The 57,671-nt window shown below is 38.9% G+C and carries 42 protein-coding genes; 24 read left to right on the top strand and 18 right to left on the bottom strand.

What is annotated here, in order from left to right:
* Positions 1-173 precede the first annotated feature (173 nt).
* Entirely contained in the window at positions 174-1,247 is a 1,074-nt protein-coding gene (locus tag NEOC65_RS05150) for an IS701 family transposase (protein ID WP_213155979.1), read from the top strand.
* Here the strand turns inward: NEOC65_RS05150 and NEOC65_RS05155 are convergent.
* The 6 genes from NEOC65_RS05155 to NEOC65_RS05180 all read right to left on the bottom strand — a co-directional run bounded on the left by NEOC65_RS05155 (position 1,234) and on the right by NEOC65_RS05180 (position 7,248).
* A complete protein-coding gene (locus tag NEOC65_RS05155) occupies positions 1,234-1,488 on the bottom strand; it encodes a DUF4277 domain-containing protein (RefSeq protein WP_213151598.1) in 255 nt (84 codons plus the stop codon). The genes NEOC65_RS05150 and NEOC65_RS05155 overlap by 14 nt on opposite strands.
* Positions 1,489-1,631: 143 nt before the next feature.
* Positions 1,632-1,991 carry a glycine cleavage system protein GcvH gene (gene gcvH, locus NEOC65_RS05160; RefSeq protein ID WP_213151596.1) on the bottom strand — a complete coding sequence of 120 codons (360 nt, stop codon included), beginning with the start codon at positions 1,989-1,991 and terminating at the stop codon, positions 1,632-1,634.
* A gap of 289 nt (positions 1,992-2,280) precedes the next feature.
* Complete coding sequence (locus NEOC65_RS05165; protein ID WP_213151594.1) at positions 2,281-2,910, bottom strand: sugar-binding protein; 630 nt, start codon at positions 2,908-2,910, stop codon at positions 2,281-2,283.
* 116 nt (positions 2,911-3,026) lie between these two features.
* On the bottom strand, positions 3,027-5,420 hold the full coding sequence (locus NEOC65_RS05170; RefSeq protein ID WP_213151593.1) for a hypothetical protein: 2,394 nt from the start codon (positions 5,418-5,420) through the stop codon (positions 3,027-3,029).
* 359 nt (positions 5,421-5,779) lie between these two features.
* Positions 5,780-6,493 (bottom strand): lipoate--protein ligase family protein, encoded by a 714-nt coding sequence (locus NEOC65_RS05175; protein WP_213155980.1) that lies wholly within the window; start codon positions 6,491-6,493, stop codon positions 5,780-5,782.
* Between the two features lie 56 nt (positions 6,494-6,549).
* Positions 6,550-7,248: a hypothetical protein gene (locus NEOC65_RS05180; RefSeq protein WP_166155962.1), complete on the bottom strand. Its 699-nt coding sequence runs from the start codon at positions 7,246-7,248 to the stop codon at positions 6,550-6,552.
* Positions 7,249-7,416: 168 nt separating this feature from the next.
* Here NEOC65_RS05180 and rnc point away from each other — a divergent pair, with 168 nt between their 5' ends.
* From rnc to NEOC65_RS09970, 11 genes are all read left to right on the top strand, one after another.
* A complete protein-coding gene (gene rnc, locus NEOC65_RS05185; RefSeq protein WP_213151591.1) occupies positions 7,417-8,130 on the top strand; it encodes a ribonuclease III in 714 nt (237 codons plus the stop codon).
* Between the two features lie 26 nt (positions 8,131-8,156).
* Positions 8,157-9,533 carry a DNA repair protein RadA gene (radA, locus tag NEOC65_RS05190; RefSeq protein ID WP_166155956.1) on the top strand — a complete coding sequence of 459 codons (1,377 nt, stop codon included), beginning with the start codon at positions 8,157-8,159 and terminating at the stop codon, positions 9,531-9,533.
* 69 nt (positions 9,534-9,602) lie between these two features.
* Positions 9,603-10,916 carry a hydroxymethylbilane synthase gene (hemC, locus tag NEOC65_RS05195; RefSeq protein ID WP_213151590.1) on the top strand — a complete coding sequence of 438 codons (1,314 nt, stop codon included), beginning with the start codon at positions 9,603-9,605 and terminating at the stop codon, positions 10,914-10,916.
* Between the two features lie 257 nt (positions 10,917-11,173).
* Positions 11,174-12,667: a leucine-rich repeat domain-containing protein gene (locus NEOC65_RS05200; RefSeq protein WP_213151589.1), complete on the top strand. Its 1,494-nt coding sequence runs from the start codon at positions 11,174-11,176 to the stop codon at positions 12,665-12,667.
* 329 nt (positions 12,668-12,996) lie between these two features.
* On the top strand, positions 12,997-13,632 hold the full coding sequence (locus tag NEOC65_RS05205; RefSeq protein WP_213151587.1) for a superoxide dismutase: 636 nt from the start codon (positions 12,997-12,999) through the stop codon (positions 13,630-13,632).
* Positions 13,633-13,791: 159 nt separating this feature from the next.
* Entirely contained in the window at positions 13,792-14,718 is a 927-nt protein-coding gene (accD, locus tag NEOC65_RS05210; protein ID WP_213151585.1) for an acetyl-CoA carboxylase, carboxyltransferase subunit beta, read from the top strand.
* A 5-nt stretch (positions 14,719-14,723) separates the two neighbouring features.
* Positions 14,724-15,176, top strand: a complete 453-nt coding sequence (gene dut, locus NEOC65_RS05215) for a dUTP diphosphatase (RefSeq protein WP_166155944.1) — start codon at positions 14,724-14,726, stop codon at positions 15,174-15,176.
* Between the two features lie 111 nt (positions 15,177-15,287).
* A complete protein-coding gene (locus NEOC65_RS05220; RefSeq protein WP_213151609.1) occupies positions 15,288-15,737 on the top strand; it encodes a PTS sugar transporter subunit IIA in 450 nt (149 codons plus the stop codon).
* A 14-nt stretch (positions 15,738-15,751) separates the two neighbouring features.
* Positions 15,752-16,441 (top strand): PTS sugar transporter subunit IIA, encoded by a 690-nt coding sequence (locus tag NEOC65_RS09720; RefSeq protein ID WP_166155941.1) that lies wholly within the window; start codon positions 15,752-15,754, stop codon positions 16,439-16,441.
* A gap of 124 nt (positions 16,442-16,565) precedes the next feature.
* Positions 16,566-16,853 (top strand): transposase, encoded by a 288-nt coding sequence (locus NEOC65_RS09600; RefSeq protein WP_249299076.1) that lies wholly within the window; start codon positions 16,566-16,568, stop codon positions 16,851-16,853.
* The gene (locus tag NEOC65_RS09970; protein WP_502710351.1) at positions 16,804-16,935 is read left to right on the top strand and encodes a hypothetical protein; all 132 of its coding nucleotides are present in this window, start codon (positions 16,804-16,806) and stop codon (positions 16,933-16,935) included. The genes NEOC65_RS09600 and NEOC65_RS09970 overlap by 50 nt, the downstream gene beginning before the upstream one ends.
* 348 nt (positions 16,936-17,283) lie before the next feature.
* Here NEOC65_RS09970 and NEOC65_RS05235 read toward each other — a convergent pair whose 3' ends face one another.
* Entirely contained in the window at positions 17,284-21,273 is a 3,990-nt protein-coding gene (locus NEOC65_RS05235; RefSeq protein WP_213151578.1) for a leucine-rich repeat domain-containing protein, read from the bottom strand.
* 201 nt (positions 21,274-21,474) lie between these two features.
* Here NEOC65_RS05235 and NEOC65_RS05240 point away from each other — a divergent pair, with 201 nt between their 5' ends.
* Complete coding sequence (locus tag NEOC65_RS05240; protein WP_213151575.1) at positions 21,475-21,720, top strand: transposase; 246 nt, start codon at positions 21,475-21,477, stop codon at positions 21,718-21,720.
* Entirely contained in the window at positions 21,702-21,893 is a 192-nt protein-coding gene (locus tag NEOC65_RS05245; RefSeq protein WP_347566645.1) for a hypothetical protein, read from the top strand. Before NEOC65_RS05240 ends, NEOC65_RS05245 begins: the two co-directional genes overlap by 19 nt.
* Positions 21,894-21,977: 84 nt before the next feature.
* On the opposite strand, the gene NEOC65_RS05250 is transcribed toward NEOC65_RS05245, so the two are convergent.
* The 7 genes from NEOC65_RS05250 to tkt form a co-directional block, all read right to left on the bottom strand.
* Entirely contained in the window at positions 21,978-23,750 is a 1,773-nt protein-coding gene (locus NEOC65_RS05250) for a protease-like activity factor CPAF (RefSeq protein WP_213151573.1), read from the bottom strand.
* A 29-nt stretch (positions 23,751-23,779) separates the two neighbouring features.
* The gene (locus tag NEOC65_RS05255) at positions 23,780-25,510 is read right to left on the bottom strand and encodes a protease-like activity factor CPAF (protein ID WP_213155982.1); all 1,731 of its coding nucleotides are present in this window, start codon (positions 25,508-25,510) and stop codon (positions 23,780-23,782) included.
* Positions 25,511-25,667: 157 nt separating this feature from the next.
* Positions 25,668-28,235: an ATP-dependent Clp protease ATP-binding subunit gene (locus NEOC65_RS05260; RefSeq protein WP_213151571.1), complete on the bottom strand. Its 2,568-nt coding sequence runs from the start codon at positions 28,233-28,235 to the stop codon at positions 25,668-25,670.
* A 1,037-nt stretch (positions 28,236-29,272) separates the two neighbouring features.
* Positions 29,273-29,713 carry a hypothetical protein gene (locus tag NEOC65_RS05265; protein ID WP_213155983.1) on the bottom strand — a complete coding sequence of 147 codons (441 nt, stop codon included), beginning with the start codon at positions 29,711-29,713 and terminating at the stop codon, positions 29,273-29,275.
* 707 nt (positions 29,714-30,420) lie between these two features.
* Positions 30,421-31,806, bottom strand: coding sequence for a protoporphyrinogen oxidase (hemG, locus tag NEOC65_RS05270; protein WP_213155984.1), 1,386 nt, complete (start codon positions 31,804-31,806; stop codon positions 30,421-30,423).
* On the bottom strand, positions 31,803-32,843 hold the full coding sequence (hemE, locus tag NEOC65_RS05275) for a uroporphyrinogen decarboxylase (protein ID WP_249299078.1): 1,041 nt from the start codon (positions 32,841-32,843) through the stop codon (positions 31,803-31,805). The genes hemG and hemE overlap by 4 nt, the downstream gene beginning before the upstream one ends.
* On the bottom strand, positions 32,840-34,837 hold the full coding sequence (gene tkt / locus NEOC65_RS05280; protein WP_349305297.1) for a transketolase: 1,998 nt from the start codon (positions 34,835-34,837) through the stop codon (positions 32,840-32,842). Before tkt ends, hemE begins: the two co-directional genes overlap by 4 nt.
* 125 nt (positions 34,838-34,962) lie before the next feature.
* On the opposite strand from tkt, the gene NEOC65_RS05285 reads away from it, so the two are divergent.
* The 6 genes from NEOC65_RS05285 (at position 34,963) to mfd (ending at position 47,416) form a co-directional block, all read left to right on the top strand.
* Positions 34,963-35,922, top strand: a complete 960-nt coding sequence (locus NEOC65_RS05285) for a hypothetical protein (protein WP_213155986.1) — start codon at positions 34,963-34,965, stop codon at positions 35,920-35,922.
* 381 nt (positions 35,923-36,303) lie between these two features.
* A complete protein-coding gene (locus tag NEOC65_RS05290) occupies positions 36,304-38,277 on the top strand; it encodes a coiled-coil domain-containing protein (RefSeq protein WP_213155987.1) in 1,974 nt (657 codons plus the stop codon).
* 141 nt (positions 38,278-38,418) lie between these two features.
* Positions 38,419-40,209, top strand: a complete 1,791-nt coding sequence (locus NEOC65_RS05295) for a coiled-coil domain-containing protein (RefSeq protein WP_213155988.1) — start codon at positions 38,419-38,421, stop codon at positions 40,207-40,209.
* A 171-nt stretch (positions 40,210-40,380) separates the two neighbouring features.
* Positions 40,381-40,650 (top strand): CPBP family glutamic-type intramembrane protease, encoded by a 270-nt coding sequence (locus NEOC65_RS09975; protein ID WP_502710271.1) that lies wholly within the window; start codon positions 40,381-40,383, stop codon positions 40,648-40,650.
* 288 nt (positions 40,651-40,938) lie between these two features.
* Positions 40,939-43,587 carry an alanine--tRNA ligase gene (gene alaS / locus NEOC65_RS05305; RefSeq protein ID WP_213151550.1) on the top strand — a complete coding sequence of 883 codons (2,649 nt, stop codon included), beginning with the start codon at positions 40,939-40,941 and terminating at the stop codon, positions 43,585-43,587.
* Positions 43,588-44,119: 532 nt separating this feature from the next.
* A complete protein-coding gene (gene mfd / locus NEOC65_RS05310) occupies positions 44,120-47,416 on the top strand; it encodes a transcription-repair coupling factor (protein ID WP_213151548.1) in 3,297 nt (1,098 codons plus the stop codon).
* 130 nt (positions 47,417-47,546) lie between these two features.
* On the opposite strand, the gene ruvA is transcribed toward mfd, so the two are convergent.
* From ruvA to NEOC65_RS05325, 3 genes are read right to left on the bottom strand one after another with little or no spacing between them, the layout of a single operon-like run.
* Positions 47,547-48,152: a Holliday junction branch migration protein RuvA gene (ruvA, locus tag NEOC65_RS05315; protein ID WP_213151546.1), complete on the bottom strand. Its 606-nt coding sequence runs from the start codon at positions 48,150-48,152 to the stop codon at positions 47,547-47,549.
* 20 nt (positions 48,153-48,172) lie between these two features.
* Positions 48,173-48,670 (bottom strand): crossover junction endodeoxyribonuclease RuvC, encoded by a 498-nt coding sequence (gene ruvC, locus NEOC65_RS05320; protein ID WP_166155887.1) that lies wholly within the window; start codon positions 48,668-48,670, stop codon positions 48,173-48,175.
* A gap of 9 nt (positions 48,671-48,679) precedes the next feature.
* Positions 48,680-50,728, bottom strand: coding sequence for a coiled-coil domain-containing protein (locus NEOC65_RS05325; protein WP_213155989.1), 2,049 nt, complete (start codon positions 50,726-50,728; stop codon positions 48,680-48,682).
* 119 nt (positions 50,729-50,847) lie between these two features.
* Here NEOC65_RS05325 and waaF point away from each other — a divergent pair, with 119 nt between their 5' ends.
* The 4 genes from waaF to NEOC65_RS05345 all read left to right on the top strand — a co-directional run bounded on the left by waaF (position 50,848) and on the right by NEOC65_RS05345 (position 56,696).
* Positions 50,848-51,912, top strand: a complete 1,065-nt coding sequence (gene waaF, locus NEOC65_RS05330) for a lipopolysaccharide heptosyltransferase II (protein WP_213155990.1) — start codon at positions 50,848-50,850, stop codon at positions 51,910-51,912.
* A gap of 655 nt (positions 51,913-52,567) precedes the next feature.
* Positions 52,568-53,923, top strand: a complete 1,356-nt coding sequence (locus tag NEOC65_RS05335; protein ID WP_213155991.1) for a UTP--glucose-1-phosphate uridylyltransferase — start codon at positions 52,568-52,570, stop codon at positions 53,921-53,923.
* 221 nt (positions 53,924-54,144) lie between these two features.
* The gene (locus tag NEOC65_RS05340) at positions 54,145-55,143 is read left to right on the top strand and encodes an NAD(P)H-dependent glycerol-3-phosphate dehydrogenase (RefSeq protein ID WP_213151532.1); all 999 of its coding nucleotides are present in this window, start codon (positions 54,145-54,147) and stop codon (positions 55,141-55,143) included.
* A gap of 50 nt (positions 55,144-55,193) precedes the next feature.
* Entirely contained in the window at positions 55,194-56,696 is a 1,503-nt protein-coding gene (locus NEOC65_RS05345) for an NAD(P)H-hydrate dehydratase (protein ID WP_213151531.1), read from the top strand.
* Between the two features lie 429 nt (positions 56,697-57,125).
* Here the strand turns inward: NEOC65_RS05345 and NEOC65_RS05350 are convergent, their stop codons facing one another.
* Positions 57,126-57,662: a type III secretion system chaperone family protein gene (locus tag NEOC65_RS05350; protein ID WP_213151530.1), complete on the bottom strand. Its 537-nt coding sequence runs from the start codon at positions 57,660-57,662 to the stop codon at positions 57,126-57,128.
* Between the last annotated feature and the right edge of the window lie 9 nt (positions 57,663-57,671).

A 57,671-nucleotide genomic window follows, 5' to 3' on the forward strand; every position in this document is an offset into this window, starting at 1 on the left:
GGCTGAAAAGATAGCATCACATCCATATTCGTAGCAGCAATCTAAAGCTCTACCTAAACGATCATCCGATATATTTTCAGATCTACACGCTCTTCCTAACTCACCTTACGCACAGATGAGTTGAAAAAATTATTCTAAAGGTATATTTTTTTCTTTGAAAAGAGGAGAAAAAAATGAAACTTGATCTTCTTGATATTTATACAGATTATCTTATCAGCCAAAACCAACAAGCCACAGCCACAGGGCTATCCAATCTTTTAGATGGTCAGGTTAGCCATGATAAAATCACCCGTTTTCTTAACAACAATCCAGGAGGCTCGAAAGAACTATGGCAGTATGTTAAAAAGCAAGTGCGCCATCTAGAGCAAGATAAAGGAGGTGTATTGATTATTGATGATACGATAGAGGAAAAGCCCTATACAGATGAAAACGAAATCGTCTGTTGGCACTTTTCTCATACTCAAGGAAGATGTGTAAAAGGGATTAATCTACTTTCCTGCCTCATTAGCTATGGAGATTACACTTTTCCCATCGGCTTTGAAGTAATCAAAAAAGATATGCATTTTTGTGATGTGAAAACAAAGAAAGAAAAAAAGCAGTCATCCATCACTAAAAACCAACATTTCAGAGCGCTTATCCAACAGGCAGTTGCCAATCAAGTGAAGTTTGAGTATGTGCTAGCGGATAATTGGTTTGGTGCTAAAGATAATATGGAATTTATCCATTATAAACTCAAAAAAATGTTTATATTTGGCATAAAGTCTAATCGATTAATTGCTTTTTCTGAGGGAGAAAGAAAAAAAGGCCAGTATCAGAATTTAAATACGTTTAATTTCAAAGATGGAGATAAAAGGATAGTCTGGCTTAAAGAGCTAGCTTTTCCTGTAGCTTTAATTACAAAGATCTTCAAGAACGAAGACGGCTCTATAGGCATTCTCCACATCGTGACTAACGATCTAAATCATGAGGCTGACCGAATCTATGAAATCTATCACAAACGATGGCGCATAGAGGAGTATCACAAATCAATAAAGCAAAATGCTAGCCTTGAGAAGTCACCCACCAAAATTGCTCGCTCTCAAAGAAATCATATTTTTTCATCCCTTATCGCTTATTGCAAGCTTGAATTTCTTAAAATTAAAACCTTACTTAATCACTTTGCTTTAAAATATAAGTTAATCCTTAAAGCCAATCAGATGGCCTATCAAGAACTGCAAAATTTACAAAGGAGTTTTATGCCTGCGTAAGGTGAGTTCCTAATAATCGTTCCACAGGTTTACTTGCGTAAAATTGTGCTTCTAAATATAAGGGACGTGAAGTAAAACCTAACCCATTGATGACCATCAATTTGATGCATTCTCCTGTTGTTATAATAGCTCGGGGATCAGGGGGAATGAGCTGATCTATCATGCTCACTAAATTGATCTCGTCACACATAGCAGAAACAATCCCTAAGTGGTCAAGATCTTTGCTACTATACTCTTCCATCGCTTATATCCTCTCTTTCTTTGCTTTGAGAGGAACAAGCTTAGTTTTTTCTTGAAAAAAACTTAAGTCAATTTACCAAAATAATAAAAAAATTATCCAACCATTGTTTTAACCTGCGGAATGTGGGATACATCATCCATTGCTCAAGAAAATTTGGCATAGTATTCAGAGGAATTCATAAGCTTATCAAGCTCTTCTAAATTATCCATTTCTATCTTATAAAGCCAACCCTCCTTTTCAGGCGAGGTATTTACTAGGTCTGGTACCGAAGACAGAGCAGGGTTAACTTCTGTAATGGTGCCTGAAACAGGGGAATAGATATCCGTAGCAGCTTTAGTAGATTCAAGAACAACAGCTTCTTCGCCAGCCTTTACTTTTTTGCCAATTCTCGGCAATTCTACATAGACGATCTCGCCCAATTCTTTCTGTGCATGCTTAGAAATGCCTACAGTTCCCACGCGATCTGTAACTTTAATCCATTCATGCGTATCAGCAAATTTCATTTTTTCTCCTAGAAAAAAGCCATTTTTATAATTTTAATTTGCACTAAGTTAAGGAGGTTACCTTTTTACCGCATTTCCCAACTTTAAATCTTTATAACTTGCACGATCTTTTAAGCGGCATCCCTATAATAAAAATGTTAGATCATTGAACAATCTCTACTTTCCTAATCCCCCAGGGGTCCCTCCTAGCTAGCTCGGATTTATGCTTATGGCGAAATGGGTTCCTTTTTAGCATTTATTTAAAGAATCCTATGTCGCCATGGATAGTTTAGAAAACGTGGTTTTGCCTTTACTTGACCAAGCTTAAGCTGCTCCATAAGGAAGGTTGTTGTTCGATTTGAAAGTCACGAGTGACCACCGAAAAATGTTGGGGAGAATCATTTTTGCGATTAACTCTATAAGTAAACCCTAAGCGATCGAATTGCTCGGGATCATAGCCGATTAAGCAATGGCTAGGGATAGAAATTTTGAGTGTATAACTTTGAGAAGAAAGCTGGCTGCTGACTTTCAACTCTTTGGAATCGCAAAGTTCATGCTTATCTTCCGTTCTAAAGCGTGTCATTTCACCCGCTTGGATGCCATCAACAGCTTCTGGTAAAAAGAAAAAATGATGGCAAAAGCGTGTGTTAAATCCGGATGTTTTCACATCCCGAGTATCAATCATCAATTCGACACTATCGCCTCGGCTTATATCAGGATGATAAGCTTGCTTAAATGGCTGTGAGACTACTACTAAGCACTCCAGACCTTGCTCATTCCATCCTAAGGAAACTTTAGCAAAATGCTCTTCCCCACAAAGATAGCTAGTATCTGCTAGCAAATACTTCTGGCCGCTAATACCTTTAGGAGCATAATGACAATCACCTTTCAATTGAAAAAAATTAACTGGTGATAATGAGAATGATTCTTCTTCAAACATATATCTTTAATTTAAGCCGCTTTAAAGAAAAACTTTAAGAACCTTTTAGCCATTGCTTCAGCCTGCCTGCTTGGCTTTTAGGAGTCCTAATGAATTTTCTTTAAAGCATTTAATTTTTATTCTTCTTTAGCTTTATTCATGTAATCAAGTGACAAAGCTTTCTTTTCTTTAAGCAGCTGCAGCAATTTTTGCATATAGATACGCTGTCCCTCAGCAGAGAGGACATTATACAATTGATGTACTTTGGGCCCAGCCGCTGCGCTAGCGGAAGCTTCTCTTTTTTCCAGGTGGAAAAAATTGATATCTCCATTTCCAGGGGTATTGACTTGGCTCCATGCCCCCACTTGCATAGCAAAAATTTCATAAGCATCCAAATCACTGTTTAAGTCGCTACGTAAGCCGCGATAAGGTGTTTGGATTAACTTCCATTGATTCTCTAAAGGCTGGCGTTTCGCTAGCTTCTCTGAAGGCGCTTCCTGAGCGGTATAAATCCACTTTTGCGTATTAGAAGGATCTTTTTCCAAGCTAGCGCGAACCTCACGCATGTAAGCATATAAACGCAAGGAAGCCAAGTAATCTCCTAAAAAAATAGAAGGTGCCGGCTGAGGAGCTGTAGCTTTCCTATAATCTGTTTCAATAGCTTTACGTATTTTTGCAAAATATTGATCTGCTACAAGATCCTGGACATCTGCTAAAGGTTTCCAAGAGCCATCAGTTTTTCTATAGTGTGAAGGCTCCTTCTCGCGAATTTTTACATAATAAGCTTCTAACTCTTTCTGCAGTAAGGGCTCTAATACATCTTGCTGCTCTGCTTCAGCAAAGGTCATAATTTCTTGCTCAGAACCCCGATCAATAACCTTTATACAATAGTAGGTGAGATTATCAGGAGAGTACTGCATAAGCTTTTCTGCTGCTGAATTGATAGCTTCTCCTTGCAAAGAAGCTTGCTCTAATAGCTGTATAAGTTCTGGCCGTTTTTCTCCCACAGCAAAGGCTACTTTGCCGCCTTTAATGCCAATTGATACCTCGCTTTTCTTAACAGCGGCCTTCTCTAATGCTTGCTTTATCCATTCAGGATGTAGATCAACGATGGCAGTGCGAGCAAAAGCATCCACTAGCCCTCTGGTTTTATCGTCTAAACTATCTAAAGCTAAGAAGCGTTCCTCGCGGGTGGCCCCTTTTCTAATCCCTAATTCTGGAAATTTCTTTTTTAATATCTCCCAATTGTGCTCTTCAACTTCCCAATCCCAGGTATCTTTAATGCTGACTTTAGCTTGAAGATCTCTTTTATTTAATTGTGCTACCTCCAGAATATAGCGCTTATGAAGCAATTCGGGAAATTTTTTAGCTAGGGCTTCTGTTGTTAAAAATTTAGTCGGTAACATTAAAAGGTTCATTGTATCTTCTGGTCGCTGGCTGACGGCGTTAAGATAAATTTCTAGCTTTTGCAGTTTGCGATAACTATCCATGCGCAAACTTTCCGGTAATTGAAAAATTTGCCCTATCACTCCTTCCTTGGTATATTCTTGAAGTTTTGTGATGCTAAATGGATCTACGACTAGCGCATTACCAATATCATGGAAAAGACGGCGAAATAACAAAACATCTCGCCAAACTTTTATTGCTTTATTTTGGTCCATTCCCATCCGGCGTAGCTGCTCATCGAAGTATTGCTGAAGGTTAGCTACTCCTAAATTAGGGTTGTTTATATTTTCCTCATAACTTTTGGCAGCATGTTGCATCAACTCCGCTAAAGCTTCTTTTTTCGAAACACTGTAGCCTTTTTGTTCAGCTATCTTAGCACTATTGAGAATGAATTGAGCAATAAGACGCACAAAACGAGGACCAAACCAATCTTCTGCCGTATGGTATCCAAAAAGAGAAAGGTCTTGATAATCAAGATTATCATCGGGAGGCAGCCAAGAATACTGTCTTTCTTGATAGCGTAAAACTTGCCTTAATAAGGGGGCTGGAAATTGCTTTTCTTGTAGGAACAAACTTATACGCGCTTGCAATGCCTCCCTCTCCACGGGATTAGTAGTGGCCTGCAAAGAATTATAATTAGCCTTCATCTGAGGAGCAAAGTAAGACCAGGCGGACTCGACATTGATAAATCCGGCTTGCGGATGACGGTAAAGAGAAAAGCGTTTTTCTTTTTCAGACCGCGCTCTTAAATCTTTTGCCAGCTCATCAGAATAGTGTGATGCCAACATCAATCCCATTCCACTTTCTAAGAAATCTTTATATATAACCCCATCATTTAAGAAATTAGGCCCCCAAACTCCTCCTAAAAGAAGTTTATCATGCCTATCGGTGCTAATAAAATTAGATAGCTCATCCAGCTCTAAACGTTTTACCGCAGTACCATCTATGGCGGTAAAAACCGTTTGCTCATGGGGATATTCGATGTTAAGCGTGTTAAAAGTGCCGAAGAAAGAAAATGAAATGACAATCATTACCGTAATGACAATGAAGAAATAACGCTGATGCTTTCGTAAAAATTCTAACATGATTATGGCTATCTCCTTAAAAATCAGAAAGAGAAGATCCTAACAAAAAAGCTGCTTTCTCTCAAAGGATATCTCTTTTCTTCTTTTTAATTAGGTAGGGGCCCTCACCTAATTTTCTTAATTACTAACTTTTTTGAAATTAGCCCTACAGAGAGGAGAATTTAAAGAAGACTCAATTCATAGGCAGGTAGGAATATTTTTTTAACCTCTTAAAACATACTATAAGAGAAGCTTCTTATTCTCAATATTTACCCTGCTATAAACATGCTTATTTTCTGACCGCGTATGAAACACGAAAGCATGATCCGAGCTAATGCTCAGTTCATTAAAAATCTCTCTATATTCCCGCTCATTCTTTTTTAACAAGTTTTTTCAAATTGTAGAACCAGTAAATGTCTTAGCTGGTGGCGAATCTCTTCTAATTGGTTAGCATTAGCCCCTTCTTCTAAAGCATAGCTATAACTTTTCATCGCTTCCCACACCTCCGTTCCTTTTTTTAGCACAGCTTTAAGCAATGACTCATCAGGCAAAGCAATAGATAAAGTACCTTGATGTAAAAAGCCCTCACGGGTACGCCGTTGTGCCGCCCCACCGATCTTTTTACCCTCAACCATGACATCATAAATGGTAGGCTTTGCCATGCAAAAATGACGGCAAAGCTCATCGGTAGAAAGAGGTTCGATCTTTAAAAAAGCAGTAACAATTTCATTTTTAAATGCTTTTACCGCCTCGGCCACCTGCTGGTTCACCCAAGCATAATTATCAAGCGTGTTTAAAGAATAGCAGGGATGTTTAGCAGGTATGATCACTGAGAAAGCTAGATCGGTTAAATGGAAAACTATTCCCCCTCCTGTCGGCCTTCGCCCTAACTGCAGTCCATGCTTTTGCATTCCTGCAACATCTAAAAAAAGCAAGGGATTAATAAAATATCCATAAGTCGCACAAGGGCCCTGCCAGCCATAAAAACGCAGGATAGGATTTGCCGTGCACCCAATATTTTGCAAAAGTTTTAAATCCTTATCCATATTGTTTTGAGCAGTATCAACGGCGTCCTGAAGAATGGTCCACTTCATTTTTTAAGCCTGTACTTTAATTTCAAAATTTTAATAGAGAAAGATTTAGCAATTTATTAACTTCGGATAATAAGAGGATTGAGCTTATCGGATAATCTATCGCCGAAAACATATCCTCGATGTTTTAAACTATGCGTATGGGGATCTTGATCATTTAACACATAGATTGATCTTGGCTCAGCATAAGCAATCATCAAATAACGTCCCCCTTTCGCATGGGAAAGATAACTCAAATCAAGAGGAAGATCGGACTTAAAGAAAACCCCATTGCCCAATGTTTGGGGAAGAATAACAGGCGGAATTTCAAGCGATAATGAAGGTTGCAAACAAATAACAAGGCCACACACTAAGGGCTGCACACAACTTTTATCTTGGAGAGAACCTACACTTTGTAAAAATTGATTGTAAAGAGCATTTGCGTTTACGTTAGCTTGCCCCGATTGACCGACAAGCAACTGATCATACCCTATACGTAGCCCTCGTGCTTCCATCAATTCCAGAGCAATTTCTGCCAAGCGTCGATTTAGCACCTGTTTCTGGATTCGCTCATCTTTTCGATAAAGGTCGTGCCCGCAAAGAAATATATCTTCAGCATTTTGCAATTGCAGAGCAATATTTTTAAAAGTTAGAGAAAGAAGGTCATCAATTGCCGTATTAAGCTGTTGAATTTGCTCTAAGGAAAAAAGACCATCAAACTCAATGGTCCCATGTTTGTAGAAATAATCTCTATGAGATTTATCGGTGGCTAGTTTCATTATGTTTAAAATTTGGGTTAGATGTTTGCAAAGTCTAGACAAAAGAATAACATAAAAAACAGTTAATTATCTTGAGAAATATACTTTTTTTCAATAGCCGCTTGTAGCAAAAATTAAAGATTTACTAAAAGCTACCCTAAAAATAAAAAGTGGAGTAAAATTTAACCTATGAACGCCTACCATGAACTCATAAAACGTGCTACCGAGATAGAGCATAAGATTGGTTATACCTTTAAAGACCGAACTTTATTAGCTTTAGCTTTTGTTCATCGATCTTACGTTAACGAAAACAAAGAAGTGGGGAAGCACAATGAACGCTTAGAGTTTTTAGGAGATTCGGTTCTAGGCATGCTCATTGCAGACTATCTTTATCGCTACCTACCCTCCACCTCGGAGGGTGAACTCTCTGTTCTTCGTTCCCGTTTAGTAGAAGCCAGCTCCTGTTTTAATTATGTGCAAAAGTATGATTTAGGCCAGTATTTACTTTTAGGAAAGGGCGAAAGAATGAATGATGGGCGAGGACGTGAATCTATTTTAGCAGACTTATTTGAAGCGATTATTGGAGCCATTTACTTAGATGGAGGCTTAGAAGTCACCAAGCAATTTTTATTTAAAAATTTTTCTGCGGAAATCGAAGCTATATTAAAGATGCCTCTGCGCAATTTCAAAGCCCTTTTTCAAGATTACTGCCAGAAGAACTTTCAACAAACCCCTACTTATAAAGTTCTAGGTGAGGAAGGACCTGATCACAGTAAAATTTTCAAAATATGTGTGATGGTTCATGATCAAGCTAAAGGATATGGACACGGCTCCTCTAAAAAAGAAGCTCAGCAAGCTGCTGCTGCAGATGCACTCGCTCACTATCGCGTTATTGCTATTTAAAAAAATTAAAGAGGCTTAAATAGTTTATGGCTGCTAAACAAAAAAGCGCCTGGTATTGCTCTGAATGTGGCCACAAGCAATATAAGTGGACCGGCCAATGCCCTCAATGTACTTCTTGGAATTCCATGCATGAGGAAGTAGAGGTAGTAGGCGCCAAAACACGCTTTGAAGCTCAACAGCCTATACGCACTAGTAGGCCCGTACGCTTAAAAGAAGTTTCTCATAAAGAAACACCCCGCATCCGCACCTTACTTCATGAATTTGATCGTTTAATTGGTGGGGGTCTCGTCCCTGGTTCTCTTTCTTTAGTCGGTGGAGACCCTGGAATTGGAAAATCCACTCTTCTATTGCAGATTTCTCAGGCACTAGCTATGCAAGGCTCTATTATTTTGTATGTTTGCGGAGAAGAGTCTGTGGAGCAAACCTCGATGCGTGCGCAACGTTTAAGGATCGATAGCGAAAATTTGTTCCTTTTAAGTGAAACCAATTTTTCCGCTATCAAGGCACACATCGATCAGATAAAGCCCGACGTTTTAATTATTGATTCCATCCAAATTGTTTATAAAGGCGAAATTTCTTCAGCACCTGGATCAGTTTCACAAGTACGCGAAACGACTACAGAGTTTATGCATATCGCCAAAGGACACCAGATTGCCACTTTTTTAATTGGCCATGTAACTAAATCTGGCGAAATAGCAGGCCCTCGAGTTTTAGAACACTTAGTAGACACTGTGCTCTATTTTGAAGGAGATAAACAGAATAATTATCGTATGATTCGTGTAGTGAAAAATCGCTTTGGCCCTACGGATGAAATTGCCGTATTCCAAATGCAACAGGCGGGCTTAGTGGAGGTGCCTAATCCTTCACAAGTCTTCTTAGAAGAACGTCGCAAAGAGGCGATTGGCTCTGTGATTATTCCTACTATAGAGGGAACACGCGCTATCTTAATAGAAACCCAAGCTTTGGTTACCGAAACTTTCTTTAGTACCCCTTCTCGCCGCTGTACAGGAATTGATCAAAATCGGCTAGCCTTGTTATTAGCAGTTTTAGAAAAACGTATGGGCTACCAATTACATAGATGTGATGTATTTGTTTCCATTGCGGGCGGCATGCGTATTACAGAACCAGGCATTGATCTGGGTGTTTTATTATCTGTAGCCTCTTCTATGCGTAATCTACAAGTAGATGCTGAAACTGCCGTAGTTGGTGAGGTTGGTTTGGGAGGAGAGATTCGGAGTGTGACCCGCATAGAGAGCAGGCTTAAAGAAGCTATTCATATGGGCTTTCAACACTGTCTAATCCCTAAAAGAAATATTAAAGGTATTCCTCCAGAGATTTCCCAAAAAATCGGCATCATTGGCGTTGAGTTTGTAGAAGAAGCTGTCCAACAATTGATTAGATAAATCGTGCACTTAAAATTTTTAATAGATAGTATTTGCCTATATAGAGATCAGCGATTCAAGGGAAAAATTATGCAAAGCTTGTCAATTAAAGTAGGTGCGCGTTCTTCTGCCTTATCTAAAGCTCAGGTTAAAGAAGTTTATCAAGAACTTTGCCGCCATCATGCCCATCTCATATTTGAAAATATTTACCTTGAAACAACAGGTGATAAAGATCGTCTCACTTCGCTGCGCCACATGGGTAAGACAGATTTCTTTACAAAGGAAATTGATCTTCTCCTTCTAACCCAACAGTGTCGTTTAGCTATACACTCAGCTAAAGATCTTCCCGATCCCCTTCCTGCAGGCCTAGTGCTCGCAGCTATTACTCATGGAGTAAACCCTGCAGATGTATTAGTGCTAAGGCCGGGACAAACTCTTGAGGATCTTCCTCCAGGAGCCTGTATTGCCACCTCCTCTCTACGTCGTGAAGAAAGAGTAAAAGAATTACGTAAAGACCTAACTTTTTGCGATTTAAGAGGAACTATTCCCGAAAGATTGAAGTTGCTTGAAAAAGGACAAGCTGATGGCGTAGTCGTAGCTGAAGCAGCTTTAATTCGTCTTAATCTTACCCATCTAAATCGCATTAAGCTACCAGGGGAAACTGTGCCTTATCAAGGACAATTAGCCCTCATATGCCGAGAAGATGATACGGAAATAATTGAGCTAATGAGCTGTTTAGATAGCCGCAAGCCACAGCCGCAAATCCTTTATCTGGGTATAGATCTTCCCGAACAACACAAAAAAAGCATTAACTTTATTCATTATCCTATCATTTGCATTCACCCACGCGCCTCCCACGAAACTGATATTCAAAAAAGCTTTCAAGATTTTTTATCTTACACTCACTTAATTTTTACTAGCAAAAGTGCAGTGCATATTTTTTTTAAACTCTTTTCTCATTATGGATATAAAATCCATCATTTACATAATAAAGAAGCCATTTGCGTCGGCTCTCAGACAGCCAAAGCTTTTGCAAGCTATGCCACCCTTTCTCCTTTAACTCCTCCTGTAGAAACGGCTGAAGGCATGGTAGATTTTTTGCAAAGTTTATCCCTCGCCAATCCTTATTTTTTTTGGCCCCATTCTGCTCTTTCGCGCTCCGTCCTTGCCGATTTTTTTATCCAGCAAAAATGGCGTTTTCGTGCATGTATTCTCTACGATACTTTCCTTAATAAAAATTTGCGACCTCTAGATTTAACCCTTATTGAGGAAATTCATTTCACCAGCCCTTCTACAGTCAATGCTTTTATAGAGAAATTTGGTAGCCTTCCTAAAGACAAAAGGCTTAAAGCTATTGGACCTATCACGCAGCAGCATCTAATGCAGCGATTAAATTTTTCTTAAGCTTTTTAGAAGGCTAAAGAAATGAGTAAGTTAAGATGCATGAATTTCCTACTTCCCCCTTACTCCATATAATTTTGCCCCTTTAATCCCATCCATGTTTTTTTAAGGCTTCACTCTCCTTTTACGCTTTCAAAATAAAGTTGCTCAAAAAAAGAAAAAAAAGTAAATTTTCTGTAAAGATCTAAGTTAAACCCTTAATTATTAGACACAAGCAATCTTAAAATTAGCAACCTGCTTTAATACTTTTAGGAGGTTATATGATGCCATCCGTTTCTTTCTCTAACACCCAACCAAATTTTCGACTTGCTGTCTCAGAAAATATAGAAGACGCGGTCTCAGGAAAGCTGATGACTCGAGCAGTTACAGTATTTCCTTGCGGTCATACTCTTAATGAAGATACTGTCATTCAATGCTTAGCCCGCAATAAACTTTGTCCTCTTGATAGCCAACTTATAGAGAGGCATACACCCAACCCTACTATCAGGCTCCATGCTCAAATTGCTGAGACCGAGTTTTTATCAGAATTTTTTAGAGAGCGCTATATTGCCCTTTTGATCCATCTTTTAAATGAACCTTCTATTAAAGCAATTCCTTCCCTGGCTAGCTTATTAGAAAATCAATCCAAAACTTTAATGAGCCAACTCGGTGAACAGCTAACCCAAGAAGAAATGATAAATTATAAGTGGACAAAGAATTTATTAGATGAAAATAAAAAAGTTAGACTATTTGTCTTCAAAAGGCTGCAACAGCCTTACCAAAGCTCCCTTTCCACCTCTTCTTTATCTGGCACCTCGAACGAAAGTGGATGCTACCCTCATCCATCCGTGTCTCCCCTTTCCATGTCCTCGCTTTACAGCGCAATCCTCATGATTCATTTTCCTGGTAGAGATGAAAGTCTTATAGAACAGGCTCCTATTTTAAATAAGATCTATGAAATTGAGCCTAACCTTTCTACAGAGGAAAAAGTGGCCCATATCTTTCAAAAAATTTTTACCTTAGCAGCTTTTTTTTCTCCACCAGAAGTTGAAAGAAATAGTAGAGAAAGCAAAACCTTTACCCTTTCTAATTACTGCTACTACTTATTAAATATTAGTCGCCTATCACTCTGGCATCACCTACCAGGAGGGGCAGAGTACTTAAACAAGCCCCAGATTAAGATCTTATCTTTAAAGAAAAAAGGAGAGATATTAATTCAATGGATAGAAGAACACTTTGTAGCTATTGATTACTTAAATTTAAGTTGTTCAGGCTTTATGTGCTTGCCGCCAGAGATCGGGCAGCTTTCCCAGCTGCGGCAACTTTACTTGCAAGATAACCAGCTAACTACTCTTCCAGCGGCTATCGGCCAGCTCTCCCAGCTACAACGGCTCTATTTATACAACAACTATTTAAATACTCTGCCTGAAACCGTCGGGCAACTTTCCCAATTGAAAGAGCTTTTTTTATCGAATAATAGATTAAGTGCACTTCCTGAAAGTATTGGGCAACTTTGCCAATTGCAATACCTTTTTTTATCCACTAATCAATTAAGAGCTCTTCCTAAAACTATTGGGCAGCTCTCTCAACTGAGACTGCTTTACTTAGATAACAACCAGCTAACATCTCTTCCTGAAGTCATAAGCCAGTTTTCTCAACTTCAGCAGCTGAACTTAAGCAATAACCCTTTTACTACTATTCCTCCGTTTCTTAAGAGCGAAGAAATCGTCCTACATAAAAAGTGTTATTTAGTTTCCCTTCAAGAGGATAGATAAGTAACGGTAGCTCAAAAAGCCTAATCCATTTATTTTCGAAAAAAACTATAAAATACTTCCAAATATTTACTTAAAAACTATTCCTTTCATTTGAGCTTGCCATTTATCTACTGTAGAGCCACGGAGCATGCATAGAAGGTCCATGCAACAATGAAAAAGTAAAAGCTTAACAATTCGCTTATCTTTTACCTCCAACTTTAATATTCTCAAATCCTTAATTTTATAAGCCTTTTTTATAAGAATGAAAATTGTGCTTAAACCTTGTCAAAATTACTTTCATAGGACAAAATGTAGATTCACATTTTTTTCAAACTTCAAGGAGCTTTTTTATGGCCTTCAAATATCAACTTCCCCCTCTACCCTATGATTTTGGCGATTTAGAACCTGTCATTAGTGCAGAAATCATGAACTTACATTACACTAAGCACCATCAAACGTATGTCAACAATCTCAATAAGGCTCTTGAGCAGTATGAAGAAGCCCAAATAAAAGCCGAGAAATCCAACGATCCTACCGATTTAATTGCTCTGCAATCTGCTATTAAATTTAATGGCGGTGGACACATTAATCATAGCATTTTTTGGACAAATCTAGCACCTAAGAACCAAGGCGGCGGTACAGTACCCAATGGTGAGTTACAAAATGCCGTTAAAAAAGATTTTGAGTCATGGGAAAAATTCATTGAAGAGTTTAGCGCCCGCACGGTGGCAATTCAGGGTTCTGGATGGGGATGGCTGGGCTATTGCAAGCAACACCATCGCTTGCAAATTACCACGTGTGAAAACCAGGATCCCTTATCTCCTAAAGGTTTGATTCCTCTGCTCGGCATTGACGTCTGGGAACATGCCTATTATCTCCAGTATAAAAACGTAAGAGCCGAATATGTGAAAAATATTTGGGATATTGTTAATTGGAAAAATGTCGAAGAGCTTTATAAACTAGCCAGTGCCCCTAAAACCAACTGATTTGAATTTTAAGCCAGAAAGAAAATTTTCCCTTTCTGGCTTTCTTTTTCTTCCACTATTTTCACTCAGAAAACTGCTTGTTTGCAAGATTTAGATTGAATTGCAAAGCTTTTTCCTCTATAGTTTCTTTTTCTACTTCATTATTAAGAGAGTTAAATAATGGGATTATTCTCAAGGAATAAACCTAAAATAAAAATTCAAACAACCAAAAAAGATGGGTATAGCGGATGGCTAAAATGTACACATTGCCATGAACTTATCCACGCGAATGAGTTGCAGCAAAACATGAATTGCTGTCCTAAATGTGAATACCATTACCGTCTAACCACCGAAGAGCGAATTAAAAATCTTAGCGACGAAAATTCTTTTCAAGAAATGTATAACGATTTAGAGCCGGTAGATGCATTAAATTTCGTAGATACGGAAACTTATCCCAAGCGTTTAGCAAGTGCTCGAGAAAAATCAGGGCATAACGAAGCAGCTATAGTAGGCACGTGTAGAATTAATGGCAACCTAGTAGCTTTAGGGATATTGGATTTTAATTTTATGGCAGGATCCATGGGCTCGGTAGTAGGTGAAAAGCTGACTCTCTTAATGGAATATGCATTAGCCCACAGAATACCCCTTCTTATTGTCTCTACTTCTGGCGGGGCTCGCATGCAAGAATCGATCCTCTCCCTCATGCAAATGGCTAAAACATCGGCAGCACTTGCCAAGCTTCACGAAGCTAAAATCCCTTATATTTCTGTTTTAACTAATCCGACTACAGGTGGAGTAACGGCTTCCTTTGCCTCTTTAGGAGATATTATTATGGCAGAACCTAATGCCTTGATTTGCTTTGCCGGTCCGCGAGTAATTGAGCAGGTTATTGGGCAGCAGCTGCCGCCGGGCGCTCAAAAGTCGGAATTTCTTCTCCATCATGGGATGATCGATTGCATTGTTAATCGGCAAGAGTTAAAGCATAAAATTTCTGAAGTTCTTTACTTTCTTACCAATAACGAAGAAAACAACCATAAAGACGAGCATTCTTTTCTTGCTTATCCTTCTTTAAATAATCTTACTAAAGCCGATCAACCTTGTAGGTAATCTTTATGAACCCTGGCCTTTCTGTTGAAGTTCTCGTTTTATCACCTGACGTTAGCTGGTTACCTCAGTATGTTTCTTCTGGTGCTGCAGGTGCCGACGTTAGAGCTTATCTTAAAGAACCTTTGGTTCTTGCTGCCGGAGCCTCTTGCTTAATTCCTACTGGTCTACGAATGGCTATTCCTCAAGGATATGAAATCCAAGTAAGACCTCGCAGTGGCTTAGCTTTAAAAAACCAAGTGACTGTTCTTAATACTCCCGGTACAATTGATGCCGATTACAGAGGTGAAATAGGAATTATTCTTATTAACCATGGTAAGCAAGATTTTATAGTTACACCTGGCATGCGTATCGCCCAATTTGTTCTGGCGCCTGTAACAGTAGGAAACTTTATCTTGTCCGAAAAGCTTACAGACACTGCTCGCGGTGAGGGTGGCTTCGGTCATACAGGAAGCCATTAATCAGAGCTAAACTGCTCTTACCTGTCAAAGGTATAAGCTATGAATAGAAAAAAATGCTTGCGTAAATGTAGAGCTTTTTCCGTGCAATAACCGTCTCTAGGGTAAATAATGATGATCAAAATTTCAAAGTATTTGGACTCTCGAAATATTCTTTTTATGTCAGCTGAAGATCGCGATGAAGCCCTCCATACTATAGTAGAAAATCTTCATCAAAATCGTTTTTTACATGACAAAGAGGCTTTTTACCAAGCTATTCTTGAAAGAGAAAAAGTTGTTTCCACAGGCATTGGCATGGGAGTTGCTATTCCTCATGCTAAGCTAAAAGGATATGAAAGCTTTTTTATTGCTATTGGCATCCTGCAAAAAGGAGTGGATTGGAATTCTTTAGATGGCAGTCCAGTACGCATCATTATAATGATTGGCGGCCCTGATGACAAACAAACCGAGTATCTTCAAATCCTTTCTGCACTAACAATTGCCGTTAAAGATGAAAATAGAAGAAAAAAAATGTTAACATTGAATTCGGCAGAAGCTATTATGACTTTGTTTAAAGGATTTTAAATGCGGAGGTGAGGGTGGACTTAAAAATCAAAGATGTAGCCGATTTATTAAATGTTTCTGAAAAAACCATTTGTCGTTGGTTAAACGAGGGAAAAATCCCTTCTTACCAGATTAACCAGCAACATCTCTTTAACCGCAATGAAATTGAAGATTGGGTTTTAAGTCAAAAAATCCCTGAAGCTTCCTTTGACCATCCTACCGCTATTCCTGATCCTTCTCCTATCAAAGGTGGTATTAAGCAATTTAGCCTTTATCGCGCTTTACATAAAGGTGATGTGTTAATCGATATTATGGGGGACACTAAAGAAGAAGTTATTCGCCAGACAATGCAAAGGATGGCCAAAAGTTTGAATTTAGACGCAGAAGGTATCTCTCATCTTCTTTTGGATCGTGAAAAGCTTCAACCTACCGCTTTAAATAATGGGATAGGCATTCCCCATACTCGTGATTTTCTTCTTAACGCCCATTATGATGTAGTCGTCGTAGCCTATTCCAAAAATCCTATCGATTACGGTGCTCTGGATGGTAAGCCCGTTCACACTCTCTTTTTTCTTTTTGCCTGTGATGATAAGCGTCACTTACACTTACTCGCCAAAATTGCTCATCTGGTTAACCACCCTAATACATTGGAATTCTTGCAGAGCAAGCCTCCTAAAGAAGAATTTTTGAATTACATTAAAAATTTTGAATCGTCTATTAAATAGTTTGGCATGATTTAAAGGGTGTCTATTGCTTAAACAAGATTTTGAGAGCGTTGTTTCTCCTAATTGCTATAATTTCTTTACGCCTAAATCATTATAAAGCTCTTAATTTCTTGCAAAGTTGGCTATGAGACCAATCAAGCTAGATAATCAACAAGGCCGTCTTTTTAAACCCCGCTTTAGCGATGAACTCACTCTAGATCATCCTCTTATCCAGCTATCCAAATTGATTGAATGGAAGCAGCTGGAAGAAGAGTTTGATAAGCTGTTTGTAGAAAAGATGGGACAGCCCGCTAAACCTGTAAGGCTAGTTGTAGGGCTCTTTTATCTTGCAGCATACGTATGGGCTTTCGGATGCAAATGTGGTGCATCGATGGGTAGAAAATCCTTATTGGCAATACTTTTGTGGGCATGAGTTGTGGCATCATGCGCTGCCTATCCATCCTACTTCTTTAATCAATACTACTACGTTAAATTTAAGAGGAATCAAAAAATAGCCTTTTAGATGAGTCGTGAATAGCTTGGTAAAAAAAGGTAAATGGTAACCTCGACTTTGACAGTTATTTTCTAAGTAGATAATTATTAAAGGATTATATTCAAAAATTCAGGCACAACATAGGGGGTTGAAACGTAGTAGTACTAAGTAAATTTTCACATCTTGCTCAAACCATTGATTACTCTTTTTTAAGTATATGTTAATAATAAGAAATATGAAATGTAAATTACTATATTTGCGACTTAGTTAGCTTTCTTATAGTGAAAGGTATGTTGGCAATCTGGGTGTGGTCCAGATTCAGCTCTTGCAATTGAGTCAACTGCCCTATCTCAGCGGGAAGAGTGGTAAGCTAATTATGGTCTAAGGTAAGCACTTGAAGCTGAGTTAATTGCCCTATCTCGGCAGGAATAGTGGTAAGTTGATTATGGTCTAAGGTAAGGAATTTTAGCTGAAACAGGCGGTCTATCTCTGCAAAAAGAGCGGTAAGCTGGTTGTTATCTAAAGTAAGCTTTTGCAACTGAAAAAGCCATCTCATGTCTGCAGGAAGAGTAGTCAGTTGGTTATGATCTAGGGTGAGCGCTTGTAAATGAAATAGCTTCCCTATCTGTATAGGAAGAGAGATGAGTTGATTATATTCTAAAGCAAGTCTTTCAAGGTCAAATAAGTGTTCTATTTCGGCAGGAAGGGTTGTGAGTAGGTTATGGTGTAGGGTAAGCACCCGTAGCTTAAATAACTTTCCTATCTGAGAAGGAAGAACATAGAGTTGATTATATTCTAAGCTAAGTTCGTATAGTTTAGATAAACGTCCTATTTCGCTAGGAAGAGAAGTAATTAGGTTATTGTTTATGTAAAGATTTTGTAGTTCAGATAGTTGACCTATCTCGATAGGAAGAAAGCTAAGTTGGTTATGGCCTAAGGCAAGCTCTTGCAGCTGAGAGAAGCGTCCTATTTCGAGAGGAAGGGAAGTAAGTAGATTGTGGCTTACGTAAAGCCTTTTTAGTTCCAGCAACTGGCCTACTTCGGCAGGAAGAGAAGTAATTAGGTTGTTATTTATGTAAAGGTTTTGTAGTCCAGATAGCTGACCTATCTGGGCAGGAAGAGAGCTAAGTCGGTTATGGCCTAAGACAAGCTCTTGTAACTGAGAGAAGCGTCCTATCTCGTAAGGAAGGGAGTTAAGTAGATTGTGGCTTACACAAAGCCTTTTTAGTTCCAGCAACTGGCCTACTTCGGCAGGAAGAGATCTAAGTCGGTTATGGCCTAAAACAAGCTCTTGCAACTGAGATAAGCATCCTATTTCGTGAGGAAGGGAAGTAAGTAGATTATGGCTTACGCCCAGCCTTTTTAGTTCCAGCAACTGGCCTACTTCGGCAGGAAGAGAAGTAAGCAGGTTGTTATTTATGTAAAGGTTTTGTAGTCCAGATAGCTGGCCTATCTGGGCAGGAAGAGAGCTAAGTTGGTTATGGTCTAAGGCAAGCTCTTGCAGCTGAGATAAGCGTCCTATTTCGTGAGGAAGGGAAGTAAGTAGATTGTTGCTTACGTAAAGATCTTGTAGTTCAGATAGCTGGCCTACTTCGACAGGAAGAGAAATAAGTAGGTTGTTATTTATATAAAGGTTTTGTAGCCCAGATAGCCGGCCTATCTCGGCAGGAAGAGAGCTAAGTTGGTTATGGTCTAAGGCAAGCTCTTGCAGCTGAGATAAGCGTCCTATTTCGTGAGGAAGGGAGGTAAGTAGATTGTTGCTTACGTAAAGCCTTTCTAGATCCAGCAACTGATCTACTTCGACAGGAAAAGCAGCTAGTTTATTGTACTTTAAAGAGAGCAGTTGTAAATACGTCAGTTGACCTATCTCAACCGGAAGAACGGTAAGCTGATTATGGTCTAAGGTAAGCATTTGAAGCTGAGTTAATTGTCCTACTTCGGCAGGAAGAGTGGTAAGCTGATTATGATCAAGGTTAAGGATTGTTAAGCGGGATAGATTGCCTATCTCGGTAGGAAGATTAGTGAGTTGATTATAAGCTAGTATGAGCTCCTGTAGCTGAGGCAATAGGCCTATCTCGGCAGGGATAGTGGTAAGTTGATTATGGTCTAGGGTAAGGAATTTTAGCTGAAACAGGCGGTCTATCTCTGCAAAAAGAGCGGTAAGCTGGTTGTTATCTAAAGTAAGCTTTTGCAACTGAAAAAGCCATCTCATGTCTGCAGGAAGAGTAGTCAGTTGGTTATGATCTAGGGTGAGCGCTTGTAAATGAAATAGCTTTCCTATCTGTATAGGAAGAGAGATGAGTTGATTATATTCTAAAGCAAGTCTTTCAAGGTCAAATAAGTGTTCAATTTCAGCGGGAAGGGTTGTGAGTAGGTTATGGTGTAGGGTAAGCACCCGTAGCTTAAATAACTTTCCTATCTGAGAAGGAAGAACATGGAGTTGATTATATTCTAAGCTAAGTTCGTATAGTTTAGATAAACGTCCTATTTCGCTAGGAAGAGAAGTGAGTAGATTATTGTTTATGTAAAGGTTTTGTAGTTCAGATAGTTGACCTATCTCGGCAGGAAGAGAGCTAAGTTGGTTATGGCCTAAGACAAGCTCTTGCAAATGAGAGAAGCGTCCTATTTCGTGAGGAAGGGAAGTAAGTAGATTGTTGCTTACGTAAAGCTCTTGTAGTTCAGATAGCTGGCCTATCTCGGCAGGAAGAGAGCTAAGTTGGTTATGGTCTAAGACAAGCTCTTGCAACTGAGATAAGTGTCCTATTTCGTGAGGAAGAGAGGTAAGTAGATTGTTGCTTACGTAAAGCCTTTTTAGTTCCAGCCACTGGCCTACCTCGGCAGGAAGAGAAGCAAGTAGGTTGTTATTTATGTAAAGGTTTTGTAGTCCAGATAGCTGACCTATCTCGGCAGGAAGAGATCTAAGTCGGTTATGGTCTAAGGCAAGCTCTTGCAGCTGAGATAAACGTCCTACTTCGCGAGGAAGGGAAGTAAGTAGATTGTTGCTTACGTAAAGATCTTGTAGTTCAGATAGCTGACCTATCTCGGCAGGAAGAGAGCTAAGTTGATTATGATCTAAGACAAGCTCTTGCAACTGAGATAAGCGTCCTATTTCGTGAGGAAAGAAGGTAAGTAGATTGTGGCTTACGTAAAGCCTTTCTAGATCCAGCAACTGACCTACTTCAGCAGGAAGAGAAGTAAGCAGGTTGTTATTTATGCAAAGGTGTTGTAGTTCAGATAGCTGGCCTATCTCGGCAGGAAGAGAGCTAAGTTGGTTATGGTCTAAGGCAAGCTCTTGCAGCTGAGATAAACATCCTATTTCGCTAGGAAGGGAAGAGATTAGATTATTGTTTATGCAAAGGTTTTGCAGTTCAGATAGCTGGCCTATCTCGGCAGGAAGAGAGCTAAGTTGATTATGATCTAAGACAAGCTCTTGCAACAGAGATAAACATCCTATTTTGCGAGGAAGAACTGCTATCTGATTGTTGTCTAAGTAAAGGCCTTGCAGTTGAGACAGTTGATCGATTTCGGCAGGAAGAGCAGCTAGTTTATTGTACTTTAAAGAGAGCAGCTGCAACTGAGACAACTGCCCGATCTCTGCAGGAAGAGTAGTGAGCTGATTTTGGTCTAAATTAAGCACTTGCAACTGAGGTAACTGTCCTATTTCTATAGGAAGAGTAATGAGTTGATTGGAGCTTAAATAAAGCTTTTGCAGCTGAGATAGCTGCCCGATCTCTGTAGGAAGAATAGTGAGCTGGTTTTGATCCAAGATAAGCGTTTGTAGCTGAGGAAACAAGCCTATTTCAGAAGGTAAATAAGTCATACCATTTTTTTTTAGGGCTATATGTTTGATATCGATGCCATATCTTTCAATCCATGCTCTAAAAAGCTCTCCTTTTTTTTCTAAAGATAAAGCTTTAATTTCTTCTTTTTCTAAATATTCTCCTCCTCCGCCCAGTTCTTTCCACATTAAGAGGCGGTTGATATTTACAAGGTAAAAACAGTAATTAGCGAGGGTAAAATATTTCTTTTCCTCGGTTTTCCATTTGAATTCTAAAGGAGAAAGAGATTTAGCTAATATAAAAGTTTGCTTAAAAATTTTATCTACCTTTTTTACAAGAGGCAGCCGAGTATCTAATTCATAAATTTTATCTATGATAAGAGCCTGCTCAGTAACATTTCCGTTAGGGAAATGAATGTTACCTATCTTTCTATACAGGGGAGGGATCACTTTATCAGATAGAAGATCATGCCAGCGGGAGCAAATGCTAAATAAAGAGGGGTGAGGGCAGCGCTCAAGGATAGAGGCTAAAACTTCATTGGGCAAATGCCCAAGAGTAATAGGAGGGATAAAGGGGTTCATTTTTTACCGCCTAGTAATTATTAAAAGATTCAAATTAGCTTATCTTGAAAAGGCACAATCATCAACAAAATATTTAGTTCGACATGATTTAAAGGGTGTTTCATGCTTGAAAAATATTTTGAGAGCATTTTTTCTCCCCAGTTACTATGATTTTTTACGCATAAATCCTTATAAAGCTCTTAATTTCTTGCAAAGTTGATTATGAAACCAATCAAGCTAGATAATCAACAAGGCCGCCTTTTTAAATCCCGCTTTAGCGATGAGCTTAATCCAAATCATCCTCTTATCCAGCTATCCAAATTGATTGAATGGAAGCAGCTGGAAGAAGAGTTTGATAAGCTGTTTGTAGAAAGCCAGCCCGCTATGCCTGTAAAGCTAGTTGTAGGGCTCTTTATCTTGCAACATATGTATGGCTTTTTGATGAAAAAGTGGTGTATCGATGGGTAGAAAATCCTTATGGGCAATACTTTTGCGGGTATGAATTTTGGCATCATGCGTTGTCTATCCATCCTACTTCTTTAATTAAATGGGGGTCTAGGTTAGGAGAAGCTGGACTTAGCAAGGTTTTACAAGGGACAATTACAGCAGCTGTCTTGACCGGCGCCGTAAAAAAACCTTAAAAAGGTCATTGCCGATACAATAGTGATGCCTAAAGCTATCGCTTTTTTTCCTTATTATTGATAAAGCTGCGACAAGGTTAGCTTTTACTTGAATAAGTCTTCCACTGCTTGCAACACAGCCTTTGTATAACCTTTATAGTTATAAATAAGATCGTCGACGGTGATTTCATAGGGAAAATCTGGTGTAACACCAAGATTTTCAAGCGGTCGATCGCCTGTGCGATAGAATATAGAGCCGGTGTAAGAAAAGCTAGCAATGCCAAAAAGGTTAGGATATTCGTGCTCTAAAACAAATCCTCCGGCGCCTGCTGTCGGCGAGCCAAAAACCTTCGCGCGCTGGTTATCTTGTAAAATGGCTGGAAAAAGATCAGCGCATGAAAAATCTAAAGAATTTACTAAAATTAGGATAGGTTTATTGTAATGAGTATGCGGATTAGATGAAACAGAAGTAATTCCATAATAGTGGAGAGGCTGAGTAAATGTTCGTCCTGCGTTCCATTCATCAATAATGGTCTGAAAAAAAGCGGTAATCCCCTCAGTATTGTCACGAGAAATTAGAAAATTCGGAATATTATCGATCAAATCATTAAGTATATTGTGATGGTTATTTACCATCTTCAAAGCTTTAGCGACATCTTGCTGAGTAATGGTAAGCCGTTCCAGAGGTAATTCAAGAGAATATTCACTGAGTAGAGAGAGCAAAGAGAGCAGATAGGCTAATGATCCTCCCGGATTGTTAAGTTGATCGATAACCAATGCATCTGTCTCGTTTTGAAAGTGCTGGATGATTGTCTCTAACTCCTTATATTCATTTTCACTAGCAGCATAGGTAGGGATACGTAGGTAGCCAATCTTTTTATGATTAGTTGTTTGAAAAATATAAGAATAGTAATGTAAAGAAGTAGCTCTCCATAGCACCTCCCCTAATTCTGGGACGAAACTTTGATAGCGCCCCAGTACTATATAATCGCTTTCGCTATTACCTTCTTCCAACAAGCCCCAATTTTCTTTTTTAAATTTATTAATAGATTTTTTGGCTACTTCCATTTGCCTATGTAAGGGAGTGATCATCTCTTTATCAAAAAAACCCAGACCTTTTTTCATAGAACATATCTCTCCGAAGCATGTAGAGTAAAAGCTAGCTGAAGGAGAATGATTTGTAATGTGTTCAGGCACGTATAGCCATTCAGGTGTATAAGTATTTATTTGATTCGCATGATGATGTCTAATAGTAATAGGCACGCTTCCCTGCTCCACTTCGTAGCCCATGCTGGCTAAGCGCAATGTTAGATATTGCTCAGCCAAACGCTGATCGGTCGCGGTTAAAGCTTTTCCAAAAGATTTCAAGCTAAATTTCTTAAAGTATTCATCAATTGGCATATTTCCAAATGCTAATACTTCATCGCCTATCTGCATATTCGCAAGCATATCTGCAAGGCTTGAATCCATTTTTGCATAACTTTGAGAATTTTTTGGTAGCCAAGCAACAAAATATCTTCCCTCTGCTCCTTCTAGCCGGAAGGGCAAAAAAGACATTTCTGTGGCATAAAAGTCTATTTTTACATGGTAATCTTGCATGGAGTTAAAAAAATTCAGCAAGATCTTTTGATAATCATGAAGGGATAAGCTACTTCTTCTCAACACTTCATCCTTAGCTGCTTGTGCTTCTATCTCTAAATCCCAGCCTATATAGTTTTTTTTCCATTCAGCCGGTGCATATTTTGAGGCTAATATACTTTTTATAAGGTCAATATTTCCTAGCATTTTAGCGCGATAAGCCTCGGATGCTAAGAGAGTAGACCCTAGATAAAAAAATAAAAAACTATATAAAGCCGCAAGGAAGATTTTGTTAATCATTAATCGCATTATCTAAATTCAAAAATTATTTATTCTAAAAGGTTAGCAGTATTAGGTAAAAGTCCATCCACCCTAAGAGAGACAACTTCATTAACAACATCGATAAAGCCGGCAAACTCTTTTGTATAATCCTCTGCAGTCCAAAGGCAAGTCAGATCAGGCTTAACTCCTACATTTTCAAGAGGCTGCTCATTGTAGTGATACACAAGTGATTGTGTGAAAACTAAATCAGCTATTCCAAAGCGATTGGAATACTTTCTACGTATGATAGAACCTCCCGCTCCAGCCGTTTGCTCACCTAATATTATTGCCCGCTCATTGCCTTGTAACAGAGCAGGTAGAAACTCTGCACAAGACATACTTAAAGAATTAGTTAAAACGAATAAAGGCTTAGTGTACTGCGTAGTGGGATGAGGATAGATGGTTTTTATTCCATTCACAGGATATAAATCGGTGAAATATTTACCCTGCTTGAATTGATCTTGAATATATTTGGCATATTTAAAAAGATAGCAAGCTAGTTGCCTATCGACAGTATAGCCATGGATATGTGTCCCTAACACCTGTGTAGCGTCGTGATCGTTAACAATATCTTTTAACGAAGAAGCATCCTGTACAGCATAGTATACATTTTCTTGAGTAATAGAGAAGTGTTCTTTTAAATTGGTCAGCGGCTTAGAAGTTAACATAGAGGCTAGGGCATACATGTAAAAAGTAAAGCCACCAGGATTATTCATGACATCCACGATTAGGGCGTCTGTGCAACTTTCCATCTTAGTAATAATTTGCTGGAACTGCCCTACTTGGTATGCATTTCCTTGAAAATCAGGAATACGTAGGTATCCAATGTTTTTATTGTTCTTTAAAGAGTAGATATAAGCGTCAAAAATGGGCGAATCGGCTTTCCATAGTACAGGCCCCAACGCAGGGAAAAAATTTATCTTAGCGCCTAATAGCTCGGCTTTATCAGCTAAACAAGGAGAATGGTCGGCCAAACTAGCATAAAAAGGCAGAATGTGCTCTTGATGAAAAAAGGGAGGTTTATCCTCATCCTCTCTGTCTAAATTAAGAGGCATGCTTAAAGAATAATTATTTTTGATCTCTTCAGGCGTATACTCCCAGTTTACTACAAAAGAGTGAACTTGTTGGCTATCAGGTTTTCTAGAAACTATTTCTATTGGACCTTGAGGAACATCTTGCAATCTAACAGCTTTACGTAAGGTAAGCTGCCATTCGCTAAGATGTTGATAAGTTTTGTTGCGGCTAGCTCCAAAGGCTGATAACCTAATCTCTTCCACTACTTCCTTGACTGGCCTTCCGTCAAAAGATAAAATCTCATCGCCCACCTGGAGATCTATTTGCTCTTTTTTAGCCCACAAATTATCTACCCATACAACAAAATAATGGTCCTGTACCCCTTGCACGCAAAACGGCAGAAAGGCATATTCTGTAGCATAAAATTCAGCCCGTGTATGTAAATCTTGTACGGAATTAAATAAGTCACGAATAATTTGATGATAGTGTTTGTTAGACAAGGAAGGGGAAGAAAGGATTTTTTCTTTGGCTTTTTCAACCTCCTGATCTAAATTCCAGTTTAGACATTTCTTTTTCCATTCAAAAGGGGCATAACTGATTTCAAACTCATGCTTAATAGCCTCCAGATTGGCAATCATTTGCGACTGGCGGTGGCAACAATCTTGCGCCATTATTAAATAAATAGGTGCAATTAAAAAAGCTAAAACATTGATAATTTTAACCATATAAAACCTCTCTACTGTGCATGAAATACTATAGGCCTCCCTTCATTTGCCGGTAAACAATAAAAAATTTATGCAAGGGAATTCCATAGATATTTTAGAAGCAAAGAGCGTCTCTTAAGGTTTGCTGGGTAGCAAACCTTAAGGTTTAGGCAAGCTTTTAAACAGTAGGAGTAGTTAAAATCTTTTTATCTACTATTTTTCTGTTTAAATTTATAAGTTCTTCTTCATGAATAATTAAATGATCCTCATCTGCTGTAACCGTACAACGGCAGCCCTTCTCAGGATGCATTAAAAGCTTTTCGGCTAAAGGATCTTCTAAATACTGCTCAATGGTGCGCCTCAAAGGCCGAGCCCCCATTTCCGGCTGGAAGCCTTTGTCGACCAAGAAATTTTTAGCTTTTTCATCAAGAGTGATGTAAACTTCACGTTTTTGTAAGCGATTCTGCATTTTTTTGATTTCAATCTCAATAACCTGCATTAAAGCTTCACGATTAAGCGGACGGAAAATAATCATGTCATTTAAGCGATTAAGAAATTCTGGCTTAAATTGTTTTTTAACAGCTCCTTCAATCTTATCCTTAATGCGCTCGTAGTCTAAAGATCCTTCCTCGGCACCAAAGCCTACTTCTGTGGTTTTCCTAATCAGATCAGCACCTAAATTAGAGGTCAAGATGATAATAGTATTACGAAAATCTATTTTACGGCCAAATGAATCAGTTAAACGGCCTTCTTCTAGGATTTGTAATAATAAATCCATTACATCGGGATGAGCCTTTTCAATCTCATCAAAGAGTACAACCGAATAAGGACGCTGGCGGACCTGTTCTGTTAGCTGCCCGCCTTCTTCATGGCCTACATAGCCTGGTGGAGAGCCTGTCATACGGCTGACAGCAAATTTCTCCATATACTCTGACATGTCAACTTGAATAAGCGCATCTTCGCCTCCAAACATGTTGATAGCAAGCAAGCGAGCTAAGAGAGTTTTTCCTACTCCTGTTGGCCCTAAAAAGAGAAAAGCCCCTATTGGACGATTAGGATCTTTAATATCTGCACGACTTCGACGTATAGCCCTGCAAACAGTTTTAAGAGCCTCATCTTGACCGATGATGCTACCTTTAAGATGCTCTTCCATCTTAAGAACTTTCTGAGTTTCTCCTTCAGTAAGGCGACTAATAGGAATCCCAGTTTGCTTTGCTACCACCTGAGCGACATCTTCGTCTTCAACAATTACCTCATGCTCTTCTTTATTCACTTCCCATTGATTACGCAGCTGCTGGAGCTGTTCCCTCAATGTTTTTTCCTTATCACGTAACTTTGCAGCTTTTTCATATTCTTGCTTAGCGATCGCTTCTTCTTTAGCTAATCGTGTTTCCTCGATTTCTGCTTCAAATTTGCTTATATCTTGGGGCTGATTCATCATGGAAATACGCATTTTGGCTCCCGCTTCATCTAATAAATCAATCGCCTTATCTGGCAAAAATCGCCCATGAAGGTAACGATCTGAAAGAACAGCAGCAGCAGTCAGCGCTTGAGGAGTATAAATACATTTGTGGTGATCTTCATATTTATTTTTTAAGCCACTTAAGATTTCTATTGTATCTTCTACTGAAGGAGGCGCTACCACAATTTTTTGAAAACGACGCTCTAAAGCAGCATCTTTTTCAATATGCTTGCGATATTCATCGATAGTAGTTGCCCCTATGCACTGAATTTCTCCACGAGAAAGAGCAGGCTTTAAAATATTAGAAGCATCAATAGCTCCTTCGGCAGCTCCCGCGCCTACAATCGTGTGGAGTTCATCAATAAATAAAAGAACATTTCCATTCTTTTTAATTTCGTCCATGACCGCTTTAATACGCTCTTCAAATTGCCCGCGATATTTTGTACCTGCAATCATCAAGGCTAGATCAAGAGCAATTAAACGCTTCTTTCTTAGATTATCAGGAACTTCGCCTTTAACAATGGCTTGGGCAAGTCCTTCTACAATAGCAGTCTTTCCTACACCCGCTTCCCCGACCAGCACAGGGTTATTCTTGCGACGACGACAAAGGATCAAAATAAGTCTTTCAACCTCGGGCTTACGACCAATCACAGGATCCATCTTATTTTCTCGGCACATTTCCGTGAGATCATGGCCATAAGCTTTAAGGGCAGGCATCTTTTCCAGCCCTCCACCCATGCCTGAATTGCCTTTGTCATAAGGCTTACCTGAAGATCCCATCTGACCACTAATCTCCCCAGAACGGGAAGAAGGAGATCCTGCTCCAATAGGAGGCAATTGGAGATTGAAAGTTTCTAATTCTTTTAATACTTCTTTGCGAACTTCCTTAAGATTTACATTTAAATTTTCTAGTACTTGCGCCGCCACGCCATCCGTTTGGCGCAATAACCCTAATAGTAAATGCTCAGTTCCTACATAATTATGGTTAAGATTTGCCGCTTCTTCATTAGCATGTTCAAATACTTTTTTAACCTTTCCCGTTAAAGCTGGGTCCCCATACACTTGAATTTCAGGTCCGTACCCCACGAGTTTTTCTACTTCATTCCGCACTGTCTCAAAATCAATATTAAGGTTGCGCAATACATTGACTGCCACTCCTTGACCCAACTTGAGCAACCCTAGTAAGACATGTTCAGTGCCCAAATAATTGTGATTTAAGCGCTGTGCTTCTTTTTTGGCAAGCTTAATGACTTGCTTTGCACGATTTGTAAATTTGTCAAACATAACAATCTCGTAGTTAAATGGCGTATATTTTAACTGTAGCCTCAGGCTCTATTTTTTGCAACCTAGGTTACCTGTTCTGAAAAAAGAGAAAAGGCTAAAGAGTTAACTGCCTGTCCTAATTTTATATTGTTTAAGCATAAGTAAATTTAACATTATTTTAAGGTAATAAACACTATTTTTAATCTTTTAATTTTTCCTTAAAATACTTGGGATCCCCCTATAACTTAATCAAGCTATCTCCAACGTTCACCTAAAAGTAAGACTTTAAAGGGCTTTTAAATGACTTTAAAGCTTTTCTCCTATTGTTACAAAGAGCCTATAAAGTAAACCATGTTTTTCTCTAAAAGCTCCTATATATAGGCTAAGTATATAAGCTAAATCTATTTTTAGGGATTCTATCCATAAGAATAACACTTGATATAAAAAACTTAAAGCCACCTTTTATTTAAGCAAAAGCATCTAAAAATGAAGAACTTACACTACTATTATAAGGAGGTAAGAGCTTTCAAAGCCCTAAGATGCGATTCTACAGGCATCTGTAAAGACGAAAATGCTAACAAATAGCTATTTTCTATTTCCTGCACTTCCTCATTTGCATGGGCTCCTTATCGTCAAAAATTAAGCAGTTCTGTACCCATGACCGCTTACATTAATGGAGAAGATTTAAGAAAAAAATTTTCATTAATAAAGAATTTAACAACAGCCTTATGGGAGGAAATAGCTAAGAATTATAAAAATTATAAACTTATAAAAAAACTCTTCTAGCCTTTTTCTTTTTAAGGTTTTTAGTATAAAAATAGCCCATGAAACCTATTTGAAAGCAAGGGGTTATAAAACCCATCATTAGCTTGCAGATTTTTTTTCTTTTTTGGTTCCTAGCCTTTTTGATTTTCTCTTCTTAAAATTATGCTCTTAATGATTTTCTCAAAATTTAATTTTTTAAGTCTGCCCGATGGATCTTGTGTTTCCAATCGTGACCAATCGATAGGAGTTGCATTTTCCATCCAGCGGAATAAATTTTTTTGAAAGGTTTTCAATCATTTAGAATGTCGCTGAAACAGCATGGCAAGCTCAGCAACAGCCCTAGCGGAAAATTTTCCTAATTGCGTAGCGGCATACCAGATACCATAAAAGTCTTTGTAAGCTTTTGAGGGGGCATTACGCTTTGGAAATGTAAGGCCTTTATGAAACATCCATGCTCCCGGGGACACAACCAAGCCTCTCTCCCCCGAATAGGTTACAAAGTTTAAATTCATTTGCAAACTTAACGACAAATAGCTCAATGGCTGTGCAATGACTCCAGCTATTAGGACGTTTTTGTTTTTATCTCCACGAGTTACTGAATCCGTAAGAAACTCGATTTCCACTTCAAAGCCGTTAATTTCTTTAATATAGGCTTCTGTAGCTGGGTGATCATAATCTTTAAAAATGGGGGTAAATCCGGATTCTTTTAAGCAGTAGGCAATATTTTTGTTCATAACACTAGGAACTTTTCGTGGGATTAGAGAATCAAGATCATGGGTGCCTACATGTGCTATTCCTACTTCTTGATTCGCTAGGTTCGGAATTTTTTTCTTCTAGCCTATTTTTATAGTGTTTTGCTCCTTTTAAATTTTTCGCCTTAATTTTAATGAGCCCCCTTTTATGATTCAGGGATACGATTGAAATTGATGTTCATAGTCCCTTAGGCCAACAAACATCATTTATCTTTCTAATTTTTGTTATCCCCCTTTTCAAGTATGCTTTATTATTCCTCTAAACTTCATGGATTTGCTAAGGATTGCTATTACCAAACTTTTGGATGATTCTTCATGTGAAAATTCTCTTACGACTCTTATGCGTCTCTTAATCTTCTGATTCTCTCTCTGTCTTATAGGAGAGGTTTGTTATTTTTACAGGATGACTGCAACTAATAAGTTCTTAGCAAAACCAAGAAGCACTTGATCAAAACGGACAAATATTTAAGGCCTTAAAAACGAAGTTACCAAAAGCTTTACCGCAGACCTGTAGCCCATAAGAGAAAGTGCGAGAGTAGGCATAAATTATTAAAAATTAAAAATTTGCTTACAATTGGTTACCTTTGAAAGAAGGAAGCTTTCATTAAAAATAAGAAGTTTGATGTGAGCATGCATTAGATTGAATGCATCAGATGTTTTACTGCATAAAACGTTAATAAATAAGGATATTATATGCTATCAGGAATCAAGCGAGAATAGGCCATCGAATAAGCTTGGGCTATACAATCATTCACTGAGACACCATTAAACGCACTTCCTAATAGTTGCAGATGAGGGGATAATTCCTGCAAATATTTTCCTATCAGCATTTTTTTTTGTTCATGCCCTATAAGATATTGAGGGATAGCATTCTGGGCAAGATGAATATCTACAACATCGGGCGCTGCATGAAACTGTAAGTGATTAGAGATCGCTTTTAAAGCACTATTCAAAAAATCTGATTCTTTTCTTTGCGAAAAATCACTCATGCGGGTGCCACCTATCATTACAGTCAAACGCGTTTCTAATGAGTGTAAGCTTTGCTGGGGAAATATACAGGAGTCCCAAACCATTCCCAAAATTTCCTCTTTTTCTTTAGAAGGTATTAAATATCCAAATCCTTTGGAGGTTAATAATTTTTGCTTATAACCTAAGCCTACCACTGCAATCGAAGCATTAGCAATTGAGCTTAATAGATTAGCCAAAGGAAGATGATGTGGGCGTATAAGAGCGGCCAAGGAAGCGGGTGGCAAAGTCGAATAAACCTGGTCTGCCCATAAAGTTTTACCTTGAGCAAGCCCTAATTCTATTCCTTTTTTTTGGAAATTCAATTCAGTTACTTCTTGCTCATGCAAAATAGATTCATGCAGGTTTTGCGCTAGCGCGTTCGAGAGAGTTTGCATGCCCTCTTTAAAAGAGAATAAGCTTTCTTGGCACATTCTCTTAATATAAAGAGAAGAGGGAGATTGCCTATTTGTGAAAAAGTGTAGGAAAGCTCCTTTTGTAAGAGAGCCATGTTGTCGTTCCCACTGAAATAAGTCAGGAAAGCAAGATTTTATCGACAGTTCATGAATATTTCCTCCATAGATGCCGGAGGTAAGAGGATCTAAAAAATTTTCTGCCGCTTCGCTGCCTAGGCGCCTTGTGAAAAAGGCATGAATAGTTTCATCCTCATTTTCTCCCGGTGGAATTTGCCATTCTTTAAATAGATTAAAGGCTACCTGCCTTGTTAAAGGAGAAAATAGCAAAGAAAATAGATGAGAGGGAATTTTTTGCAAATGCTTGTCTAGATACAAAAAACGCTGTCGGGCTGCTTGATCGGCCACGATTACCTGCTTTTGCAAGCCAAGCTCTTCAATAAGACGAAGGGTTGCCTTTCCGCTGCCACGCGTGCGACAACTACGAGGCCCTCTTTCAAAGAGAAAGCCCTCCTTTTTATAGGAATTAATCCATCCTCCTAAGCGATTACTTCTTTCTAGCAAAGTCAAAGAAGCAGCAGAGCCGTGGCGCTTCCTTAGATACCAAAGAAGGGCAAGTCCTGAAATGCCTCCTCCTATTACAACAATTCTTTTCATAGAGATTGCACTGTTTCTACCAAAAATCTAACAGAATCATAGGGAGTATCGGGCTTAACACCATGGCCTAAATTAAAAATGAAGGCACGATCACCATGCATAGCATCGATTAATTGCCGCGCCTCCTGCTCTATTTTTGCATGAGGGGCATACAGAATATCCGGATCTAAATTCCCTTGTAGAGCGATATGAAAAGGCACATATTTACGCATATGCGCTAAATTACAGCTCCAATCTAAGCCAATACCCTGAGGAGAGGCTTCTGCTAGCTTAGGAGCAAAGACGGATGAACCGCGACAATAAAGAATTGCAGGGACAGAATATTGCTGTAAAAGCTTTACCAATTTCTTCATATATTCATAGGAAAATTCTTGAAATTGTCCCCAGCTTAAATGGTTGGCCCAGGAATCAAAAATTTGAAAAGCATGTACGCCTGCCTGCACCTGCATTTCAATATATTGAAGAGTAGCTTGTAAAATTTTATCCAATAGTTGATGAAAACTAGTTGGATGGCTAAGCATCCATTTTTTTGTTTTGAGCAGATCTCGGCTACTGCCACCTTCAATCATGTAACTTGCTAGAGTAAAGGGCGCGCCACAAAATCCGATCAGGGGAACTTTTAATTCTTTTACCAGCAGCTTAATTCCTTCCGCTACATACGCAAGCTTTTCTGCCACAGGGCCCGCTGATAAAGCTGCAACATCCTTTTCTGTTTGCAAAGGTCTTGCTATCACAGGTCCCTTACCTTCCTCAAACGACAATCCCACTTCAAAAGCTTCAGCTACAACTAAGATATCCGAAAAGAGAATCGCTGCATCCATGCCAAAAGCCTGCAGTGGCAAGTTAGTCACCTTTACAATCAATTCAGGATGATGGCACATCTCCAAAAAAGAATATTTCTGACGAAGAGCCCGATATTCCGGCATATAGCGTCCAGCTTGGCGCATCAACCAAATGGGGGGGCGCCCCTGGTTATGCCCATGCAGGGCGAGCAAAAATTTGCTGTTAATGATAGCGGGGTCAATGGTTTTCATCATGGAAGAAGCTTTTTCAAAATAGCATCCACTGTGAACCCAAACTCTTGCGCCAAAGCAGCAGCCGGAGCGGAGGCGCCAAAGCTGTGCATACTAATTGCTATGCCGCTTAAACCGATATATTTATGCCACCCCTGCTCCACGCCAGCTTCAATGCTAACACGAATGCCAAGGTCGCCACCTAAAAGACTCTCTTTGTAAGCTGAATCTTGCTCTTCATACAATTCCCAGCAAGGCATAGAGATCACGCGTACGCTCTTCCCGCTTTTTTCTAAGGCTGCCGCAACATCAAGCGCTAGATGTAATTCTGAGCCGGTGGCTAGCAAGGTATAATCGGGCTTAGAGTTTTCTTTTCTAAGGATGTAAGCGCCTCGTCCCATGCCATCTGCATAAGAAAAGCTTTTTGTTGCGGTTATTTCCGGAAGATTTTGACGAGTTAAAATAATAGCTGTAGGTCCAGGATAGCGTAAAGCTGCCGCCCATGCCATTTTCACTTCATAGGCATCTGCTGGCCGAATAACGCGTAAATAAGGAATGGCTCTCAAGGAGGCATAATGCTCAACGGGTTGATGAGTAGGGCCATCTTCTCCTAAAAAAATTGAATCATGCGTAAACTGATAAATCACATGAGCTTTTTGCAAAGCTGCCAAGCGAATAGCATTGCGCATATAGTCGGAAAAAGTCAAAAAGGTACCAATAAAAGGTATGATCATATCGGTTTGGTAAAGACCATTAGCAATCGCAGCCATACCAAATTCGCGTACCCCGTACTTGATATTACGGCCTGAAAAGTCACCTGATTTAACTAACGGATAGTTTTTTAACATGGTTAAATCTGAGCCCGACAAATCTGCAGAGCCCCCATAAAGCTGCGGCAAAAATGTAGCTAAGACGTTTAATACTTCCTGAGATGCTTTCCGTCCTGCAATAGGAGATTTAATCTCTATAGCCTTCAAGCGCTCTTCTAAATCCACAGGTAAAGAATTACAAGACATAGCTTCATAAGCCTTTAACAAATTAGGGTTTGCTTGAGCCCAAGCATTAAAAGTTGCCTGCCACTCTCTTTCTATAGCTATATGCTCTGCTATTTTTTTGCTAAAAAACTCTTTAACTTCTGAAGGAACATAAAATAAAGGCTCTTGAGGGATGCCTAGTAGATCTTTAGTCGCTTTAACCTCTTCTACTCCTAAAGGGGCACCATGAGCTTTGTTTGTTCCTTCTTTGTTAGGTGAGCCTTTTCCAATAATCGTATGGGCGATGATGAGCCGAGGACGCGTTTGCTTCTCGCTAGCCTTTAAAAACACCTGATGGATATCATCTAAATTGTTGCCGTCCATCTCGAAGACTTCCCAACCATATGCCTCGTAGCGCATTCTAGTGTTTTCAGTAAAGCACTCACTTGTGGGACCATCTAAGCATATGTGATTAGAATCGTAAATTAAAATAAGGTTATCAAGTTGCAAATGAGCTGCTAAACAAGATGCTTCTGCGGAAACACCTTCCATTAAATCCCCATCGCCACATAAGCAGTAAACCTTGCTATTAAGAATCTGGTGGGCCTCTGTATTAAATTTAGCTCCTAGCAATTTTAAGCCTAAAGCTTGACCTACGGCATTGCCTATCCCCTGCCCTAAAGGACCTGTAGTCGTCTCTACCCCCTCGGTATCTAAGGATTCAGGATGCCCTGGGGTTTTAGAGTGAAGCTGCCTAAAGTTTTTAAGATCTTCTATGGAAAGAGGATAGCCCGCTAAATGTAGGGCAGAATAAAGAAGCATAGAACCATGCCCGGCCGAGAGAATAAAGCGATCGCGATTGGACCATTTAGGATTTTTAGGATTATAACGAAGTAAATATCCCCATAAGTAAGCCCCAATTTCTGCGCATCCCATCGGTAATCCGGGATGCCCTGAATCTGCTTTTTGCACAGCATCTATGGAAAGCCCTCTAATGGTATGAGCGGTTTTAGCTAAAACAGCTTTAAGCTCAGGATTTAAAATTTTTGAAATATTTTGTTTATTATTTTTTAAAGAACTATTGACTTCAACCATAGAGATGCCTATTAAAGATTGTTGGGTAATGTTCTAGACTCTAGCCACAATTTAGTAAACAGGCAAGAAAAAATATGAATCCTATTGCTGTATATCGAAGTTTACAAGATGATTTAATGCATGATAAAGTTTTAGGGCACTTTAATCTTTCATTACCAGTAAGGGCTACCTTAAAAATTTGTACGGTCGTACATTGGGTTTGGTGGCTACAGCGCAAGAAAAAGCTTTGCACTTCACAAACAATTGTCCCTGCCGCTTTAGGAACTTTAACAGATTTTGCTCTTAAATTTACTCCTACATGTGTGGAAAATACTATTCGCGGAATAGCCAAACTTATCCTTCTTGCCACCCGCATTGATGAATGTTTTCAAAGAATTGGCGCTTTATCGAATGCTTTTACCGAGTTAAAAGAAGCTATTAAAGGCAATTACTTTCCTCATATAGAGCCTCAATGGGCTAAAAATCCTGACTCTATGTTTTTCTCCATTAAGACAAAAAATCAAGCAAAATTAAGGATAAAAAACCTAGAAGCCTATTGGCGTCGCCTTTATTATTGTACTCTCAATGTATTGGTTAAAACTTTTAATTTAAGCATGCAATTATGGGACACCTATCATGCTTTTATTTATTCCCATGATGATGTGCCTGAAATGTATGTGAATGGGATCGCCTGGTTTAAAAAGCTAAGAAAAAATAAAGAGTATCTATGTGCAAAACTAGAGCTGTATCAACCCGTCATCCAAAAGATTTTTGATCTAGTAAAGTCCGATATCACCGCTGAAGATCTTATAAAATCCACCAAAAACATAGGAGTTAAAGTCATAGATACAATAGATAAACTAGAACAAACGGCCACTTTGGCAGGAGAAGCTATTGTTACAGCTTCAAAGAAAACAGCAAGCACAGTGATTGAAATTAAAAGCAAATTACTATGCCAAGGCTTAGTAAAACCTTCTATCCATACGCCTTTTATCCTTAATAAACGTCCGCGGCTCTTTTGGCCAGATAAGATGCTTCTAAAACAAAAGATGTAGGAAAGCGTAGCTTTTGGTTATCTATCCAAGCAACTACTAATAAAAGTCTCTCAATTATTAAGCAACTAGCGAAAACACTCATATTGGCTTTTAATTTTGTAATCCCTCTAGATATAAAAAGCTATTTCATCAACTTTTTATCAAAATTTTTATCTTTCTTAAACGACAAAAATTAGAACTTATTAGCAATTGACAATTAAATGCTTAAGAAAAAAAAGCAATCTATCCCTCCTTCGTTAAAGTTTATAACCCCATTAATTTTTCACCTTTTTTATTTGTTTAAAATCAAAGAATAAAATATAAAAACAAAGCTAACCCTACTTTCAATTGTAAAGTAAGGCATTTTCCTTATTTACCAAATGATTAATAAAAGGTTTTTTTATGATTAATTTAGACTCTAAAGATCATGTAGATGCGGATTTCAATATGATAGTTTCAGAAGCTGATTTTAAAGCTTTAGTTAATAGAGTAGATAAACAAGAAAAAAAGCTTTATAAATATAAAGCAACAGTAAGAGAATGTAAAGCAACAGTAAGAGAATGTGACAAAAAGATTGATGACCTTCTTGCTACCCTCATAGTAAGAGATGAACAACTCCTGAAGGCAAATCAACGAGTAATGGCATTGGATGAAAAAAACGAGATGCTTAAAAACAATGTTAAGATTTTGGCGGCTGAAAATCATCAATTGAAAGATAAAGATAGGGAAGCGCTAGCAACGATTAAAAGAATTGAAGCAGAAAAAGATAAAGCGTTAAGTAGAAATAGAGAATTAGAAGAAAGCCTTGCCTTATTAACAACACGAGAAGAAAGCCTGGCTAGAGAAAATCTTAGCCTTAGAATAGATAAAGATAGCTTAGAAGCAGACAAAACTAAACTTGAAAAAGAAAGAGAAAGTCTTTTAGAAGACAGAGATGCCTTAAGAGCGGCTAAAGCAAAACTTAAAGAAAACCGCTGTTCTCTTTTAAATGATAATGCTCTTTTAACACTCGCTAATCATCAGCTTAAAGAAGAAAACGAGAGCCATCTAAACGATAAAAACAATTTAGCTACAGCTAATCATCAACTTAAAGAAGAAAATGAGCGTTATCTAAATGATAAAGACAGCTTAGCTGCCACTAATCATCAGCTTAAAGAAGAAAATGAGCGTCATCTAAACGATAAAAACAATTTCGCTAAAGCTATTCATCAACTTAAAGAAGAAAATGATAACCTTCTAAATGATAAAGACAGCTTAGCAGCAACCAATCATCAGCTTAAAGAAGAAAATGAGCGTCATCTAAACGATAAAAACAACTTAGCAACAACCAGTCATCAACTTAAAGAAGAAAATGAGCGTCATCTAAACGATAAAAACAATTTAGCTGCAGCCAATCATCAACTTAAAGAAGAAAATGATAACCTTCTAAATGATAGAAACAATTTAGCTGCCACTAATCATCAGCTTAAAGAAGAAAAAGAAGCTGTCGAAAATGATAGAAACAATTTAGCCGCAGCTAATCATCAGCTTAAAGAAGAAAAAGAAGCTGTCGAAAATGATAGAAACAATTTAGCCGCAGCTAATCATCAACTTAGAGAAGAAAATGACAACCTTCTCAATGACATAAATAAACTGTTAGTTGATATCCATCAAATTGAGGAAGAAAAAAAAGCTATTCAAAGCAATAGAAATAACCTGTTGGTAGCTAATATTGAAAGTGAAAACAAAATAGAAGCGTTAGTAAATGGTAAAATTAGACTTGCGGCAGAGAAGAAGGTACTGGCAAGAGAAAATAAACGTCTTTTATCTCATCAGGTTAAGTTGGAAGCAGACACTCATCATTTTGTAGAAGAGAAAGCAGCTCTACAAAGTGACAAAAATATATTAGAGATAAAATTACGAATATTAGATTGGCAATTACAAAAGCAAACTGATAAGGAGCAAGAAGTATTAAAACTGATGAAAGAAGGGGGCCTACCGCTTCAGCCAACTACCACCTTATCTGTTGCCGTCAAGCATCTGTTAGGTGCGAATAAGGAGTTATCATTAATTGCTGAAAAAACAACGTTGGCGCAATATAAGATTAAAGAAATAGGAGATAAACTTGCTACCCTTAACATGGTAAAAGCCGATTATACAGCGGAAGAAGTTCTTGAAAAGCTAAATAGTCTTTTTGAAGATTACCAAGCCTTTATTAAATACCAATCTGCTTTATGTAAAGAATTAGGTCTACCAAGCAATGCTAGCTTAAAAACAGTATTAGACAAAATGCAGGAAAAAAAGATGTGTAAGAAAAGCGGTATAAGCGCACATTTTAGTAGATTAGCCAGATCTACTCTTTGTCTTTTTTCTTTAGGATTTGCAAATATTGTATAAATGTTAGTAAGAAAGTAATATTTTTATCATGGATTAAGAAGCTAAGTTTATTTGTAAACTTTCTTACCCAACAAAAAAGTTATCAAATGAGCTTGCTTCTTTTGACAAATTATATAAAAGTTTTAAAAATTGAGGTAGATTATGGGAGTAAGAAAAATTCTTTCGTCTGATTCCGATTCTGATTCGGAGGATTTTTTAGAGGAATTTAACGCTCGTCAAAGATATCAGGATGCTCGGCTCCTGCATGCTAATGCAAAATTATTACAATCTGAGCAGGATTTGATGATTGCAACGGTAATGCATCAGCTAAATAGCATGGAACGTGAGCAAAGTGAAAGAGAACGTTTATCTCGAACTAGTGTTGTACATTTACAGACCGAGGAATTAGAAATAGAGGTTGAACAAAGACAAGAAGAGGGACAAGAGCTTAGTAACCGGGCTGATAAACTTTTAGAAGACTTTTGCCTTATAAACGAAGGACTGTCAAGAATTGAACAAGGACAAATTAAAATCCAAGAAGGCCAAGAATTAATAATTAACGATCAGGCAGAGCTAAGACAATCTTTTCAAAGAATAGGGGAAGAACAATATCTTATCCGTAGAGATTTTCAAAATCTAAGAGAGTCCTTTCAAGAAATAGGACAAGAACTAGAAGTCATTAGCAGAGACTTTGGAGATTTTGAAGAGTCTTTCATGGAAATACGCCAACAACATCAGCTAAGGCGGAATGAACAGGCAGAGATAAAACAAGCTTTTCAGGAATTAAAGCAACAACAGCAGCTAAGACGGAATGAACAGGCAGAGATAAAACAGGCATTTCAGGAATTAAAGCAACAACAGCAGTTAAGGCTGAGTGAACAAGCAGAGATAAAACAAGCTTTTCAGGAATTAAACCAACAACAGCAGTTAAGGCGGAATGAACAGGCAGAGATAAAACAAGCTTTTCAGGAATTAAACCAACAACAGCAGTTAAGGCTGAGTGAACAGGCAGAGATAAAACAAGCTTTTCAGGAATTAAAGCAACAACAGCAGTTAAGGCTGAATGAACAGGCAGAGATAAAACAAGCTTTTCAGGAATTAAAGCAACAACAGCAGTTAAGGCGAAATGAACAAGCAGAGATAAAACAAGCTTTTCAGGAGATACGGCAAGACCAAGAACGCTTACATAAAGGTTTTGCAAGCTTGCGAGAATCCTTCCAGGAATTAGAGCAGCAACATCAGTTAAGGCGATATGAACAGGCAAAGATAAAACAAGCCTTTCAGGAGGTAGGACAAGAACGAGACGTTATACGTAGAGATTTTGCAGACTTACGAAAATCCTTTCAGGAAATAAGGCAGGCCCAAGAACGCGTACATAGGGATCTTGTAGGTTTGCGGGAATCGTTCCGAGAAATAGAGCAGCAATTCCATTTGCTACGCAATGAGCAGACTGAGATAAAACGAGGCTTCCGGAAAATAGGGCAAGATCAGCAACAGCTGGCCATAGAATTTGGAAGCTTGAAAAACAATTTTAAAGAAATGAGGGTAATAGTTGAAGAGCTGATAAAAAAGTTTATTCCTCCCCATACTCAAGAAACTCTAACTGCTGAAGAACTAGCAGAAAAAGAAGAAAAAGAGGCGAAATTACTTACCCAACATTATATGCATGATTGGCAGGAAAGAATAAATCGTGAGAATGGAAAGGAAAATTCTTTTATTAAAGTGGAAATGAAAGAAAGTGAGGGAATTTTACCCCAAGCGGAGGAACAAGAAATACCCCAACTAGATCCAACCAGAAGCTATTCATTGCAAACCGTTAAAGCTAGCTTTTTAAAAAAAGTATGGGCAGCTAAAGAATATGCTCAGAGCTTTTTTATAAAGCTAGCATGCTTAGCTACTATAGCTTCAGCAGGCATAGCTAGTTTCTTTGCTATAGGTGCTATGATGGCATAATTAAGTAAAAATCCAAATAAAGGAATATTTAATTTCTTGTTAGGAAAGCTACTGGGTTAATCCTAGCAGCTTTTTTTTAAGGATAATCCACTCATGCAAAATTGTCTCAATGCATTTTTCTTGCATACAGGAAACTAGACTTTTCAAATTCCGTAGCCAATCTTGCTGCTCGTGTGGCTTCCGTATTTTTTGCATCGATTATTTTTTGGCCTTATGCATTTTATTAATGCTATTTTCTGCTGCAATCCTGTTGCTTTCCTTCCCCAAGTAATTTTTGCCACCATGAAAGGGCTTGTATGGGTCCTTATTAAAGAATTTACAGGGAAATTGTATAGGGCAATTGGCATGCATATTGGTGGCAATACCTTAGGCTGGTCTCAATATATAAAGGCATCTTGTGACCGAATTTTGGATCGCAAAATTTCAGCTTTAAACTATTGAGAAACTAAGCGTTTCTCCTACGATAACAAAACTTTTGCTAAACCAAGTTGGATTCATTATGTGGTAATATTCCGCCCAGCCCAAGCAATTCCTGTCCCTTACGTAAATCAATTTCATTTCCTACGCAGTTTAAAGGCTGCAGGCTAAACACCTTCTTAATGGCAAAGAACAGAAAAAATGTGAAACCTTTATCTTTTAGCTTACCATCTTTTCGAAAACTAATCCGCTAGAAGGAAAAAGCTTTCTTAAGATATAATCTTTTACTTTTTCATCCATCAGGAATTTTCAATGCTTACTCAAGAAATTCGTCGCCAATTTCTCCATTATTTTAAAAATAAGCAGCACTCTATAATTACCTCCTCCCCTGTAGTGCCTCATGATGATCCTACTCTTCTTTTTACCAATGCAGGCATGAACCAATTTAAAGACGTTTTCTTGGGCGATACTATACGAGATTATAATCGAGCGACTACGGCCCAGAAATGTATTCGAGTGGGAGGAAAACATAATGATCTTGAAAATGTGGGACATACCGCGCGGCATTTAACATTCTTTGAGATGCTCGGCAATTTTTCCTTTGGCGACTATTTTAAAGCAGAAGCTATTCAATTTGCCTGGGAAGTTTCTACTCAAGTTTTTGGGTTTGAAGCAGAACGTATCTGGCCTAGTGTCTTCCGAGAAGATGAGGAAGCTTTCGAGCTTTGGACCCAGTATGTCCCTACCCATAAAATTACTCGTCTAGATGAAAAAGATAACTTTTGGGCGATGGGAGAGGTAGGACCTTGTGGACCTTGTTCTGAGCTATACTATGATCGAGGGCCTAAATATGGCAAAGCTTCTAAGCTTAGTGAAGATAGCGAAGGAAGTCGCTATCTTGAATTTTGGAATTTAGTCTTCATGCAATATAATCGCTCATCGCCCGAGCAGCTTACTCCTCTACCTAAGCCATCGATAGATACCGGAGCAGGCTTAGAACGCGTGATTAGCCTAAAAATGGATGTAGATTCTGTCTTTGAAACAGATGTGTTACGTAGCTTAATCGCTCAAGTTGAGCAGGTCTCAGGCATTCCTTATGACCCTGCTAATCCTCATCTAGCCCCTGCTTTTCGTGTGATTGTCGACCATTTGCGCTGCTTAGCTTTTGCTATAGCCGATGGGGTTCAGCCCAGTAATATCGACCGTGGATATGTTTTAAGGAAGGTTTTAAGGCGTGCTGTACGCTATGGTCGTATGTTAGGGATAGAAGATCCTTTTCTAGCTAAAGTACTTCCTCGGTTAGTTGAAACGATGGGCAGCGACTATAAAGAATTGCAAAGAGGACACAGTCTTATTGCTGAAATTTTAACAATAGAAGAAGAAGCTTTTTTCCGTACCTTACGCCGAGGTGGCAATATTCTTAATCAAATCATTGATAAAGCTCAAGCCAGCAGCAAAAAAATTACAGGTGATGAAGCTTTTAAACTTAAAGATACTTATGGCCTGCCCATGGAAGAAATCCTATTGATTGCTAAAGATTCAGCTCTTACTGTTGATGTAGAACGCTATCAAATTTTAGAGCAAGAGGCTAAAGAACGCTCCCGTAGCTCTCAAAAAGCTATCCAACAAGTAGCTTCAGAAAATCTATACGCAAGTTTTACTGAAAAGCATGGCCCTACAAAATTTGTAGGCTATCAGCAACAACAGACCTTAAGTAAAATTCAAGGTATTCTCTACAACGAACAATTTGTCACCTCCCTAGAAGAAGGCCAGGAAGGCATTATTCTTCTTGACCAAACCCCCTTTTACGCAGAAATGGGTGGACAAATAGGAGATTTAGGAGTTATTAAAGGAGATCATAAGCTCTTTCAAGTTATTGATTGTAAGTCCCCCTATAAAGGTATTATCGCCCACATAGGTAAGGTAGAAAAAGGTTGCTTGACCACAGCGGATACCTTGACAGCCACGATCGACTTAAACCGGCGTCAAAAGATTGCTAACAACCACACAGCTACCCATCTTCTACATTGGGCTCTTGCTCAGGTATTAGGAGAGCACATCAAGCAGGCTGGCTCAGTAGTAGATGCGGAACGCCTTCGCTTTGACTTCAATCATCATAAAGCTTTGACTCATGAAGAAATCCTAGCTCTTGAGGATCTGATTAATGCTAAAATTCGTACTAATCAAGCCGTCAAAGGATATGAAATCCCCTATGAAGAGGCGCAAAAAAGAGAGGATATCAAACAATTTTTTGGGGAAAAATATAGTTCTCTCGTGCGAGTTGTGGATATAGACTATTCTAAAGAGCTATGCGGAGGCACGCATACTAATTTTTTAGGCACTATTGGTTATTTTCGTATCGCCAAAGAAAGCAGCATCGCTGCGGGCGTGCGACGCATTGAAGCAGTTACGGGGGCAGAAGCTGAAGCTCTCACTCGTGAAACAGAAAAAACAATCTTAGAGAGTGCAGCTTTACTAAAAATACCACCTGCTAAGCTAAAAGAAAAAATAGAAAAGTTATTAGAAGAAAATAAGCAATTATCTCAACAGCTAAAAAACCTCCAAAAAACCCAAAGAGAAAAGCTTGTCCACTCTCTTTTAGAAAAAATGGAAAAACTTCCTCAAGCTAACCTGGTTGCATCCCAAGTTGATCTCTCCCCTGAGGAATTGCGCTTATGCGCTGAAGACCTTATGGCACGCTTTAAATCAGGCGTGTTAATCCTTGCAGCTTCTTATGAAGAGCGCTGCCAATTTATCATTCGCGTAACTGAAGATTTAGTGGCCCGAGGCATCCAAGCTTCTGATATAGTCAAGAAGATTGCCCCCACGATTGAAGGTAGCGGAGGAGGCAAGCCTGGCAATGCCCAAGCAGGAGGGAAAGCCCCTCATAAGGTTGAGCAGGCCTTAGCACAAGTACGTGAAATGCTTGGAGATCGACCTTTCGATAAAAAAGTTGGCTGAGAAGAAAATATTTTCTCTCGCTCATTTTACTTTCCACAAGCTGCTGATAGGCCTAGCTTCAAAGGTCGCCCTCCCTTTTTTTCTCTTCACTGTCCTTTTTGTGCAGCTGTCCCCTTGCGCAAACTGGTTACCTTTGTAGTTTTTTAGTCCCTCTACTTCATCCTGCCCTATTTATCTAGTGTTTAATCCTCCCTTGCCCGCTCCCATCTATTTTCAATAGGCTCTCTTTCAAAAAGATATCCTCAATAATCAATTAAAAATTAACTTTTTATAATCAGTTGACTATAATATTTTTTTCCTAATAAGCCTTTTAAGGTTTTAAATTTATGGACTTTATCATCCAGATATTCCCTTTTTACCTTGTGGCTTTTTATTTCTTGAGAACTCTTCTTTTACAAAATTTTCCTATGCAGATTGAGCGCTCTCGGCTATTCATTAAACTTAAGGCCAATGAGGAATTAATACTGGTGCAAAAAAGCCTATTTAAAGTGTATCTTATTTACTTTCTTTACCTTCTTCTTGAGGCAAAACAGTGTTTAAAGAAATAATCAAAAGTGAAAAAATTCAAAAGCTTGAAGAAGCTTTAAAAAATCATGATTCCATTCTTATTGAAGAAACATGGAATGCAGCCAAAGCTTTTATAGCCTCTTTAGCCAAGCAAGCCACTGGCAAAAACATTCTTATTTTAACAGGGGCTAGCTTAGAAGAGACCCGCTTATATCACGATTTTCCATTTTTTGCTGGGCAATCCGCTATTGAATTTCCCGCTTGGGAGACTTTGCCCTCTGAAAACATCGCACCTAGCCCTGATGTAGTGGGCGAGCGGTATAAAGTTTTAGAACAGCTAATGCAACAAGAAGGCCCTCACATTATTCTTTCTGGCTTGCAAGCTTGCTTGCAACGTCTGATCCCTCCCCAAAAATTTAAGCAGCTCTACATGCACCTGACCCTCCAAACATCTATTCCTTTTGAAATTTTTACAGAGCGCCTAGTGAGCATGGGGTATCAAAGAAGAGCTGTAGCTGCGGATAAAGGAGAATTTGCAATTCGCGGCGGAATTATTGATATTTTTCCTGTTTCTTCCCCTGATCCTTTTCGACTTGATTTCTGGGGAGATGAAATTGAATCCATCCGCATCTATGATCCTATTGGGCAAAAGTCTATCCGAAGTGTAGAAAAAATAGAGATTCCACCTGCTAAAGAGTTGGAATTATTAAAACCTGAGCCTCATCTATGCACACTCTTGGATTATTTAGGTCCTGAGACTATCGTGCTCTTTGATGATATACTCGCTTTAGAAGATCGTTATGCTTCTCTTGTCAATATTTGTGGTAGCTCAACGCCTACTTTTTGCAGCATCGGACAATTCATGGAAGCGATGGCCCCCCTACAAAAAATCTTTCTTAGTCAAAATCCTATAGAAGAATTGAGCGAAGTTCGCATCCTTGATAAAACTTCTACAAATTATTATTCTAGACAGGCTCCTCTCTACAAGCTCTCTTTTTATCTATTCGCAAGCGAATTTCAGGCTCGACGTTGGTCTCATCCTTTCATTCCTCTTAGTCATTTCCTGTTGCCTGAGCAGGCAGAGAATGCGGAGATTAACGGCCAAGAAATTCTCTTATCCCTTTCTAAGCTTGGGCGATCAGATTATCATCTTCATTTTCTTTGTGCCACTGCCTTAGAAGAAAGTAATCTAAAAAAACGCCTTCATGAGGCTAATATTACCCTTCCGGAAAATACTTTTTTCCACCTTCACTACTTATCTAGCGGATTTGTCTTAGAAGATCAAAAGCTGATCATCTTACCTGCCACCGAGATCACGCATCGATATAAAATTCGCCGACAGAAACAGCGCAGCACTTATCATACTACCCCGATGGAGAGCTATGATTTATCTGCAGGAGAGCTTGTGGTGCACCTCAATAATGGGATCGGTAAATTTATTGGATTAGAAAAACGCCCTAATCTTCAAGGGACACTCAGTGAATATTTTGTCATTGAATATGCTGACAACGCTAAATTATTTGTCCCTCTTAATCAAGCCTATTTAATTAGCAAATATATAGGAGCTAATGAAGAAATTCCCAAACTGCATCATCTAGGCAGCAGTCGTTGGAAGAAAACTAAAGAAAATACTGAGCGGGCTATCATGAGCTATGCGGCCGATCTTTTAGAGCTATACGCTAAACGCTCTATGAAAGAAGGCCATGCCTATTCGGAAGACAGCCCAGATATGCAGGCTTTCGAAGAAGATTTTCCTTTTGTGGAAACTGAAGATCAACTAGCTGCTATTGCTGCCATTAAAGCTGACATGCAAGAAAAAAAATGCATGGATCGCCTGATCTGTGGCGATGTGGGATATGGGAAAACAGAAGTCGCTATGCGTGCTGCTTTTAAAGCAGTGGTTGACGGTAGCAAGCAGGTGGCGGTCTTAGTTCCCACCACCGTGTTAGCCATGCAGCATTATGAAAATTTTGTTGAAAGAATGAGCAGCTTCCCTATCAATATCGCCGTCCTGTCTCGCTTTCGTTCCACCAAACAGATGAAAGACACCTTAGAGGGCATTGCTAAGGGCTCTGTCGATATTGTTATTGGTACCCATCGTTTGATAGGCAAAGATGTTATTTTTAAAGATTTAGGGTTGGTTATCATTGACGAAGAGCAACGTTTTGGTGTTAAAGCTAAAGAACAGCTGAAAAAAATTAAAAACTCTATTGAATGTTTAACGCTTTCTGCTACGCCCATTCCACGCACCCTTTACATGTCACTCATCGGAGCACGCGACATGTCTATCATTAACACTCCCCCTCAAGATCGCTTGCCTATTACTACTCTCATCACGGAATCTAATGATGAAACACTTAAGAGTGCTTTATTACGTGAATTATCTCGTAATGGCCAAGCTTATCTTATCCACAATCGTGTAGAATCCATCTATGAGTATGCCGCTCGCCTCAAAAAACTTTTACCCCACGCTCGTATTGTAGTAGGACATGGACAGATGAGCAGCCAAGAAATAGATGCTGTTTTCCATGCTTTCAAAAGCGGCCAAGCAGATATCTTGGTAGCTACGACAATTGTAGAAAACGGGATTGATATTCCTAATGCCAACACTATTTTAATCGACCGTGCCGATACTTTTGGGCTAGCGGATCTATACCAATTGCGTGGCCGAGTAGGCCGATGGAATAGAAAAGCTTATGCTTATTTTATGGTTCCTCGTCTACGCTCGTTGCCAGAACTTTCGCGCAAAAGGTTGAATGTGTTGATGGAAGCACAAGGATATGGTGGCGGTATGAAAATTGCTATGCGCGATCTTGAAATCCGCGGGGCAGGAAATATTTTGGGCCATGAGCAATCCGGACAGGTAGCCGCTATTGGCTTTCATTTATATTGCAAGCTACTAAAAAGAACTATTCAGACTTTGCAAGGTAAAATATCCAGCCTGCTTGTGGATACTAAAATGGATTTTCCCCTGCTAGACGCACGATTGCCAGAAGAATTTATTAATGAAGTCAGCTTACGCATGGAAATTTATCAAAGACTAGGAGAAGCCATCACCCACGAAGAGGTAGAGGCTATCTGGGAAGAAATTAAAGACCGTTTCGGAAAACCTCCTGAAGCTGCTAGCTGGCTATATCATCTTACAAAAATACGTGTATACGCTTCTACCCACGGCTTTACTCTTTTAAAGCTCGATAAGTTTTCTTTAAGCTTAGAGCAGCAGAAAGGTAAGCAGACAAAAAATAAGCGAACGCTAATAGGTCCCTTTAAAAATGGTGAGCAGCTGGAGAGCAAGGTTATTCAAGCTATGCAAGAGATGTAAAAAGCAATTTAAGGAAATCCCTTGAGAGCTGGCCCTTAACATGGGAGCTTATTTTGCCATCTTTATATAAGCTCTGCACACATACGGACGTTAAAGGTGAAGAAATATATAAGCCTAAAAGGTTGTTTTTTTATACATTCTTAAGAGCAGCAGTAATCAATTCACTCAACTCAATCGTTTCAGGCAATTCTTTCAAGCATTTTTTAATAGCTTGTTGGGCAATCAGTTGATTGTAACCTAGATTGATCAAAGCGCTCATCGCATCTTTAATCTTCTGAGCCTGGGGGTCGGTTGAGGGATAGACAACAGGCTCTTCAGAATCAGGAAGCAGTATAGCTGGAATTTTATCGCGCATTTCTATCATCAAACGTTCTGCAGTTTTCTTGCCAATGCCTGGAACTTTGCTGATGGTAGCTATCTCATGATTATGAATAGCCCGCTGCAGCTCACGCCCTGATAGATGACCTATAATGTTTAAGGCCATCTTTGGCCCTACGCCTGTTACATTCATTAAAGCTTCAAAAAGCTCGCGATCTTCGCTATTTAAAAATCCATATAACGTCTGGGAATTTTCTCTAATGACAAAGGCAGTGTAAAGCAAAACATCTTCCTGTAGGGAGGGAAGCTTTGCAAAAAGATTTGCAGGAATTAAGATTTTGTAGCCTATACCACCACTTTCAATTACAGCAAATAAGGCGGTCAATTGCGTTAAAGCTCCTTTTATATAAGCTATCACTTCTCACCTGTTATTTAATATTAAATTTCCGCTTCATAGAGACTCTTACATTGGGCCGCATGGGCATGGCAGATTGCCAACGCTAAAGCATCCGCAGCATCCTCCGGCTTAGGAGGCTGAGCGAGCTTTAAAAGAAGTTGCACCATCTTTTGCACTTGTCCTTTGCTAGCGCTTCCATTGCCTACCACCGCCAGCTTAGCTTTAGAAGGCGAATATTCAAAAATAGCAATCCCTTTTTTCTTGGCTGCTAAAATTGCAATTCCTCGTGCCATTCCTAGCTTAATCGCACTTTGCACATTTTTACTGACATACTGCGTTTCCACGGCAAGGGCCTCAGGGGAATACCGATGAATAAGAGCCTCTAGTGCATTAAAAATAACCAGATAGCGCTCTGTTAATTTATAATTAGCGGGCGGGCGTATACACCCATAATCTAGAACTTGATAAACATTTCCTAAAACTCTAATAATGCCATATCCTGTGATGCGCGTGCCAGGATCAATTCCAATAATTATCACAAATATCCTTTAATCAAATAAATTTTGGCGTAAGGGAGAAGAGGCAGGCCTTGCATCAAACAAAGAAGGCTGCGATTCCAGTTGCTCATCAGGAAGAGAAGAGTGCTCATCATTTAAAGAAATCTGCGCAGACGCCTCTTCCCATTCAAGAGGTCTCTTGGGTGTAACAGTCCCCCCAGAAAGCTCGCCTTGCGATATAATATCCTGAGCCCCTATCACATGGCTTAAGCTAGCCAATAAGCTATGCATCTGCTGCTGCTTTTCTTCTAAGGTTTTAAGATTTTCCTCCGCCTGTTGGTATTTGGCTTCCCATTGGGCTACCTGGCTCTCAGTCGCTCGAATAGTTTCCTGCAACAGGTGTTGAGTTTTACTTTCCTGCATTAACTGCTGTTCAAAAGAGTTTTGCCTTTCATTCATTTTGATTTTAAGCTGATTTAAATTTTCTTCTAGATCAGCAATCAGGGATTTTTGCTCTTCAATTTTTTCATTAAGAAGGGCAACCTCTTTAACTTTTTTACCCAAATGCTGTTGAGCTACTTTAATGCGCGCATCTTGCTCCTCTTGATAACGAGTCATTATAGATAGAGTATCTTCAAGTCTGAATTTTTCTTGAGAAAGATAGGTAATTTCCTTTTGATCGGCTTCTACTTGCTGTTCTTTTAGCTTAAATAAATCTTGCTGCTGCTGTAAACTGCTTTCAAGCTCTTGAGAATGCTGCTGTTTTTGCCTCTCTGCCTCCAACTGCTGTTCATGCAGCAAATTCTCTAATCGTAACAGCTGCTCTTTGAAATCATTTTCTTTTGTTGAGATTTGCTCAAGTTTGCATTGGAGGGCTTTATTCTCATTTTGCTGGGAGGCTATAGTCTCTTCACCTTGCAACACCTTATTATAAAGAGCTATTTTTTCGCTTACGGCATTCATATAGCAGCTTTCAATTTCTTTAGCTTCCCGCATACCTTTAGATAAATCTTCCTTAATGAAGATGATCTCCTTTTCTAACTGATTAAAAAGCTGGTCTTTCTCAGTCATAGAGGTTTCTAAGTGCATTTTCTCATCTTTAATTTTATTAAAAGCTTCTCTTTCTTCGGCTAATTTTGTTTTAAGAGAGCTAAATTGTAGTTGCAAAGCATGAATTTCTTCCACTAATTCCTGTTTCTCAGCCTTTTCATTGTTTAAGGCCTCTATCTGCTGGTGGATGCGCTTCTGTGCTACCTCCAATTGCCCGGTAAGATTAAAAACAGCTTCTTCGGAACGTTGAAAATCTTCTCTTAGCTGATTGAGCTCTAAATAAGCTTCTTTGGATCTTTCGTGCAGATGTTTAAGTACGCGCTCTAGTTGAGTAGAGTGCTTTTGGATTTCGGCAAGCTTTTTAGCTAAAGCATGATTTTCCATCTTTAAAGCATGGATATTTTTGGGCTCTTGCTCTAGCTTTGTCTCCGTGCCTAGCATATCCTCTTGCCGTCTATCGTGAGTGGGTTCTTCCTGCATTAGCTCATGAATCTTTTTTTCTTGTTCTTGTACGACTAATGTCAATTTTTCTAGCTGTTCTTTCTGCTGTTGATTTTGCAATAAGGCTTCTTGATAAGAGTCTGCTAACTCAGAAGATTTATGCAAAACAGCTTGATCATTCTCCTCTTTTTGCTGAGCTTCTTTTAAATCGGCTGCTAATTGATCATAAAGAGCTTTAAGGCTTTTTTGTTGCTCTAAAAGAGCTATATTTTCTTGAGTAAGCTTTTTATTATGTAAATGTAATTGATAAGCTAAGTTGCTTTCCTGCTTATTTCTCTGATGGACATTTTCATCTGCAACTGGGCTACTTAAAACATTTTTCTTTTTGTACCTAGCTAACATATTCTTCAAATTATCCACGCTTTCCTTTCTTTTATAAGAAAGATTGCTAGAAGGTTTGAGGGGATCATTTTCTGATAAAAGCATAGTTTGTTCTAACTTCACGTTTTGAAGCTCCTTCTCCAGTTCATTAGCTTTATCCTTTTCAAAAGCAAGATTTTGAAAGAGCTGTTGAGGCTCTTCATCTGAGTAAATGTGACGGTTGCTCAAAACTTACCTATTAAGAAATATTTGGACAGACACCTATTTTTGCTCTATAGTATATTCCTTTTATACTTAAGTTTCGCTTTATAACTCAAGAGATGCATAACCAATTAAGGTTAAAAAGCATGAAAACCCCTTATTTCCCCTGGCTCTCTAGGCCTCCAAAAAATATTATCGTGAGAATGCCAAATTGGATAGGTGACGCTGTCATGGCCACTCCCCTATTAACCGATTTAAGAAGGCAATGGAAAGAGGCTAAAATTACAATTATATGCCAAACGCCTATCGATAAGGTGATTCAAAACAACCCTCATATTAACTCTATCTACGCATTTAAACGTCCTACGAGCTGGTTAGACAAGCTTCATCATGTGGAGGTGATCGATTTTTTGCAAAAAGGCCAATATGATTTAGGTCTTCTTTTAACAAATTCTTTCTCCTCAGCTTGGTGGTTTTTAAAAGGAAAAGTTCAACATCGCCTTGGATTTGCTGACGGGTTTAGAAGCCTTTTGCTAAATAAAGCTATATCATTTCCGAAAAATAAGGAATTCCAACATCAAGTTATTACGTATAAAACGTTACTCGGCCCTTTAGCCATCCCCCTTTCCTCTACACCGCCCCAGCTTTACGTAAGTACGCAAGAGCTCCAAGAGGCTCATCATTTTCTACGTAGCTGCGGGCTTGACCTTCAAAAAAACATTTTGGTAGGCATTAATCCTGGAGCAGCTTATGGCTCGGCTAAATGCTGGCCACCTGAGCGCTTTAATAAATTAACGAAAAAATTATTAGAAAACCCTAATGTTTTTATTATTTATTTTGGCGATAGTAACGGGGTTTCGGTGGTCAACCAAATATGCCAAGACTTACCTAGCCGTGCGATTAATCTAGCAGGACGCACATCTATTCGCGAATTGATCGCCCTGCTAAAATGTTGCTCTATCTTTCTTACAAATGATAGCGGGCCTATGCACATGGCTGCTGCTTTAGGTGTACGTTTGCTAGCACTGTTTGGCTCTACGAATGAGATAAAAACCGGTCCTTATCCGCAAGGGTTGGTGATTCATAAGCATGTCGAATGCTCTCCTTGCTACAAGCGTGTATGCCCTATTGATTTTCGCTGCATGACCAAGATCGAGGTTGAGGAAGTCTATGCACAACTTGAAAGATTGTTAAAAGAAAATAGCTGTTGATAAAAAAATAGCCTTTATTAACCTCTTCTTGAGGCTTTCCTTAGGGAATAAGTCTAGAAAAGGTTGTTAACAATTTATCGATTCATTTTCAAGAATGCAGCTCTTAAGAAATTAGCTTGGCATAAAATAATAAGCTGCCAAAATGCTGCTTCTCCCTTAACTTTTAAGTTTTTAGGAGAATTCATTAAATATTTAGCAAATTTTTCTTTGCGTTTTGTGTTTTCTTAAGAAAGGAAACAGGAAGGCTTTAAACGATTTTTAAGAAAAAAAGCGCAAGATAAGCGCTAAAGATCGTTAAAATATAAATCAGATAGACCTAATTCTTAATGGCTCTATCAAGCTCTTTTAAGACTTTTTCCCTCTATTTTTTTAAAATGTGTCTAAAAATGAGCTTTAAGCTAGACATAAACGCAAAAAACTTCCCAGAGTCTTGCAATAAATTAAAAAATTTAATTAATTTGACTTCTCAAGAAATGGCTCTTGAAAAATTCTGTGGCCAAAGAATAAACTATTTTTCTTATCCGCGCTAAGGTTAAACCATGTAAAGATAATAATTCGTCAAGCTACTTGCTCCCAGTATGCCTTCAAATTTTTGAGACTACACGATAAAAGAGAATGATCATGGGTAATAATTTTATTTTTAAGGAATATATGCATGAATTATGAAAGGGCAATAGCCAAGCTCAATAGCATTCAACAACCTCACCTCCTTAACTATTGGCATGAACTTAATGAAGGAGAAAAAAGCTTTTTATTGCAACAGATTGAAAATTTAGATATCGATACTTTTCATGAGCAACAAGCTGCAATTAACGCGCTCTTGCTTTGCGACATTTCTGTCGATCCTTTTCTAGATTATCAAAAAGTGGGCTCTTTAGAAAATGCATTACTTGGTAGAGAAGCGATCGAGCAAGGACGCTTGGGATGCTTAATTGTAGCTGGAGGGCAAGGGACACGCTTACATTTAGAGGGACCTAAAGGGTTATATCCTATTAGCCTCATACGCCATAAAAGCCTTTTCCAGTTATTTTCTGAGAAGATTGTAGCAGCAAGCAAGCTGGCTCTTCGCCCTCTCCAGGCAGCTATCATGACATCTCCTCTTAATCATGGGATGACCGTGGCCTATTTTAAGGCCCATGCGAATTTTCAATTAAGAAAAGAACAGCTTGATTTCTTTACTCAACCCATGCTCCCCTTTCTAGATGATGCGGGTAACCTTTTCTTAGAAAAAAAAGGGTTGCTAGCTGAAGGGCCCAACGGCAATGGAGCCTGCCTGCATCAATTTTGGCAAGAAGGTCTCTTAGCTAAATGGAAGGAAATGGGCATTGAGCATTTAAATTTTGTTATGATTGATAATCCCTTAGCCGATCCTTTTGATGCTGAGCTATTAGGTATGCATATTCGTAATCAGAATGATATCACTATCAAGTGTACGCTTCGAGCAGATCCAGAGGAAAAAGTAGGGGTTATCGTCAAACAGCAGCAAAAAGTTCAGGTCATTGAATATACTGAATTTCCCGAAAATGAGCGCTATGCCAGGCTATCCGACGGCTCCCTTAAGCACCCCTGTGCCAATATCAGCTTATTTTGCATCAGCCTATCATTTATTGAAAAAATTTGTAATAATAAAAGAAAAATGCCTCTCCATGCTCTTCACAAAAAGGCACCTAGCTTAATCGATGCGGCCCAAAAAGGATGGAAATTTGAGCATTTTATTTTTGACATTTTTCCTCTTGCTGCTAAAATTCAAGCGCTACTTTACCCACGCGAAAGGTGCTTTGCTCCTCTAAAAAACTTGAGGGGTCAAGACAGCCCTACTAGTGTCCAGGATGCCTTGCAAGCTAGAGATCGACAAGTATATGAAGAGCTTTTTAGCAAGAAAGCTCCTTTGGCTCCCTTTGAGCTAGCACAAGATTTCTACTACCCTCTTCCTTCTTATGTGAACCAATGGAAAAACCATGCTATGCCCCCTGAAGGCTACTTAGGAGAAACGGGATGCTTGGATATTTAAAGCCCTCATTCCACTTTACCCATCTCTTCAAACGCTTGGTTTCACCCTTCTTCTACAATCAATTTCATTGGGAAGAGAGACAGGTTTTTTTAAATTTTTTACTAGCGTAGGGATTAGCGATGAGGAGAAGTAGGCTTTTATTTGCCAACCGAATAAGTCTAAACTACAATCAAAAGCAAAAAATTGATAATTTTATGAAAGATATAACTTAGGTAAAAATTATGAAAGTAGGATTCTTAGGAGCCGGAAGCTGGGGGTATAGCCTGGCATCACTATTAGCTTCCAAAGGATATCAATTAATCTCTTGGAGCGCACGACCTGAGCTCGTTAAACATTTAACGGAGAAGCGTGAACATCCTTACTTGCCAGGCCATACATTCAATGGCAACATGAAATTTACAACAGATATAAAAGAGGCCTTGCAAGGAGCTGATATGCTTGTTGAGGCTGTCACCTCAGCAGGCATTCGCCCTGTCTTTGAACAAGTTAAAAGGCTAAAACTTCCTAAATGCCCTATCGTTATTACCTCTAAAGGAATTGAGCAAAATACAGGGCTTATTCTTCCTGATATCGTCGTAGAAGTGTTAGGAAGAGATACTCGCAAGCAAGTAGCTTTTTTAAGTGGACCTAGTTTTGCTCAAGATGTTATACGAAAATTGCCCACTTCTGTCGTTGGCTCTGCTTATGATCCTGAAGTGATGCGCCTTGTTACCGATACTTTTACCACTCACACTTTTCGTGTTTACCCTAATCCTGATATCCACGGAGTAGCCTATGGCGGAGCCTTAAAAAACATTATCGCTATTGCCTGCGGCATGGCTGAAGGATTAGAATTAGGCCATAGTGCTAAAGCAGCATTAATGACACGTGGCTTGCATGAGATTCGCAAGCTCGCTGTTGCTAGAGGCTGTAGGGCTGAAACATTAAATGGCTTATCAGGAATGGGTGACTTATGCCTAACCTGCAGCTCCTTGATGAGTCGGAATTTTCGTTTTGGATACCTTTTAGCACAAGGCTTATCCCCCCAAGAAGCAGCTGTTAAAATCGAAATGGTTGTGGAAGGAGCCTATACCTGCGTCTCCACCTTACAACTTAGCCATCAGCTAAATGTAAGTATGCCTATCACTGAGATTGTTTATAAGATTATTTACGAAAGCCTTGCCCCCCAGGAGGCTGTTAAAGCTCTCATGCAAAGAACCATTAAAGAAGAACATCTTTAAAAATTTTCTCTAATAATGATGCAGGACCGAAAACTTAAGTGAGATAAAGCATGAAAGTCTTTACAGCACAGCAGATGAGGAATTTAGAAGCGCAAGCCTACCAAGATAGCGCTTCGGAAGAATTTTTTATGGAGCAGGCAGGCGCCAGCATTGCTCAAATGGTAGAAGAGTATCTTAACATCCATCAGCTTACTAAATATATTATCTTATTGTGTGCCAAAGGTAACAACTCAGGAGATGCTTACGTAGCAGGATGTTATCTTTTAAAGAAAGGATGTAAAGTATGTGCTTTGCAAGCTATTTCTTTAGAAGGAGGTTCCCCTTTATGTATTAAAAATTATCACCGTTTTAAACAAGCAGGTGGGCAGATAGAAGATCCCTCTTTTTCCTTTCCTAAACAAGGAGTTATCTTAGATGGCTTTTTTGGCACAGGATTTAAAGGAAGCCTACAAGAGCCTTTTGCTAGTATAGTAGGGCGTGCTAATGCCTCTAAATTACCTATCTTAGCCATCGATATTCCCTCAGGACTAAATGGAGACACGGGGATGGCGGAAGGCAAAGCCATTCAAGCAACTAAAACTCTTTTTCTAGGTGCACCTAAAAAGGGTTTCTTTATAAACGAAGGATGGAACTATGTAGGTAACTTGCATTATATAGATTTTGGGATGTCTAAAGAATGTATCGATCATGCTCCTACCGATATGATCATGCTGACTAAAGACATTGTGCAGCCGCTACTTCCTCCTATTAAGAGAGGTTGGCATAAATATGAACGTGGCTATGTAACAGCTATAGCAGGCTCTCCTCACATGCCGGGAGCTGCCTTTCTCTCTGCAAAGGCAGCCTTAACGGCAGGTGCTGGCATTGTACGTTTAATTCATCCTAAAGAAATGGAAGCTGCACTTGCAGCTGCCCCTGTAGAATTAGTGCGGCAAAGCTATTGTTTGCAAAATCTGGAGGCTATCCTTGAGCCTATAAATAAAGCGTCTGCTTCTTACATAGGGCCTGGTATAGGAAAAACAGAAGAAACTTCTTACCTTCTTAAATATATCCTCAAGCATATTAAAAAACCTTGTGTCCTAGATGCAGACGCACTAACTCTGCTATCTGAGAATCAAGCACCTTTACCTAAAGGGCTAGTGTTAACTCCTCATCATGGAGAAATGTTGAAGCTTTTAAGAATAGAGCAAGAGCATCTTACCTCAGGAAAACTACTAGATATCGCTCAATCATTTACTAATGATAAAAATGTTACCTTAGTGCTTAAAGGAGCTCCTACCTTTATTTTGCAGCCAAACTTGCCTATACATATTAATCCAAGAGGTGATGCAGGAATGGCTACTGCAGGAAGTGGAGATGTATTAACGGGGATAATTGCAGCTTTGCTAGCGCAAGGTTTGCCGCCTCCTCAGGCCGCAATCTTAGGAGTGTGGTTGCACGCTATAGCGGGTGAACAGGCAGCTAAAAAGAAAACCTCTTATTGTATGACAGCCTCTGATATAATTACTCACCTTCCCCATGCTTATAAAGATCTATTAAATAAGGCGATTTAACCCTAGCTTAACTCCCTTTCTGCTAACTTCAATCTTCCGATAAAAAACATGCTGCCAAGTAGGCCTTTTGAAAACACTCAAGCTGTGATTATATGCTTTTTAGCAGCTTCCTTTGCAAACATATACTTAATAATAAGCTTTTTAAGGAAAGAGCCAACCTCCTTAAGGCTCATTTATTTTTCAGATTATGCAGGCAAAGTTCTTTAAACAGTAGGATTTCTAGAAGCCCTCTTAGTTATACTAAAAAAAAACCGAGCCTACCCCTTTTAAGCAACTTTTCTATGCAATCATCTACACTTCTCTCTACCAGGAAGAGCGAAAAGAAGAAAGCTAATAACCTTTTTGAATGGGGTTCGTGCCTTTTTCGAGTGAATAAAAAAAGCTAAGATAGGCTCAACTTATTTTTTACAACGACTTACTAGGCAAGGTTTAAGGTTTAACTTGCTGGGCAATCTTAATGATTTCTTCTAATATTTGATTAAAAGTATTTTCTCCTATAGCCACTCTTTCTAAGGTAGAACTAAAGAGCTCTAACGTGAGCATGATTAGGCCAATAATAGAAAAGCAAAGATTTTTATTGAGACTTCTTTCCCCGTAAAGCAGGATATAACGATAATTAAGCTTAAGATTTACTTCATCCATCTCAAATCCCGGAAGTTCAATCAAACGATTTAAATAGCAGATTAAGCTACTTACTTGGGTAGAAGCTTGAGGATGGACGGTGAAAGGAAAAACAGCTTGAAATTGGAGGCGATAAAAGGGATTGTCTGCAGGGCCAAGACCCTGCATCAACTCTTGTTTTGAAGCGGTTATCTCTAAAATTTTTTCCCGTTCCTTATCATCTACGCCTAGAAAGAGAAGGAGACGTGGATAGAGAATTTGATCGGTAGCTTCTATGTAAGAGCAGTCAAATTTTTCGTCCATCAATGCTTGTTGAAATTGCTTTAGAAATTTTTCTTCTATCATTGTGTTTGC

Origin of the sequence: Neochlamydia sp. AcF65 (assembly GCF_018342435.1) — a bacterium.
Classification (GTDB): domain Bacteria; phylum Chlamydiota; class Chlamydiia; order Chlamydiales; family Parachlamydiaceae; genus Neochlamydia.

Coding starts and splice junctions, on each gene's coding strand:
- NEOC65_RS05150 (WP_213155979.1), top strand. CDS start 174: ATGAAACTTGATCTTCTTGATATTTATACAGATTATCTTATCAGCCAA.
- NEOC65_RS05155 (WP_213151598.1), bottom strand. CDS start 1,488: ATGGAAGAGTATAGTAGCAAAGATCTTGACCACTTAGGGATTGTTTCT.
- gcvH (WP_213151596.1), bottom strand. CDS start 1,991: ATGAAATTTGCTGATACGCATGAATGGATTAAAGTTACAGATCGCGTG.
- NEOC65_RS05165 (WP_213151594.1), bottom strand. CDS start 2,910: ATGTTTGAAGAAGAATCATTCTCATTATCACCAGTTAATTTTTTTCAA.
- NEOC65_RS05170 (WP_213151593.1), bottom strand. CDS start 5,420: ATGTTAGAATTTTTACGAAAGCATCAGCGTTATTTCTTCATTGTCATT.
- NEOC65_RS05175 (WP_213155980.1), bottom strand. CDS start 6,493: ATGAAGTGGACCATTCTTCAGGACGCCGTTGATACTGCTCAAAACAAT.
- NEOC65_RS05180 (WP_166155962.1), bottom strand. CDS start 7,248: ATGAAACTAGCCACCGATAAATCTCATAGAGATTATTTCTACAAACAT.
- rnc (WP_213151591.1), top strand. CDS start 7,417: ATGAACGCCTACCATGAACTCATAAAACGTGCTACCGAGATAGAGCAT.
- radA (WP_166155956.1), top strand. CDS start 8,157: ATGGCTGCTAAACAAAAAAGCGCCTGGTATTGCTCTGAATGTGGCCAC.
- hemC (WP_213151590.1), top strand. CDS start 9,603: ATGCAAAGCTTGTCAATTAAAGTAGGTGCGCGTTCTTCTGCCTTATCT.
- NEOC65_RS05200 (WP_213151589.1), top strand. CDS start 11,174: ATGATGCCATCCGTTTCTTTCTCTAACACCCAACCAAATTTTCGACTT.
- NEOC65_RS05205 (WP_213151587.1), top strand. CDS start 12,997: ATGGCCTTCAAATATCAACTTCCCCCTCTACCCTATGATTTTGGCGAT.
- accD (WP_213151585.1), top strand. CDS start 13,792: ATGGGATTATTCTCAAGGAATAAACCTAAAATAAAAATTCAAACAACC.
- dut (WP_166155944.1), top strand. CDS start 14,724: ATGAACCCTGGCCTTTCTGTTGAAGTTCTCGTTTTATCACCTGACGTT.
- NEOC65_RS05220 (WP_213151609.1), top strand. CDS start 15,288: ATGATCAAAATTTCAAAGTATTTGGACTCTCGAAATATTCTTTTTATG.
- NEOC65_RS09600 (WP_249299076.1), top strand. CDS start 16,566: ATGAGACCAATCAAGCTAGATAATCAACAAGGCCGTCTTTTTAAACCC.
- NEOC65_RS05235 (WP_213151578.1), bottom strand. CDS start 21,273: ATGAACCCCTTTATCCCTCCTATTACTCTTGGGCATTTGCCCAATGAA.
- NEOC65_RS05240 (WP_213151575.1), top strand. CDS start 21,475: ATGAAACCAATCAAGCTAGATAATCAACAAGGCCGCCTTTTTAAATCC.
- NEOC65_RS05250 (WP_213151573.1), bottom strand. CDS start 23,750: ATGATTAACAAAATCTTCCTTGCGGCTTTATATAGTTTTTTATTTTTT.
- NEOC65_RS05255 (WP_213155982.1), bottom strand. CDS start 25,510: ATGGTTAAAATTATCAATGTTTTAGCTTTTTTAATTGCACCTATTTAT.
- NEOC65_RS05260 (WP_213151571.1), bottom strand. CDS start 28,235: ATGTTTGACAAATTTACAAATCGTGCAAAGCAAGTCATTAAGCTTGCC.
- NEOC65_RS05265 (WP_213155983.1), bottom strand. CDS start 29,713: ATGAACAAAAATATTGCCTACTGCTTAAAAGAATCCGGATTTACCCCC.
- hemG (WP_213155984.1), bottom strand. CDS start 31,806: ATGAAAAGAATTGTTGTAATAGGAGGAGGCATTTCAGGACTTGCCCTT.
- hemE (WP_249299078.1), bottom strand. CDS start 32,843: ATGATGAAAACCATTGACCCCGCTATCATTAACAGCAAATTTTTGCTC.
- NEOC65_RS05285 (WP_213155986.1), top strand. CDS start 34,963: ATGAATCCTATTGCTGTATATCGAAGTTTACAAGATGATTTAATGCAT.
- NEOC65_RS05290 (WP_213155987.1), top strand. CDS start 36,304: ATGATTAATTTAGACTCTAAAGATCATGTAGATGCGGATTTCAATATG.
- NEOC65_RS05295 (WP_213155988.1), top strand. CDS start 38,419: ATGGGAGTAAGAAAAATTCTTTCGTCTGATTCCGATTCTGATTCGGAG.
- alaS (WP_213151550.1), top strand. CDS start 40,939: ATGCTTACTCAAGAAATTCGTCGCCAATTTCTCCATTATTTTAAAAAT.
- waaF (WP_213155990.1), top strand. CDS start 50,848: ATGAAAACCCCTTATTTCCCCTGGCTCTCTAGGCCTCCAAAAAATATT.
- NEOC65_RS05335 (WP_213155991.1), top strand. CDS start 52,568: ATGAATTATGAAAGGGCAATAGCCAAGCTCAATAGCATTCAACAACCT.
- NEOC65_RS05340 (WP_213151532.1), top strand. CDS start 54,145: ATGAAAGTAGGATTCTTAGGAGCCGGAAGCTGGGGGTATAGCCTGGCA.
- NEOC65_RS05345 (WP_213151531.1), top strand. CDS start 55,194: ATGAAAGTCTTTACAGCACAGCAGATGAGGAATTTAGAAGCGCAAGCC.
- NEOC65_RS05350 (WP_213151530.1), bottom strand. CDS start 57,662: ATGATAGAAGAAAAATTTCTAAAGCAATTTCAACAAGCATTGATGGAC.